At 37.8% G+C, this 57,671-nt stretch carries 56 protein-coding genes (2 of these 56 only partly in view); 27 read left to right on the top strand and 29 right to left on the bottom strand.

The genetic code is table 11. From position 1 onward, the window contains the following. Positions 1-362, bottom strand: the 5' portion of a protein-coding gene (locus O0931_RS11875; RefSeq protein WP_269415800.1) for a hypothetical protein. The gene continues 187 nt to the left of window position 1, outside the view; the window shows 362 of its 549 coding nt (coding positions 1-362); the start codon lies at positions 360-362; the stop codon falls past the left edge of the window. Positions 363-700: 338 nt separating this feature from the next. Between O0931_RS11875 and O0931_RS11870 the strand changes: the two genes are divergently transcribed. Next, positions 701-1,312: a GIN domain-containing protein gene (locus O0931_RS11870; protein ID WP_269415799.1), complete on the top strand. Its 612-nt coding sequence runs from the start codon at positions 701-703 to the stop codon at positions 1,310-1,312. 234 nt (positions 1,313-1,546) lie between these two features. On the opposite strand, the gene O0931_RS11865 is transcribed toward O0931_RS11870, so the two are convergent. After that, the gene (locus tag O0931_RS11865) at positions 1,547-2,647 is read right to left on the bottom strand and encodes a sensor histidine kinase (protein ID WP_269415798.1); all 1,101 of its coding nucleotides are present in this window, start codon (positions 2,645-2,647) and stop codon (positions 1,547-1,549) included. Between the two features lie 93 nt (positions 2,648-2,740). Between O0931_RS11865 and O0931_RS11860 the strand changes: the two genes are divergently transcribed. After that, positions 2,741-2,881: a hypothetical protein gene (locus O0931_RS11860; protein WP_269415797.1), complete on the top strand. Its 141-nt coding sequence runs from the start codon at positions 2,741-2,743 to the stop codon at positions 2,879-2,881. Positions 2,882-2,910: 29 nt separating this feature from the next. On the opposite strand, the gene O0931_RS11855 is transcribed toward O0931_RS11860, so the two are convergent. Beyond that, a complete protein-coding gene (locus tag O0931_RS11855) occupies positions 2,911-3,639 on the bottom strand; it encodes a LytR/AlgR family response regulator transcription factor (RefSeq protein WP_269415796.1) in 729 nt (242 codons plus the stop codon). A 391-nt stretch (positions 3,640-4,030) separates the two neighbouring features. Between O0931_RS11855 and O0931_RS11850 the strand changes: the two genes are divergently transcribed. The 6 genes from O0931_RS11850 to O0931_RS11825 are packed head-to-tail and all read left to right on the top strand — an operon-like array spanning position 4,031 to position 10,843. Further along, positions 4,031-6,397, top strand: coding sequence for an outer membrane beta-barrel family protein (locus O0931_RS11850; RefSeq protein WP_269415795.1), 2,367 nt, complete (start codon positions 4,031-4,033; stop codon positions 6,395-6,397). Between the two features lie 49 nt (positions 6,398-6,446). Further along, positions 6,447-6,698, top strand: a complete 252-nt coding sequence (locus O0931_RS11845) for a hypothetical protein (protein WP_269415794.1) — start codon at positions 6,447-6,449, stop codon at positions 6,696-6,698. Between the two features lie 58 nt (positions 6,699-6,756). Further along, on the top strand, positions 6,757-6,978 hold the full coding sequence (locus O0931_RS11840) for a hypothetical protein (RefSeq protein ID WP_269415793.1): 222 nt from the start codon (positions 6,757-6,759) through the stop codon (positions 6,976-6,978). 27 nt (positions 6,979-7,005) lie between these two features. Then, positions 7,006-7,260: a hypothetical protein gene (locus tag O0931_RS11835; RefSeq protein WP_269415792.1), complete on the top strand. Its 255-nt coding sequence runs from the start codon at positions 7,006-7,008 to the stop codon at positions 7,258-7,260. 26 nt (positions 7,261-7,286) lie between these two features. Beyond that, positions 7,287-8,591, top strand: a complete 1,305-nt coding sequence (locus tag O0931_RS11830) for a radical SAM/SPASM domain-containing protein (RefSeq protein ID WP_269415791.1) — start codon at positions 7,287-7,289, stop codon at positions 8,589-8,591. Positions 8,592-8,647: 56 nt separating this feature from the next. After that, on the top strand, positions 8,648-10,843 hold the full coding sequence (locus O0931_RS11825) for a peptidase domain-containing ABC transporter (RefSeq protein WP_269415790.1): 2,196 nt from the start codon (positions 8,648-8,650) through the stop codon (positions 10,841-10,843). 6 nt (positions 10,844-10,849) lie between these two features. On the opposite strand, the gene O0931_RS11820 is transcribed toward O0931_RS11825, so the two are convergent. After that, entirely contained in the window at positions 10,850-11,731 is an 882-nt protein-coding gene (locus O0931_RS11820; RefSeq protein ID WP_269415789.1) for a transglutaminase domain-containing protein, read from the bottom strand. A 397-nt stretch (positions 11,732-12,128) separates the two neighbouring features. Between O0931_RS11820 and O0931_RS11815 the strand changes: the two genes are divergently transcribed. The 4 genes from O0931_RS11815 (at position 12,129) to O0931_RS11800 (ending at position 15,264) form a co-directional block, all read left to right on the top strand. Then, on the top strand, positions 12,129-12,938 hold the full coding sequence (locus O0931_RS11815; protein WP_269415788.1) for an MlaE family ABC transporter permease: 810 nt from the start codon (positions 12,129-12,131) through the stop codon (positions 12,936-12,938). A gap of 3 nt (positions 12,939-12,941) precedes the next feature. Further along, entirely contained in the window at positions 12,942-13,721 is a 780-nt protein-coding gene (locus O0931_RS11810) for an ABC transporter ATP-binding protein (RefSeq protein ID WP_269415787.1), read from the top strand. 2 nt (positions 13,722-13,723) lie between these two features. Further along, positions 13,724-14,695 carry an MlaD family protein gene (locus tag O0931_RS11805; RefSeq protein ID WP_269415786.1) on the top strand — a complete coding sequence of 324 codons (972 nt, stop codon included), beginning with the start codon at positions 13,724-13,726 and terminating at the stop codon, positions 14,693-14,695. 206 nt (positions 14,696-14,901) lie between these two features. Beyond that, on the top strand, positions 14,902-15,264 hold the full coding sequence (locus O0931_RS11800) for a response regulator (protein WP_269415785.1): 363 nt from the start codon (positions 14,902-14,904) through the stop codon (positions 15,262-15,264). On the opposite strand, the gene O0931_RS11795 is transcribed toward O0931_RS11800, so the two are convergent. The 24 genes from O0931_RS11795 to O0931_RS11685 all read right to left on the bottom strand — a co-directional run bounded on the left by O0931_RS11795 (position 15,261) and on the right by O0931_RS11685 (position 37,356). After that, on the bottom strand, positions 15,261-15,488 hold the full coding sequence (locus O0931_RS11795) for a hypothetical protein (protein WP_269415784.1): 228 nt from the start codon (positions 15,486-15,488) through the stop codon (positions 15,261-15,263). The two genes, O0931_RS11800 and O0931_RS11795, sit on opposite strands and share 4 nt — an antisense overlap. 471 nt (positions 15,489-15,959) lie before the next feature. Beyond that, positions 15,960-16,196, bottom strand: coding sequence for a hypothetical protein (locus O0931_RS11790; protein ID WP_269415783.1), 237 nt, complete (start codon positions 16,194-16,196; stop codon positions 15,960-15,962). Positions 16,197-16,315: 119 nt separating this feature from the next. After that, complete coding sequence (locus O0931_RS11785; RefSeq protein ID WP_269415782.1) at positions 16,316-16,999, bottom strand: SMI1/KNR4 family protein; 684 nt, start codon at positions 16,997-16,999, stop codon at positions 16,316-16,318. Between the two features lie 69 nt (positions 17,000-17,068). After that, on the bottom strand, positions 17,069-17,428 hold the full coding sequence (locus O0931_RS11780; RefSeq protein WP_269415781.1) for a T6SS immunity protein Tdi1 domain-containing protein: 360 nt from the start codon (positions 17,426-17,428) through the stop codon (positions 17,069-17,071). A gap of 14 nt (positions 17,429-17,442) precedes the next feature. Next, positions 17,443-17,625: a hypothetical protein gene (locus tag O0931_RS11775; protein WP_269415780.1), complete on the bottom strand. Its 183-nt coding sequence runs from the start codon at positions 17,623-17,625 to the stop codon at positions 17,443-17,445. A 6-nt stretch (positions 17,626-17,631) separates the two neighbouring features. Then, positions 17,632-18,072 (bottom strand): immunity protein YezG family protein, encoded by a 441-nt coding sequence (locus tag O0931_RS11770; RefSeq protein WP_269415779.1) that lies wholly within the window; start codon positions 18,070-18,072, stop codon positions 17,632-17,634. 24 nt (positions 18,073-18,096) lie between these two features. Continuing rightward, entirely contained in the window at positions 18,097-19,689 is a 1,593-nt protein-coding gene (locus O0931_RS11765; RefSeq protein WP_269415778.1) for a DNA/RNA non-specific endonuclease, read from the bottom strand. A gap of 13 nt (positions 19,690-19,702) precedes the next feature. Next, positions 19,703-19,882: an immunity protein Tsi6 family protein gene (locus tag O0931_RS20205; RefSeq protein ID WP_487362615.1), complete on the bottom strand. Its 180-nt coding sequence runs from the start codon at positions 19,880-19,882 to the stop codon at positions 19,703-19,705. Between the two features lie 147 nt (positions 19,883-20,029). Further along, positions 20,030-20,374, bottom strand: a complete 345-nt coding sequence (locus O0931_RS11760) for a hypothetical protein (RefSeq protein ID WP_269415777.1) — start codon at positions 20,372-20,374, stop codon at positions 20,030-20,032. A 1-nt stretch (position 20,375) separates the two neighbouring features. Continuing rightward, on the bottom strand, positions 20,376-21,977 hold the full coding sequence (locus O0931_RS11755) for a TNT domain-containing protein (protein ID WP_269415776.1): 1,602 nt from the start codon (positions 21,975-21,977) through the stop codon (positions 20,376-20,378). 292 nt (positions 21,978-22,269) lie between these two features. Next, positions 22,270-23,223: a hypothetical protein gene (locus O0931_RS11750; RefSeq protein WP_269415775.1), complete on the bottom strand. Its 954-nt coding sequence runs from the start codon at positions 23,221-23,223 to the stop codon at positions 22,270-22,272. 4 nt (positions 23,224-23,227) lie between these two features. Continuing rightward, complete coding sequence (locus O0931_RS11745) at positions 23,228-25,009, bottom strand: type VI secretion system Vgr family protein (RefSeq protein WP_269415774.1); 1,782 nt, start codon at positions 25,007-25,009, stop codon at positions 23,228-23,230. Positions 25,010-25,015: 6 nt separating this feature from the next. Next, positions 25,016-25,594: a hypothetical protein gene (locus tag O0931_RS11740; protein WP_269415773.1), complete on the bottom strand. Its 579-nt coding sequence runs from the start codon at positions 25,592-25,594 to the stop codon at positions 25,016-25,018. Positions 25,595-25,596: 2 nt separating this feature from the next. After that, the gene (locus O0931_RS11735) at positions 25,597-26,433 is read right to left on the bottom strand and encodes a hypothetical protein (protein WP_269415772.1); all 837 of its coding nucleotides are present in this window, start codon (positions 26,431-26,433) and stop codon (positions 25,597-25,599) included. 118 nt (positions 26,434-26,551) lie between these two features. After that, positions 26,552-26,947 carry a type VI secretion system tube protein TssD gene (tssD, locus tag O0931_RS11730; RefSeq protein ID WP_188417481.1) on the bottom strand — a complete coding sequence of 132 codons (396 nt, stop codon included), beginning with the start codon at positions 26,945-26,947 and terminating at the stop codon, positions 26,552-26,554. A 108-nt stretch (positions 26,948-27,055) separates the two neighbouring features. Then, a complete protein-coding gene (gene tssD, locus O0931_RS11725) occupies positions 27,056-27,451 on the bottom strand; it encodes a type VI secretion system tube protein TssD (protein ID WP_188417550.1) in 396 nt (131 codons plus the stop codon). A 325-nt stretch (positions 27,452-27,776) separates the two neighbouring features. Next, the gene (locus O0931_RS11720; RefSeq protein WP_269415771.1) at positions 27,777-28,349 is read right to left on the bottom strand and encodes an NAD(P)H-dependent oxidoreductase; all 573 of its coding nucleotides are present in this window, start codon (positions 28,347-28,349) and stop codon (positions 27,777-27,779) included. Between the two features lie 124 nt (positions 28,350-28,473). Next, complete coding sequence (locus O0931_RS11715) at positions 28,474-29,862, bottom strand: DUF5458 family protein (protein WP_269415770.1); 1,389 nt, start codon at positions 29,860-29,862, stop codon at positions 28,474-28,476. Between the two features lie 17 nt (positions 29,863-29,879). Then, the gene (locus tag O0931_RS11710; RefSeq protein WP_269415769.1) at positions 29,880-30,326 is read right to left on the bottom strand and encodes a hypothetical protein; all 447 of its coding nucleotides are present in this window, start codon (positions 30,324-30,326) and stop codon (positions 29,880-29,882) included. Positions 30,327-30,407: 81 nt separating this feature from the next. Beyond that, a complete protein-coding gene (locus O0931_RS11705; RefSeq protein ID WP_269415768.1) occupies positions 30,408-32,897 on the bottom strand; it encodes an ATP-dependent Clp protease ATP-binding subunit in 2,490 nt (829 codons plus the stop codon). Between the two features lie 5 nt (positions 32,898-32,902). Further along, entirely contained in the window at positions 32,903-35,278 is a 2,376-nt protein-coding gene (tssR, locus tag O0931_RS11700; protein ID WP_269415767.1) for a type VI secretion system protein TssR domain-containing protein, read from the bottom strand. A 39-nt stretch (positions 35,279-35,317) separates the two neighbouring features. After that, positions 35,318-36,295, bottom strand: a complete 978-nt coding sequence (locus O0931_RS11695) for a PKD domain-containing protein (RefSeq protein WP_269415766.1) — start codon at positions 36,293-36,295, stop codon at positions 35,318-35,320. Positions 36,296-36,330: 35 nt separating this feature from the next. After that, positions 36,331-36,819: a type VI secretion system transmembrane protein TssO gene (locus tag O0931_RS11690; RefSeq protein WP_269415765.1), complete on the bottom strand. Its 489-nt coding sequence runs from the start codon at positions 36,817-36,819 to the stop codon at positions 36,331-36,333. Between the two features lie 15 nt (positions 36,820-36,834). Further along, positions 36,835-37,356 carry a hypothetical protein gene (locus O0931_RS11685; RefSeq protein ID WP_269415764.1) on the bottom strand — a complete coding sequence of 174 codons (522 nt, stop codon included), beginning with the start codon at positions 37,354-37,356 and terminating at the stop codon, positions 36,835-36,837. 171 nt (positions 37,357-37,527) lie between these two features. Here O0931_RS11685 and O0931_RS11680 point away from each other — a divergent pair, with 171 nt between their 5' ends. Both O0931_RS11680 and O0931_RS11675 read left to right on the top strand, forming a co-directional pair. Continuing rightward, positions 37,528-37,962: a GPW/gp25 family protein gene (locus O0931_RS11680; protein WP_269415763.1), complete on the top strand. Its 435-nt coding sequence runs from the start codon at positions 37,528-37,530 to the stop codon at positions 37,960-37,962. Positions 37,963-37,988: 26 nt separating this feature from the next. Next, positions 37,989-39,854, top strand: a complete 1,866-nt coding sequence (locus tag O0931_RS11675; protein ID WP_269415762.1) for a type VI secretion system baseplate subunit TssF — start codon at positions 37,989-37,991, stop codon at positions 39,852-39,854. A gap of 41 nt (positions 39,855-39,895) precedes the next feature. On the opposite strand, the gene O0931_RS11670 is transcribed toward O0931_RS11675, so the two are convergent. Continuing rightward, positions 39,896-40,834, bottom strand: coding sequence for a type VI secretion system baseplate subunit TssG (locus tag O0931_RS11670; protein WP_269415761.1), 939 nt, complete (start codon positions 40,832-40,834; stop codon positions 39,896-39,898). 115 nt (positions 40,835-40,949) lie between these two features. On the opposite strand from O0931_RS11670, the gene O0931_RS11665 reads away from it, so the two are divergent. From O0931_RS11665 to O0931_RS11605, 13 genes are all read left to right on the top strand, one after another. Next, a complete protein-coding gene (locus tag O0931_RS11665) occupies positions 40,950-41,843 on the top strand; it encodes a TssN family type VI secretion system protein (protein ID WP_269415760.1) in 894 nt (297 codons plus the stop codon). A gap of 24 nt (positions 41,844-41,867) precedes the next feature. Beyond that, entirely contained in the window at positions 41,868-43,004 is a 1,137-nt protein-coding gene (locus O0931_RS11660; RefSeq protein ID WP_269415759.1) for a hypothetical protein, read from the top strand. Between the two features lie 170 nt (positions 43,005-43,174). Then, entirely contained in the window at positions 43,175-44,047 is an 873-nt protein-coding gene (locus O0931_RS11655; RefSeq protein WP_269415758.1) for a helix-turn-helix domain-containing protein, read from the top strand. 98 nt (positions 44,048-44,145) lie between these two features. After that, positions 44,146-45,684 (top strand): long-chain-fatty-acid--CoA ligase, encoded by a 1,539-nt coding sequence (locus O0931_RS11650; protein ID WP_269415757.1) that lies wholly within the window; start codon positions 44,146-44,148, stop codon positions 45,682-45,684. A 20-nt stretch (positions 45,685-45,704) separates the two neighbouring features. Further along, a complete protein-coding gene (locus tag O0931_RS11645; protein ID WP_269415756.1) occupies positions 45,705-46,538 on the top strand; it encodes an alpha/beta hydrolase in 834 nt (277 codons plus the stop codon). 4 nt (positions 46,539-46,542) lie between these two features. Continuing rightward, the gene (locus O0931_RS11640; RefSeq protein WP_269415755.1) at positions 46,543-47,571 is read left to right on the top strand and encodes an alpha/beta hydrolase fold domain-containing protein; all 1,029 of its coding nucleotides are present in this window, start codon (positions 46,543-46,545) and stop codon (positions 47,569-47,571) included. Between the two features lie 14 nt (positions 47,572-47,585). Then, positions 47,586-50,465 (top strand): TonB-dependent receptor domain-containing protein, encoded by a 2,880-nt coding sequence (locus tag O0931_RS11635; protein ID WP_269415754.1) that lies wholly within the window; start codon positions 47,586-47,588, stop codon positions 50,463-50,465. 81 nt (positions 50,466-50,546) lie between these two features. After that, positions 50,547-51,803, top strand: a complete 1,257-nt coding sequence (locus tag O0931_RS11630; protein ID WP_269415753.1) for a serine hydrolase domain-containing protein — start codon at positions 50,547-50,549, stop codon at positions 51,801-51,803. A gap of 149 nt (positions 51,804-51,952) precedes the next feature. Then, positions 51,953-53,254, top strand: a complete 1,302-nt coding sequence (locus tag O0931_RS11625) for an MFS transporter (RefSeq protein ID WP_269415752.1) — start codon at positions 51,953-51,955, stop codon at positions 53,252-53,254. Positions 53,255-53,367: 113 nt separating this feature from the next. Continuing rightward, positions 53,368-54,648, top strand: coding sequence for a replication-associated recombination protein A (locus tag O0931_RS11620; RefSeq protein WP_269415751.1), 1,281 nt, complete (start codon positions 53,368-53,370; stop codon positions 54,646-54,648). Between the two features lie 57 nt (positions 54,649-54,705). Continuing rightward, on the top strand, positions 54,706-56,178 hold the full coding sequence (locus tag O0931_RS11615; RefSeq protein WP_269415750.1) for a DUF5687 family protein: 1,473 nt from the start codon (positions 54,706-54,708) through the stop codon (positions 56,176-56,178). A gap of 2 nt (positions 56,179-56,180) precedes the next feature. After that, on the top strand, positions 56,181-56,873 hold the full coding sequence (locus O0931_RS11610; protein WP_269415749.1) for an ABC transporter ATP-binding protein: 693 nt from the start codon (positions 56,181-56,183) through the stop codon (positions 56,871-56,873). A 175-nt stretch (positions 56,874-57,048) separates the two neighbouring features. Beyond that, a protein-coding gene (locus tag O0931_RS11605; protein WP_269415748.1) for a YiaD family glycine zipper/OmpA-like lipoprotein crosses the window boundary here: on the top strand, positions 57,049-57,671 show its 5' portion. 55 nt of this gene lie beyond the right edge of the window; the window shows 623 of its 678 coding nt (coding positions 1-623); the start codon lies at positions 57,049-57,051; its stop codon lies beyond the right edge, outside the window.

Genomic DNA, 57,671 nt, shown 5'->3' with positions numbered 1-57,671 from the left:
GAAATGTCTGCTCGATTGTAACCAAGATTTCCATATACTACCGTCTCATCCTTTAAGATATAGGCATGAATGGATTGATAACTTGAAATGATCGTGGACACGCTTAACTTTAAGTCAAAGGCAACTTGTTTTTCGATTTTATAAGTCCATTTACCCATATTGCTCTTTACCGTTTTTATCTGATTGGTTGCGTCGGTATATGAGATATCGCAATAATCACAAGTAACTTCATAAGAAAAAACTATAGGAACTTTATCCGGCTCCTTTGCAGTTTCTATTTCTGCTTTCTTGCAGGAGCTGCTCATCATCAATAAAATAAACAGTGTATTGGACCTTAATGATCTTGTAAAAGTTGTTTTCATATTCTTGTTTTAATTAATACGGACCAAATTAGGAGGAATTTAAGAGATATAATTATGGGTTTCCGTACGGAATACCCTGATTAAAAAGGTTTAAGATAATCTAATCAAAGACTATGTCGGGCATTTCAAATCAGTATGGAGAACTGACGGCGCTCGCAGACAAGCTCTTTATAAATCTTCCTAGTCAGATGAAAAATTATTTACCGTTCGTCTAGAAATTACAGGCGTTGGTCTATTGGTTGGTAATGCTGGTATAATACACGGTTTTTGGCTGCAACGTTTGATGTATGGCTGCGTCTTAATAACAAACAATAGCAAAAACCTAAAATATAAAAGATATGAAAACTTTAGCAAAAACATTATTCGCAGCAGCATTAACAGCAGTAGTATTCACTTCATCAGCAATGGCAACTTTTGCCGCTGAGCCAGTTAAGGCAGAAACAAAAACTTCTTCATTATCAAAATTCAACAGAATTTGGGTAAGTGGAAACGTTAAAATCATCTTAACACAAGGTGAAAAGCAAAATGTAGAGGGTGTGAGCAACTATGATGCTACAAAAACCTCAATGTCAACTGACGGAAAAACCTTATTTATAAATTCATTAGAAACAAATCAGGTAACGCTGAACATTACCGTAAAAGATTTGGAAAGAATTGAAGCTTATGGTCAATCAGTTGTGGTAACCAGCAATAATTTCGATGTAAAAAACCTTCAGTTGTTTTTGAGTCAGAGTGCTACAGCGAAGATAAAAACTACAGCAGGCAGTTTATATACTATTGTTAAGGATGATGCGGTATTGAAATTAAACGGTACTGCCGATCAAAGTACAATGATTGCCAGCAACATGAAAAATGTAAAATTAACTGACTTCGCCAGTCTAAAATCGGAATCATATGCTTCTGAAAGTATCATGGAAGCGGAGAAAAATGCAATGGTTTTAGCAAAATAAAATCCTGTTTTTAAGAAAGTTAGAGCTGCCTATTTGGGTGGCTTTTTTTTTGTAAAATGTTTTTAACAACTAATCCCAACCTGATCAATAAATTTCTCCTATATATCGGTATGGCTATGTGATATAATAGTTGTTGGCATAATTGCAGGTTAGATATAAAGAATAAAATATAAAAAATTAGTGCTGCATGTAAGAATGGTGTTCCATAATTAAAGTGGTAATCCAAAACATTTACTATGAATTTAAACAGCGATTAAGTTCCAGTAAGCTGATTTTAATTTCTACAAAGAACTGGTCTTCAAGTTGAAAATGCTTAAAACTTGTATGGTCTCCGTAGGCATTAAGCAGTCGTTGTTTTATGTTTGCAATGCCACGTTCACTTTTAGAATTGAAATCTATAGGTTCCTTAATATAGTTTTTGGTCTGGATGCAAAGTGAACCATCATCAATTGAAATGGTTATCCCGGCGCTGGAATTAGGCACAGTAAGATCTCCATGTTTAAAAATGTTTTCCACAAGCGTGAGTAATACCAAAGGTATTAGGTTTAAAGTAATTACCTCTTGAGGATATGTGATGTTCAGGTCTAATGAACTGTTTCTTAGTTTGTAAAGATTTATCAGGGACTCCACATGAGCAATTTCTTGCATGATTGGTGCATAAGGACCCATTAAGTCGGAATCAATAGCATATCTCATGGTTTTGGATAAACATATTACAGATTTTGCTGAGAGGTCCGGGTTCGATTGGATATTGTGGTATATAAAATCCAATGTATTGAATAGGAAGTGTGGATTTATTTGTGCTTTTAAAAATGCATTTTGGCTATTGGTTAATGCCTGTTCAATCTCTTGTTGTTTGATAACAGCATTTAAGTTTTCCTCTAAAAGCTGCTTTTTTGTTCGGACATCTTGCAGGTATTGCTTTAAAAAATAATAAGCTGTAGCAAAACCAAGGAAGTATAGACCGCGGTAGAGATTCTTTAAAATAAACTGGTAGTTAAGGTCATAAGTTTTTTCATTAGTAATAATGTTAAGCCTTATTAAGCAGAGATCGGCAAGATAGTGAGCAACTATATAAAGTGATAAGTAAAAGAATAAAAACACCGGAATACGAACAAACAGAAGCGTTTTTCCCTCTAAAACTTTTGGGAAAACGACATCTGTGGTTAAATAGAATAAGATGATAATAATCGTATAATGTGCTATGTAAGTGATCGGGTTACCAAAGATATTGAAGATCAATCCTATCACAACTGTTTCATAGGTAATAAAAATTGCCCACACCATGATGTGAAGTTGCTTCTTGCGCAACCAAATCGATATTTTTTTAGTCATGTGAAATCACGGGTTCTACATAGTTTATTTGCCGTTCTGCATAAAATATTTTAAGTCTGTTTCTTTTGAAGCTAGGTTAACGGAAAAATATTTATGGAAAATAAGATTTTTAAGTTAACTGTTAGAAAAGTTTTTATCTTCAAAAGAAATTTCAGCAAATTGCCGATGAAAAGTACTGAGCCTACAACCACCATGGTTACAACAACCTTAACAGGTTATCCGCCTTATCAGTAATCTATGTAACTGAAAATTGTTGGGGAAGTTTATTTAGATGACTTTAATATCCTTTCGGAAATGAAGGATGAAAACGTTTTCCGATAGTGTTCTCCAACAGTTACTTCAAGCCCTGTTGTCATTTTTATAGAATTTCCGGTTATTGAATCAATGTATTTTTCAGCTATCAAAAAGCTACGCTGGAATTGGAGAAATCCAGATTGGCCCGTGATTTTTTTTGAGAATTCAGAGAGGGACATGTAAGTTAGGACCTTTCTTTTAACTGTATGTATCATTATATAATTCGACTTGCTCTCTACGGCCACAACATCTGAAAAATTTATCTTTATCAGTTTTAAATTTTCTTCCTTGCTCTTCACTAAAAATGAATCTTCTTTTTCTAAACTTTTACGCTCAACATTCGGTTCGGGAAACAGGTTATTCATGGAAACCACAAATTCTGCTAATGTATATGGTTTTAGCAGGTAATCATCGGCCTGTACTTTAAATGCCTCATAACCGTACTTCGTGTGAGCGGTCGTAAAAACAAGTTTATCAGTCTTTTTTCTTACCTCTCTTGATAATTCTAATCCATTTAGTTTTGGCATGTCAATATCAAGTAGTATCAGGCTGACGGGTTCTGAGGATTTGATTTTGATAAGCGCTTCCACAGGATCTGTAAAACAGTCACGAACAATAAGGCCAGGAAAATTTTGAATATAACCTTTGAGAGCATCAATGGCATATTGTTCATCGTCAATTATGATACATGTATGCATTTCAATTAAATAATAAGTTAATCAGGATCAATGATTCTTTGAGGTTTTGCTTAAAGTCATATGACTAACCTGAATCATACAAATCGCAGCAATTAAATGTAAAACTATTTTCGGCCTGTACAAAGAACTTTTTTTATTAAAAAAAGCTTGTTTAATGCCATTCTGTATAGGAAAGTTCACGTTCTGCATAAAAAACTTCTGAATCCGGAATTTTTGGACAAGATTGAATTAACAAAAATCGCTGATCAATAACTTCAGAACGTTTACCTGCCAATACTTTATGAATTGCTCTCCTCCCTTTTTCGCGTTTCCGACAAATAGCAGGGTTTTAGTTACCAAGTTTTTTTTAGTAGCAACAATCACAATTATTTTAACATTACTACAAACCCGCGTGAGCAGATCCCAGGAGCAATATAAGATATCCGGTAAGGTCAATTCCCCTGATAAAAAGGGCGTGCCCTACGCAACAGTTACCTTGTTTAAGGATGCTCTGGAGTTTAAAGTTACAGCCTGTGACAGTTCAGGGAATTTTGTTTTTGCTTTTAACGATGATGTCGTTTCGCAAAAATTATACCTTCAGGCAAAAAACTTCTCGTCCGTTTCAGAAAAATATGAGATAAAGAATAACAACTTCATTCAGCTGTTTTTAAATCCGGCCACTACAGATTTAAAAACGGTAGAAATAAAAAGCGCAAAACCCGTATTTATCCGAAAAGCAGATCGATTTATATTTGAACCTACTCCGGAATTGGCGAAAGGTAACTCTGCGATTGAGATAATGAGGTATACGCCGCTACTTAAACTTGATGAACGAAGCGAGACCATATCAATAATCAATAAACCGGGTACTATAATATACATTAATAACAGGAAATCACAGATGCCAACAGAGCTTCTGATTCAAACCTTAAAGTCTATCCCTGCATCAGATATAAAAAGTATAGAAATAATAACCAATCCCGGGAGTGAATTTGATGCAAATATAGCGGGGGGTATTATAAATATTAATCTAAAGAGACAAATTAATCAGGGTTGGCTAGGTAACCTTACGTTACAGTCTGTTCAGTCTGCATATAATACCACGATGTTAAATGGAGGGGTTACCTGGAGTAAGCAAAAATTTGCTTTACAATTTATTCCTTTTTTTAACCGGAGTTTTAATTATTCGACAAGGGTAAATGAAATAAAATATAACTCGGGGGCGCTTGAAAACTTAAACAGCACTAATTTCAGAAGATACCTGGTAACCGGCGGCGGCGTAAATCTTGACTATGATATCGACAGTGCAAATTTTCTTGGCATTAAGCTTTGGAGAACAGGTGTTTCCGGAAAATCAAGGTTTAATGGAAATACAAATTTTAATCATCCGCTTACTGATTCCACCGAGATTTCGGCCTACGATGGAAACGATAAGTATACCTACAGTTTTGGAAATATAAATTACAGGTGGCAGCTAAATAAGCTAAAGGATAGTTATCTGGATATTAATTTGGACTATAACCATTTTTTTCAAAGAAAAGAATATAGCGGAGAGTTTACCACTACCGGCAATAACTCAGCTGGCAGGCCAACTTTATACTTTAACATTCTTCCGCAAAAATTTACCAACTATTCTCAAAAAGTTGAGTTTTCCAGACGCATAACATTAAAATCTAATTTAGTTTCAGGGGTTCAGTTCAGCAGTACCAATGTCGGAAGTGATCTTTCTTATAACAATGTAACTGCAGCGGGAAATCTTGTGGAATCTCCCTTAAGTAATTCTTTTTTATATAACGAGCATTATTTTTCTGCGTTCTCGGTATTGAAAAGTCAGATTTCAAAAAAATGGAATGCAAATGTCGGACTGCGTTTAGAGTACACGAATTATTCTACGGAAAATATCAGGGACAACATTCTGAGGGATTCGAGTTATTTCAATCTTTTCCCAAGTTTTTCGGTTAGTTTTTCCCCGTCATTTAAGCATCAGCTCGCCGTTAGTTTCTCCAGAAATATATCACGTCCGAATATTGAATTGCTATTTCCGGGAAGAACATACAACAACTCGACTTTTTTTACTGAGAATAATCCCTTCCTGATGCCGGCACTCGTGTATAAATCAGAATTTTCATATGTCTACAACAGCCAATATGCATTTCAGTTGTCTTATTACAGCACTAAAAATGCATACTCAAGTTTTATTGTTTCCGGAGTAGAAGCGAATCAAAATATATTGAGGAGGACATATGTTAATTACGGAAGCGTAAATGAATTTAATCTTGTCATCAATAGCAGTAAAAATTTTTTCAAGAATTTTTGGAGTGTTTATTTTACCCCTTACCTCAATTACCGGTATTATGCTGGTAAAGTGGGTTCAACGGTCGTGTCGGACAGAAATTTAAATTTGAATCTGATTTTAGACAATTATATTTTTCTTTCCCGGAAAAAAAATTGGACTGCATTTCTAACCTATACATTTAACGGCCCTAAAAAGGATATATCCGGTGAAAGAATTAACGCCGGTAATTCCCTGGACTTTCAGTTAAAAAAAGTCATAGGAAAATTTTCTCTGAATTTCATAGCAACGGACCTTTTCAATGGTAATTCAATTGCAGAGGTCAATCAGTTCGCTGATCTTTTAATCACCAGAAATTATTCCCGTACCAATAGTTACAACAGGTCAGTAATGTTGAGGGTGAGGTACAATTTCGGTAACACAAAGCTAAGGGTAAATAAAGGAAGAGGAACAGCAAACGATGACATCCGGGGACGGGCCAATTAATGATTTTTTTAAAACTAACAATAAATGTTTCACAATTAAATCAATTAAAATGAAAAAAAATGAAAGCAAACTAGCCCAGTTTTCAAAACAACTGGAAGAATTGACAAATGGCCAATTAGATGGAGGATTTGCTGTAATTCTCTCACCAACTTTTAATTCAATCATCATTGGCGGCAATGAGGGGGACAATACCAACAACTGCAATGGAGGAAACTGTATAGTTGGCTGCGGTACAAATACTGCGGCTGGCTGCGGCGGAACGGTTAATAGCGTTGCCGGCTGTGGTGTAAAAAAAGACTAAATCATTATTTAAATACGGGTGCTCATTGTGCATCCGTATAAACTGAAATTGACAAGACATGAAAAATTTATCAAAATTAAGAGAAACCCTTGAAGGAAAACTTACAGGCGGTTTCTCCATTATCCAACCAATACATAACAAAAGTATTATTGGAGGAAACGAAGAATCCAACAACTGTTCAGGATCAAACTGCGTAGAAGGCTGTGGTTCCAATCTTTCAGCAGGTTGTGGTCACAATCAAAATACCGTCGCCGGCTGCGGTACAATAAAAAACGCCTGATAATTGCTCAAACTTAATTATCAGATTATGAAAAATACTAATCAAAAATCGTTAAAAGCGATTACTGAAATGGTACTTGATACAGATGGCAAGTTGCAAGGAGGCTTTACTGTAATGAGTTACGAGGCAAATAATATGATTCTGGGAGGTGAAGGCGAAGGCGCAAATAATTGCCTGGGTGGCAACTGTGTTCAAGGATGTGGTACCAATGATGCCAAAGCATGCGGCGGCACCATCAATACTGCTCCCGGTTGCGGTGTCAAACAAGAGAGCTATTTTTAATTATCAACATTTTCTAAATTATCAATATGAAATATTCACAATTCAACTCAATTTTACCACTCGAGGACAAGTTTGTACTCTATAATACATTTTCAAATCATGCAATCGTACTAGATCCGCTTTTAAAGGATTTACTCAATGCAGCTAAAATTGAAGGTATTGATAATTTAGAAGATGTTCATCCTACTTTTTTCTCTGCTCTAAAACATAAGGAATTCTTATTGGAGGATTCGGTTGACGAAGTGCAAAAAGTAATGGATCTTCGAAATGCTGTAGATTATGCGGAAGACGCTTACCACTTGACAATCAATCCTACAATGAACTGTAATTTCAAATGTTGGTACTGCTATGAAACCCATATCAAAGCCTCAAGGATGAATGAGGAGATTATTGAGCGTGTAAACAAATTTTTATCCTACCAGCTTGAAAAGAACGAAAAGCTTCAGCACTTCACGCTTTCATGGTTTGGCGGGGAACCACTATTATACTATTATGACATTGTTCTTCCTATCATAAACCACTTTAATAAAGTCGCTCAGAACAGGTCGATAAGTACATTCGTAAATTTTACAAGCAACGGTTTCCTGGTGTCGGAAAAAATGTTGGAGAGTTTTAAGGAAACCGGTGTGCGATCACTGCAAATTACTTTGGATGGCTACGGTGCGGATCACGATAAAGTCAGATACGTAACTGAAACAAGGGGATCTTATGAAAAGATAATCAGTAATGTGGTTATGATGATAAAACAGCAAGTATTTATTAGGCTCAGGATTAACTATACAACGGAAAACCTAAAAAACGTTCATAGAATCGTATACGATTTGCTCGATTTGACTGAAGCAGATAAAGAATTTATCATGGTCGATTTCCATAGGGTTTGGCAGGACGATGTATTGGATGATAGCGACATCGTACAATTACAAATAGATGAATTCAAAAAATATGGGTTCGCCGTTTCTTCCAATCATTCCATGGATAACGTACGAAACTCGTGTTATGCCGACAAAAAAAACAGCGCAGTAATTAATTATAATGGAGATGTTTTTAAATGTACTGCCAGGGATTTTACCACCTTTAAGCGCGATGGATATATAGACGAACAAGGCGAGATAATATGGGAGAATGGTCGGCACGAAAAAAGAATGGATTCAAAATTTAAAAACAAGCCATGCCTTTCATGCAGACTTTTACCGGTATGTAATGGAGGATGTTCACAACACGCAGTAGAAAATGTAGAAATTCAAGGTGAGTATTGTGTTTTTAATCATGATGAGAATCGAAAAAGCGAAATTGTTATGGAAAAGGTACGGGAATTATTAGACCTGGCCTGATGAGCGCTTAGAATTAGCTTCTCATCTTTTTTCTATAAATAAAATAGATATTTACAATGAAATTCCCCCACTACACTCAACTTGAAGCACGGGATTGCGGCCCTACCTGTCTGAAAATTGTCGCCAGGTTTTATGGTAAAAACTATTCAATGGCCGAGCTCAAAGATTATTGTGCGGTTACAAGGCAGGGCGTCTCACTTCAGGATATTATCAATGGCGCTTCCAATATCGGTTTCGATACGCTTTCTGTAAAGTTAACCCTTGATAATATAAAAACGATTCCTTTGCCCGCCATTTTGTACTGGAGGCAGGAACATTATGTAGTCCTTTACAACATAAAGGAAAGAAGAGGAAAGCGAACCTATTTTATTTCAGACCCAAGTTTCGGAAGGATTCCCTTAAGAGAGGAATTTTTTGATAAGCAGTGGACAAATAATGAGAATGCTGGTATTGCTCTTTTGCTTGAGCCTACTCAGGAATTTCATGATAAGGTCCCCATTCCAACCGAAAAGAACCTGGCACTCTCAAAAATCGGCAGTTATTTTTTGGCAATTATAAAGAATAACAGGTTTAAATCTGCACTGTCGCTTTTTCTTATTTTGGTCGCAATGGTTGGTACATGGCTATTTCCATCAGTCTTTAGAAAAATGATCGATAACGGTGTAATGGCTAAAGATATTAATGTTGTTTTTTATTTACTTGCTGCTCAATTTATCATATTTGTGAGTCAAATTATTTCTGACAGTATCAGCTCAATTTTGCTGATGCAGATAAATTTTAAAGTAAGTCTGCAGTTTTTGGTTAACTATCTTCATAAACTAATCAGGTTGCCTCTTAAAATATTTGACAACAGGTTAAATTCTGACCTCATGATGAGAATGGATGATAGTGACAGGATTCAGAATTTCTTGAGTCACCATAGTATAGAATTTCTTATTTCTGTTCTTAGCCTGGGAATATTTTCTGTGCTTTTATGTTCTTACAATGTATTTGCCTTTCTGATTTTTATTGTAATGAGCATTTTCAGCATACTCTGGACGCTATTATTTTTGGATAAGCGAAAACTACTGGATTACTCAAGATTTACGGCTGCTTCTGAAACCAAAAATAACATTTATGAGCTGATTAACGAGATGCCTGAAATCAAGATAAATAACGCTCATGAAAATAAGATTTCGCAATGGGAAGGGCTTCAGAAAAAGCTCAACAAAATTAATCTTGAGGCATTGAACTTAAACTATTACCAGCTCATAGGCGCTAACTTTTTCAATCGTTCAAAAGATATTCTTATAACCGGACTGTGTGCATATTTTGTAATTCAAGGTACTATGTCTATTGGCGTGATGATGGTGGTTGGTTATATTATTGGCCAGCTAAATACCCCGATAAACAACCTGATAAATATCATAAGAGGGCTGCAGGATGCAAAAATGTCATTTGACAGGTTGGAAGATATTCAGCGGTTGGATAATGAGGATGTTAACAGGAATACCGTTCTTAAATTCAGTCCGGTACATTCCATACAGCTCAAAAATGTTTCATTTAAATATGAGGGAAGTTTTAATAATAACGTTTTGGAAAATCTGAATCTGGAGATTCCGGTTGGTAAAATTACGGCTATTGTAGGTTCAAGCGGCAGCGGTAAAACAACGCTTTTGAAATTGTTGTTATCTATTTATAACCCGGGCCAGGGAAGCATATATCTCGACGATGTTAATCTGCAAACGGTAGTTCCGGACTCGTGGAGAACCAGATGCGGGGTTGTGTTTCAGGATGGCTATATTTACAGCGGTACTTATGCTGAAAATATTGCACTTGCCGATGCCAAGCCGGATATGGTTAAATTGAAATATGCGTGTGAGTTGGCTTGTATTGATGAGTTTATAGAATCTTTACCTATGCAATACAACTCCAGGATTGGCAGAACAGGCGCCAATTTGAGTGGAGGTCAAAAGCAAAGGCTACTTATTGCCAGAGCGATTTACAGGGATCCGGATTTCATTTTCTTCGATGAGGCTACAAGTAGTCTGGACGCAAATAATGAGAAAAAAATTTTAAATAATTTAAATGAATTTTTTAAAGGAAAAACTGTAGTTATAATCGCCCACCGCCTGAGCACGGTTAAAAAAGCAGATCAGATTATCGTTATGGAAAAAGGATCTATCCTGGAACAGAATACCCATAATAAGCTAATTGCAGCGAAAGGTAAATATTACGAACTAATAAAAAACCAGCTTGAACTGGGCAACTAGTTTACCTTATGGCGCGCTCCAAAAAAGCGATGGGTTATTAACTATAGTGTTTGGAAACGATGAACCCGAATCCTTATAGCCAACAGGAGCAAGTGTTATATATTGCCGGTTTTTAACCGCCTTACTTTCATAATCATAGGTACTTCTAACGGGCGTATACAATCTGTACAGGTTCTTGGCCATATAACTGAAAAGATAATTTTCCTTTGTCATGCTAATCCTCCTGTTCCAGTTTGCATCGGGATTCAGGATAAGTGGTTTTCCATTTACAATCCTTTCTCTCACTTCCTCTATACTGAGTAATGCGCCTGTTTCATCCATCACATATGCATCATTTGTAGGGTCGACCATGATCCATTTTTCTTCGTTTGGAAGATAAACTGCATTAATCACATGTGAGTCAGGGTCGTTTTTTAAGCTGTCTTGCGGGAAACAATATATTTTTTTTGAGCTCCAGCCCAGGGCAAGGTAACAATCATTTAAAACTGTAGCGAGTTCGCCGCAGGAAACACCAATTCCTCTTTTTTTTGCGGAAGTTAATATTTCATCGGCATTCAGTTTTTTGATTCCGCTTTCTTCCGTTCCGTTATGCCGCAATGTATTGTGTACCCAATGCATTACGTTTAAAACTCTCGACTGACTATTACCAAAACCGGAAACAGAATCGAGTTTGTATTTGTTGCGCAAAGCGACAAGAGCGCTATCATTTGAGTTCTGGTATTGGAATGAAACAGTACCGACATGTTCTGATTTATCATAATGCCCACTCTTTAATATTTTGATGTAATCTAGTTTTTCCTGAGCAACACAGATGGCCGGACAGAGCATCGCAAGCACGATGCCTGCATAAACTACCCTATTTAGTTTTCGTACAGTCGTTTTATTCATATATCATCACAATATCTTATTTTCCAATTCAAATTCTCTGGGAGATTCGTATTGAATTTAGTGAATTATATGGCAACCCCAAAATTATTTTAATGTCAAATTGAGTTCTTTTCCATATGCGAGCCTGGTCTTGAGGCCGCGCTTTATCCTAACTTAAAGAAGAATGCTGCAAGCCGGTTCAATATCCGTTTTAGGTTAATTGCTCAGTTTTCCAATAAAAACATTCAAAGCAAACAATTGTCTCTCTAATCTGTATAGTTATGGAGAATGAACTATTGCTGGCTGGATAGGCGCATTTATTAAGTATTGCCAACGCAAATCTTAAAAGAATAAGAGCCGATCATAGCCCTGAAACCGATAAACAAGCATTTTCCATTTAAAACCGCAGTATGCAACTATGGGATTAACAGTCGATTCGAAACCTGTTGAAGAGCAGGTTCCTAAAACCCCCGGTAAATTCAGCCAATGGTTTATTTCATTGTATGAAGTTTATATTTTTATCGGCCGGTTTTTTAAAGAAGCTTTTCTGCCGCCTTACGAGTTTAAAGAACTGATGCGCCAATGTTATGAAATTGGTTACCGTTCCGCTTTACTTATTTCAACAACAGGATTTATCACAGGATTGGTATTTACCAAACAATCCAGGCCCTCTTTATCCGAATTTGGTGCGACATCCTGGTTACCGTCTTTAGTTGGAATTGCGCTGTTGCGAACCCTAGCCCCCTTATTAACCGGGTTAATTGCGGCAGGTAAAGTTGGCTCGAGCATTGGTGCCGAACTGGGTTCTATGAAAGTAAGTGAACAGATAGATGCCATGGAGGTTTCAGCAACCAACCCATTTAAATTTCTGGTTTCAACCCGGGTACTCGCCGCAACGATAACTATGCCTATTTTAACCTTTTATACGGCAATGATTGGCATGCTCGGTGCGTTGCTTAACGTATCCGTTAATGAAGGCACGAGTGCGACAACATTTTTTCAGAGTTCTCTCGAAAGTATAACTTACCTGGATATTATCGCCTCTACCACTAAAGCAATACTTTTCGGTTTTACCATTGCCATCGTTGGCTGTTATCAGGGTTATAATTCTTCAAAAGGGACAGAAGGTGTTGGTAAAGCAGCAAACTCGGCGGTTGTAACCGCGATGTTTTTAATATTTATTGAAGAGGTTGTTTGTGTACAGATATTCAGTTTGTTTAATAGTTAAGCCATGGATATAATAGCAAAAAAACCTACTGATACGAATACGGAAAAGGTGATTGAAATAAAAGGGCTGAATAAAGCTTTTGGAAATTATGTCGTACTTGAAAATGCTTCACTCGATTTGTATAAAGGTGAGAATCTTGTGGTTTTGGGTAAATCAGGTACGGGTAAATCAGTACTGATTAAGATTATCATTGGTCTTTTAAAACCCGACTCGGGTTTAGTAAATGTACTTGGAAATGTAGTAGATGAAATCTCTTACCAGGAACTGCTGGCTTTGCGGTTAAGGGTTGGTTTTTCTTTTCAAAACAGTGCCCTATACGATAGCATGACAGTTAAAGAAAATCTTGAATTTCCATTGGTGCGTAACCGGAAAGATTTAAGTAAACAAGAGGTCAATTCATCTGTAGAAGAAATGCTGGATGCGGTAGGACTTTCACAAACCATAAACCAGATGCCTTCTGAACTATCAGGTGGACAAAGAAAGCGTATTGGCATTGCACGCACGCTGATTCTAAGGCCCGAAATTATGCTGTATGATGAACCTACGGCAGGTTTAGATCCGATTACCTCGAAAGATATTAACAAACTTATTAACGATGTACAGGAGCGTTACCACACCAGTGCAATCGTAATTACCCACGATTTAACCTGTGCCAAAGAAACGGGAAACCGGGTAGCTATGCTTGTTGATCGAAGTTTCGAAAGGCAGGGAACTTTCGACCAGGTATTTAATTCAGGAGATATTAAAGCACAACCATTTTTTGATTACAATTTTATCCAATAATCATGACGGACAATAGAAAAAAAATAACCGTAGGCATTTTCATCGCCATTGGCATCCTCATTTTTTTACTGGGGATTTTTACACTGGGCAGCCAGAAAAAAACCTTTGTTAAAAGTTTCACCTTAAGTGTGGTTTTTAATGATATTCAAGGTCTTAAAAAGGGAAATAACGTGTGGTTCTCAGGCGTGAAAATCGGAACAATAAAAAAAATCGAATTTTTTGGAAGTTCTCAGGTAAAAGTTTATTTGAGTATCGAAGAAGATGTACATAAATACATCCATAAAGATGCCGGTGCAAGCATCAGTGCTGATGGGCTTATTGGTAATAAAATTGTGGTGCTTACAGGCGGAAATCCTAAGTTTCCATTTGTTGAAGATGGCGATGTATTAAAAGTAAATACCGCACTTTCAACAGATGATATTATGAAAACCTTGCAGGTAAATAACAAAAACCTGGTTGATATTACTTCTGATTTCCGCATCTTATCAAAAAACCTGATTGATGGGAAGGGTGCTGCCGGTGCTTTGCTTTCCGACCAGGAGCTGGCCACGAACTTTAAATCAATGGTTGCGAACCTTAACCGTACTTCTTTAGCAACTGCTCAGGCATCGCAAGATCTGAGCCGGTTCGGGAAAACATTAAATACAAAAAACGGATTAATGGATAAAATGCTTACCGATACAGCCGTATTTCAAACGTTAAAACAATCGGCAGCAACATTACAGAAATCAGTAGAATCAGCATCAAGTTTAGCTGCAAATTTAGATGCTGCCTCAGCTAAGCTTAAAACAACAGATAATGCGGCAGGCTTATTATTAAACGACCAGAAAACCGCAGAACAAGTAAAAACAATTATGTTGAATTTGGAAAAGAGCAGCAAGAAGCTAGACGAAGATCTTGAAGCGCTTCAAAGTAACTTTTTGTTACGTGGCTTTTTCAAAAAAAGGGCTAAAGATTCTTTAAACAAAAAATAGTTATAGTGTGTTTAACCTTCTTTAATCAGATATTTACATTTTATAAGATGTTTTAAAATCTACTTTACAGTATGCATTCGTATATCTGTTTAAATCTGTATTTATCAACACAGGATTATTTAGTTCAGCCGTGGGAAGACTATTCCGGGTAAGCCGGCGAACGCTAATTTTGAAAATACGCTTTTATTTAAAAAACGAATATATCAATGAGCCGCAAGAGCATTCTTATACTCGATGATGATTATAATATATTAGATGCCTTAACGGCTTTGTTTGAATATGAAAACTATTCGATTGTAACTTTAAGCCAACTCTACAGCGTCGATATTTTTGAGGATATATGCCTTCTTAAACCTGATGTTATCTTATTAGATATAAATTTTGGTGCGTTTAATGGCATGGATTTATGTTTGCAATTAAAAGAAAACCTTCAGACAGCGAATTATAAGATTATATTAATGAGTGCCGGAAATTATGAGCAAATTGCATTTAAAAGTAAATGCGATTATTACATTCAAAAACCCTTTCAATCTTCAACTTTGTTAGCTAAGGTTGCTCAACTAACTTAAATTTCCTGATTCTGAAATTTTTCAAAGGCTAGTTCAAAATCAGATTTTTCTGCATAAACAACTTTTTCCTTAATTGCGGCATTTTCTACTTTGGTAAAAATTGTTATCGAATCAGAAACTGTATTTAATTCAAATGCCGATAGAAGTTCTTTTAATTTAACCGGGTTAATTTTTAGTACCGTTGGTTTGCGATTGTTTTTCGCTACAATGTTTTTTTTAATCATCACAACAAGTTTTCCTTATTGACAATTGTTTCTTTATGCTGTGAAACAACTCATCCGCTTTAAATAAATACCATAGCTTTTTCCGGAGAAGATGTTCCAATATAGCTTTAATTTGCTTTTAAAGCATTTGTAAGCCGGTTCTGTAACTGGAACAACAATCTAACGATCAAAACTTTTTCATAGTTAGGAACACCTAGTCAAAATTAATACCAGTTTGTTTAAAAAGCGCCAGAAGTTGTATTATTAAGTATATGTTTTTGAGATAGTTGAATGAATTTTAAGTTTTCAATCCATATAATAGTAACATTTAATTTCAACATGTAAAGAGAGGATTGATATCACCAGGTCTATAATGTACATATAAATGGCTTCAATTTTCCTAGATAAGCCATTGTTAGTAATTATTTTTTTTATACACCAAGCGTATAAACTGATCAGCATTTCTTGCTATTTCAGATATGTAGCCATGTTCTAGTAAACATTCTGAGAAAGTTGATTTTCGATCGCGAAAAAAATATTGATAATACCTTTGTAGGAAGCTCCATGACCCAGGAAAAGAGGAATCAAACAAGGAGGGTGTGGATACCAGTAGTCAGTTACAGGATTAAGATCATCAATATAGTTAGGTAATAAAATCTCTTTCCTTTGCAATTTTATTATCCTGTCATCTACGTTTAGTTTTTCAGCAATTTTATATATATCAGCCATTGATGACCAGATTAATTATATAAGGTATGTGGCAGCTATTTTCACCGATAATCGACTGGTAACAGTACCCAATCAAAATAATTTTTTTCTATTATTTCAACCCAAAAACTTTCGATAAATTACCTTTCCATACCTATTTTGGTCCATTCATCAATAACCGGCCAAATTTCTATACCGAGTTTTGGTGCTTTGGTATGCCACCAAATGAAGCCATACTTTTTGTTTTCCGACTCTAGATCTATGGATGCATAATCACCTTTGCCATTATCGAATAAACCGATGCAATTTTGTAAATTAAATGGCAATTCATTAACATCTATTTCGTCTAAAATGCCCCATTCCTCATTAGCTAATACAATTGTTTCTTCAATAGGTAAAATTCCGTTTGATTTTGAAGCATAATAAACCCAGCCATTATGAAGCTGATTATAAATGTCCTTAAAGCTTGCTGGCAACTTTTCAAAATAATCTGTTAAATGCTTTGTGTTGGGATTGTAACCGATGTAATAAGCTTCGTTACCCTTTACATTTTTGATTGTGTAAAGCAAAGCTAGTTGATCCCCATCGGCAAGTAATTCAATCTCTAATAAATTAGCTTGTAAATAACTGATAGTTGATTGAAATTGGTACGGAAATTTTTTCCATTGAGTTAAAATGCTATCTATTGTTTTCGAAGTTGAATCTTGAGATAAAGCATTTTTCCAATATTCTGGCAGATTTTTTAATTGGTTTTCGTTCAATGTTTCAAAAGCTATTATTTCAACTTTTGAGTTATATTTCTTTAGGTATTCAATTTTGCTCATGTACTAAACTAAACTTAATGCCATTTATGATGAAATAGGGGCAAAACAGCATTTAACTGACAAATTTTGCTATTGGATTTGTCCTAATGCTTGAGCCACTATTGAAATATATTCTTTAATCTTAACTTTTTTCAAATTCTCTATCTTTTCAGATCCACCCATACCAATTAAGGGGGTGTATCCATAACATTCCTCTTTTGAAAGTTCGCCCAGTTTTTCTCGAGCTTTTAAATAGTTCTTATAAGGCGTTTTTTTATCTAAGAAACCATTATCAGTCATTTTTAGATCAAAGAAAACATTGGCTTTTCTTTCCACTACCTCTTGTTTAGTGTAATTTATATCTGCATAAATTATACTGTTATCTTCCCACAGATACAATGAACCAAAAGCATCTCTGGCGAAACAAACTGAAGGAGATGTTAAAGGCAAATAGATTTCATTTACTAATCAACATACTCAACCAGATTAACAATCCATAAAAAACCATTCATATAGCTTCCTTCCCCTTGCTCAAGCAATTCATATAGTTCGGGAGTTAACGTACTTTTAACTTGTGCTAAATCATTAGAAGGGATTTCTTGCTTATTTTCTAAATTTCCGTAAGTCTCTGTAAATTTTGTAAACATAAATACCTACACCTGTATTAACGGAGTTAACCAACTTGGTGTAGACGCTCCGTCTCGAGGAAATTCCTGATTATCCATTATATATTCCTCTTTGTCTGGTTCCATTTCAAAGTTGGGTTTGTTATCGTAGTCATAGTCGATTTCGAAATCTCCGTCTTCACTAATAACCATTTCAACGTTATACCATGCTCCTTTATTTGGAGCTAATTTGTACATGGCTTCCCTTAGTTTTATGAAAAGATAATCTACTGTTTTTTCTTCCGGCGCATTCTCATAATTGGGATCAAATGATTTTCCCTTAACATCATTTATATAATAGGTTACCGTTAGCTCCACATAAGTAGATAAAATGGATGTTTGAATGATAACTTTATTCCAATTATCAACGGGTACGTTATCAAATACGGTTTGCGCAATTTCTTCTACTAGATTATTAATTATTTCCATAGGTGTTTTTATCAAAAATAAATATTATTTATTTATAATTTTATATGTTTTAACATTACCATCTATATTTTCTACTACTTTAAAAGATGAAGGTCTTGAAGATGCATCAGTATATTGTGGTTCAATATTTACTTCGACCGATTTTCCTTCGTCAATAGCATTAGACCATTTTTTTTCCATTTGACCCCATTTTCCTTTATGATAATTATTCACTTGACCATCCATAGGAACCATATTTTCTTTCCCACCTGATCCGCCAAATTGATCACCAATTAAATGGCCTCCATGGTCACCGGCTAATCTTCCATCTCCTTTACCAACAGTTCTTTGAGCATAAGGATTTCTCCCACCTTTTACAGCTTTAGAAAGTTTTCCTTTAGCATTTATAATTCTACCTTGACCATCAGTTTTATATTTATATCCATTTGCTTCATATTCACTATTTGGTTTTAAACGTTTAACGGTTGTTCCATCTGGAAGAGTTACCTTTTCAAATTCAGGTTTAGTAGCCTCATAAGCTTCGCCTTCTCCATCTTTTTTAGCGGTTTCTTCAGGCGTAGTACTGGCATCTCTTACATTTTCATCTTCTGCTTTTTTCTGTTCGCCATCCTGTGCAGTTTCTCCATCTCTGGCTGCTTCCCCATCTTTTACCGGCTTTCCATTTCTGCCATTAAGTTCATCAGGCGCTCTGTGAACAGGAGAAAGTAACAAGGCTAATCCAGTTACATCTTGCCAACCAGCATTTCCGCTTAGAATGTTTCCACCAGAATGGTACATGCCTTCTTCCATGGCAAATACGCCTCTGCCAGCGGCACCCCAACCTGATTCGCCTGTTGAGCCATAATGTTGTAATCCGGCTTGCGTAGCGGTAACTCCACGTAATCCAACAGCGGTAGCTGCAGTGGTAACTACGGTAGAAGTACTCGCCCCGGCACCTGCATAGCCAAATGTAGCGCCGATATTACGAATAACATTCATCGGTGCGCTTTTTGCAAATTGAAACGCGGCCTGGCCAACCCCCCTTATCCCGCCACTTGCAAATGCACCGGCACCTCCACTAATTAAAGCACCGCCCATGCCTATGGCTGCCCCGGCCATCATGCCTTCCATTAAATGGCCGATATAATTTCCAGCTCCTAAAGCAATAGCCTGACTCCAATTTTTTATTTGTGGAGCATAGGTAATTTTTCCGCCTACCGGACATGTCATGGTATGATCGCCGGTTACGGTTTCAACACCTTGTACGATATAGTTATTTTTACTACCAACCCATTTCCGTGCTTTTGCAGCTAACTGGCCACATAAAAGCGTGCCTAAAACCGCACCCCAGGCAGCACCGGCTAATCCGGCAATTGCGCCAAGAGCAATAAGGGCAGCACCACCTGTTGCAACGGTCATTGCAGCAATAACTACAACCGCTGCGGCAATTATGGCCATAATCAGCATCATTCGGGTACAACCAAAATCTATCCAACTGCTTGTAGCCGTATCTCTTGTGGTAATGAATTTCTCTCCCGATTTTTTCTTAACAGTTTTTTGTGTAGATTGAAATTGAGCAGGAACTGCACCACAACTGCACATCCAAAAGTCTTTTTCGGTTATGATTTTGTTTCCCATTTCTAAACTTTTTCTAAAACATGTTTTCTAACTTTCTGCCGTAAAATCCTTTTTCAGAGTCAAAGTTTTTGACAGCGATTATGCCTAAAGAGTATTTACAATCAATCTGATCATTCGTTAGTCGAATACCACCATCAATTTGGCGATCTATCTCTATTAACTGCTTTAAAATGCTCAAATACATTGGTATGATTTGGAATCTTAAAACAATAGTCTCAGTTTCTTAAATTAGCTCATTAATTAATTCGCGATAAGCCGTTTTTGTTTAAACTTCTTTGTATATCATATTTTATGGTGCCCGGTATAATCTATTCAGATGGTTTAAAGAGAGAAAAGCTGCTTATAAATTCCAAACACTCTCTAGGTATAAAATAAAACGCATAGGCTGAAATTCTCCAAAAGAAAACAGATATAGTCTGTTTTGAACTATTAAATAATAAACTTGAAGGTTTTGCTCTGTGTAAAAATTTTGTATTAGCGCACCTTTTTTTTGAAAATTTTCACTTTTAATAATTGTGTCAAAATCATCAGTGTTAGAATTATCCTTTAAAAGGTTTCTCAACGGATTATCAAGAAAATCTGAAACCTTAAAAGTTAAGCTTGGTATATCGAAAGTTATTTTACCTAGTCCTGATTCATCTCCATCAAAAAGCTTCTCCTTAATTATTGTGTTGTCCTTTGTCATTTTAATCTAACGGTTTTATATATCCTTCTTTAATTAAATCGTTTATGTTGGCAGGTAGTTCGTACTGAACCCCTCCTCCTTTTTCGCCAAACCAAGGCATAATGTCGCCTTTTTTAACACCAGGAATTTCATTTATAACTTCGTATCTCCTATATGGTTTTCCGTCACTTCCTTTTGGGAGCGCTCTATCAGTATAAGGAATTCCATCTTCTCCAACAAAAGTCCCTTTATCTTGAAACTTACCATTTTCATCAATCCAACCGCCATACCTGTCAAATTTACTATTCGGTTTTAATGAAACCTCACTTGTGCCCGTGGCGCCTCTGTTAGGAGGCCATCCGCCATTTATGTTATGTTGGTTAAATAGGTTCTCCAGTCCTTGCCAATCCCCTTTATTAAACAATTCGTAAGCTTTCTTAGCAATTATTTCAGATGGGAATCCTCCCTCAACACTGTTAACAAACTCGTTAAAATTAGGTTTTTTAAGGGGAGTTGCCTCATAAGCTTCGCCTTCTCCATCTTTTTTAGCGGTTTCTTCAGGCGTAGTACTGGCATCTCTTACATTTTCATCTTCTGCTTTTTTCTGTTCGCCATCCTGTGCAGTTTCTCCATCTCTGGCTGCTTCCCCATCTTTTACCGGCTTTCCATTTCTGCCATTAAGTTCATCAGGCGCTCTGTGAACAGGAGAAAGTAACAGGGCTAATCCAGTTACATCTTGCCAACCAGCATTTCCGCTTAGAATGTTTCCACCAGAATGGTACATGCCTTCTTCCATGGCAAATACGCCTCTGCCTGCGGCACCCCAACCTGACTCGCCTGTTGAGCCATAATGTTGTAATCCGGCTTGCGTAGCGGTAACTCCACGTAATCCAACAGCGGTAGCTGCAGTGGTAACTACGGTAGAAGTACTCGCCCCGGCACCTGCATAGCCAAATGTAGCGCCGATATTACGAATAACATTCATCGGTGCGCTTTTTGCAAATTGAAACGCGGCCTGGCCAACCCCCCTTATCCCGCCACTTGCAAATGCACCGGCACCTCCACTAATTAAAGCACCGCCCATGCCTATGGCTGCCCCGGCCATCATGCCTTCCATTAAATGGCCGATATAATTTCCAGCTCCTAAAGCAATAGCCTGACTCCAATTTTTTATTTGTGGAGCATAGGTAATTTTTCCGCCTACCGGACATGTCATGGTATGATCGCCGGTTATGGTTTCAACACCTTGTACGATATAGTTATTTTTACTACCAACCCATTTCCGTGCTTTTGCAGCTAACTGGCCACATAAAAGCGTGCCTAAAACCGCACCCCAGGCAGCACCGGCTAATCCGGCAATTGCGCCAAGAGCAATAAGGGCAGCACCACCTGTTGCAACGGTCATTGCAGCAATAACTACAACCGCTGCGGCAATTATGGCCATAATCAGCATCATTCGGGTACAGCCAAAATCTATCCAACTGCTTGTAGCCGTATCTCTTATGGTAATGAACTTCTCTCCCGATTTTTTCTTAACAGTTTTTTGTGTAGATTGAAATTGAGCGGGAACTGCACCACAACTGCACATCCAAAAGTCTTTTTCGGTTATGATTTTGTTTCCCATTTCTAAACTTTTTCTAAAACCTGTTTTCGCTTAATCCATCCCAGCTTTAATCTTTCTCCGTACCTAATGATTTTAATGCCAAAAGTTAAAATGCTAAATTTACCTCCTATTACAACTGGTTTTTTTCCAAAAAACTGAATTACGATCGACTTACTGCTTTGATTAGAGATAAGGGAATGCTGCTTAGTTATTATAAAGTTTACGGTGTAAGAGCCAAATCTCCGTATAGACTGGCTAGAGCGTATGGTGCTTTCAGTTTCAAAATCTTTATAATGTTGAAGCTTCATCTCTTTTAGAAAAATTTAAACCTTGTATTACTTTCCGCGTTCTCCTGGCTATCTGTAACCAGATGAGCTGAATTCTCCTGACCTTTTTGCTTAATTACAATCCCTGTATCACTTGATAATTTATAATGGAGCTTGTTATATAATCTTTTTACATCTGCTATTTCTATTTTTTCTACTTCTGCCTCTTGTATTTTACCTGTTGGATAGTCTATAACCCTGGTTTCTTTTTGATAAAGATCTACTGTTAAAGAATTAATATCCAGTTTATCTGCAAATTGATTATAAGCTTCTTTGTTGAACTTTTTTGTTAACCTTTCTGATGGTTTTGTGAGTGTGCTCAATGTAATTGGACCAACAGAATCAGTAACTGGTAATTCCACAGAGCAGGTTAAATCTGTATTCCATTGCAATTCGATTGTGTTAAAAATATTGGTCCCTTTTAGGCTAGCTTTAGAAGGAACATCTCTATCAAATGCTTGCCCGAAATATATCCTCAAAAATTCATTTGCCTGTGCAGCGATCAGAATTTTTTCAGGATTATTAAAAATATTATCATTTAACATAATGGCATGTTTCAAATCTTCATTTGATAATACATGCTTTTCCATTTCAGTTTTTGTTTGCTTCCATTTTGATAAAATAAGGTTATTGTTTAAAACATTAATTACGTTGCCCGCGTGATCAAGTAATAAATGAAGCTCATTGTACATGCGTCCAAAAATCTGGCTAACCTGAGCAACCTCTCGTACCATAGGGTTGTTGGCCTCTAACAATATATTATCCAATTGAACAAGTCGTACTTCTATATTGCTTTCATTTACGCTTATAACTGTAAAGTCATAACGTAATTGTACTACCGAGCTAACAAACACATCCACCCCATTAAGTTCGGAAGTTATTGTAATGGTATATTGTTCATTAAACGGTTTCCTGATCAGGATTTTTTTATCATTTATCATAAAACTAATTTATAAAGACATCACCACCGTCAATTTTGGTATTTCCTCCGGTAACATGGTTAGTACCTGTAATGGTATTACTTGAGCCTGTAATCACATTTGTGTCGGATGTAATTTTCATATCCTGGGTATTAACATTGGTCGCCGTACCATTGATGTCAATTTTGCTTGATTTTGCCCCATCTTTCTGAGCAATCTCAATTTTATCGGCATGAATGGTAATTTGATCTTTTTCCAAAGTGATCGAAGACGATCCATTGGTTAAAACCACTGTTTGTGTTGAAGTTACCGTAATTTTGTTTTGTCCATCCACAATGATGTGGTTGCCGCCGGTTTTATCTCTGATGGTAATGCCGCCATCGTCTTGAAGTTGAACGGTATGCCCACTTTTAGAAGTTAAGCTTTTATGGTTATTGCTTGCACTGCCGCCGCTTCCATTTTTGCCATGAAAAACTGATCCTAAAACAATCGGACGTGCCACATTACCTTCTTCAAAAGTTACAGCAACCTGGTCTCCGATTTCTGGAATAAAAACAAAACCCCTGTTTTTATTCACCTTATCACTACTTCCGGCATCTGGTGTAATTACCCTTAACCATTCCGTAACATCATTATTCTGGCATTCCCATTTAAATTTTACTTTAATTCTACCCTGTCCTTGTGGATCGGCATTGTCTATCACATCAGCCAATTGCATATCCGGATAAGGCTTCTCATAATTCTTTACCAGTAAACGTTCTGTTGTGGCCATAAGGCCTTCAAATGTGTTATGGTATTTACCTGTTCCATCGATATTATGGTAAATATTGGTGATCAAAAATTTACCCAGGTTTTCGGTAGAAAAAGCCAGTTCTTTGCGCAGGCTCATCGTTACTTCCGCGATGCTGCCAATGGCTAATTGTGCGTTATCGCCACTTGCATTTATTTTCAGCAACTCGCTGATGTTCGCCTTTTCTTCATTTTCTACGTGGGTTTTAATGTCGCTATTGCTATCAACACGTATCATTGATGGCTGGTTAAATATTTTGCTATAGATGGAATTGGAGGCCTTAACCGCATGCGCCAAATCAGGATGGCTATCAGCAGCTTTTCCTGTGCTTTCGCTTAGCAACATTTCATCTTGTTTGGGATTGTAGGCGAAGCGTTTATTCTTAATTGGCGCCACACCCATTGAATACTGGAGGTTGTGCACATCCCTGCCATAAAACAATCCTACTTGCTTTTGCTCTTCTGGTTTACCAAAGTTCAGCTGCTCACCATCGTAATAAAACCATTCGTGGTATTCTCCAGACAGGCGGTTAAGGAAATCAAAATCGCTTTCCCGGTATTGGATCAAATAATCGATAGGCGCCGTACGGGCAGCATTAGCCACAATTTTTAGATCGTTGGCTGGTGTATCCCTGGTCGCTAATTTTACAATATCATTCAAACTTTTATCCAGATAAGATCCTAAATCGGGTCCGCGATCTATCAAAATGGTTGGACTGTAGCCACTTACAATCAGTACGCCATGGTAACCATGACTTTGAGCCAATTCTACCCTGGTTACCAAACCGGAAAAGTTTTGTAATTGTTCTGGCGAATGTCCGAATGATGCGGTAAGCGTTTTGCCTACAAAATCACGGCTGTCATCAAGCGTGATTAGCCCTGGAGCACCCATTTGATCGTGATTAAACCGCAATTCGAAATAATGGTGCTCGTTAAATTGTTGTTGCAAAGTAAAAGAGGAAAAGTGCGTAATTGCTTTACCTTCTATATTAATTTCTGAAATGAGCTTTTTTTCCATAAGGCATTATTTTACCGGCCATTTAGCATAGTAAGCCACGGCTTTGTATTTTCCATTTATTTTGCCAAAAACAAAGGCGAAGTAACTTTCTGCCTGCGTATTGCTTTCGGGGTATTGTATGTAAACTTCATACAGTTTACTTTTTGGTTCGGTTATTTTTTTTATGGATTGATAATACGGTTCGGTCGTTTTATCATCAATCTCTGATAAATTTTCTTCGGTTGATTTTGGAAGCAGTTTCACTACTTCAGTATGGTAGATAGCCTTACTGTATTGATCAAATTCAGTTGCTGTAACAGGGTCTGCGAGGCTACCAACTTCACCATTTTGCAACTGTTGTTGACTGGTGTAAAATGGAAAATGCATTAATTTTTGAATTAATTTGCTGTTTTTCGCGGCTACTTCTTTCTGAAAAGATTTAAAGACAGCCCTGAAATCTTTTTCATCATCTGCAGGGGTGTTCGCTTCAATTTTTTTTGTTTCCGGTTGTATCGATTGTTCTTTACTTTTAGGCGTATGTTGTTTGCAGCCCGAAACCAATGTCGGTGCACAAAACAGGAGTAATATGATCGTTAATTTTTTCATGCTTAATGTCTTGGTATACCAATTAAGGCCCTTTCCTCCATTCTTTTTAAAATTACCGCAGAACCCAGTTGCTTTGATATTGCTTCGGCATCAAATTTACCATCGGCCACATACTTACCTTTTGTATAATGGTTGGAATAACTCCATAAATAAGGAGAGTTAATACTGTGGTATTTATAGTAGCCGAAACCATTATAAGCTTCCAGTTTTCTTAAAATAGTTGGCAGATTCCAGTTTTGAATTTGATCAAATTTCATCAGCTTTAAGGCGTCTACAGCACTCTCTTCAAAGGTAAATGGTGGCTCATGGCCAACTTTTGGCCTGTTGGCGGGTACCCTTACCGTGTAATTTGTTAACGGATCACCATTGTGCAAGTGTTTATTAAAGCTAAAGCTGCATTCTAAATAATGGGCACAGGCAATGAAATACCAGGGTATGTTAGATGAGCCGCTACCGAAATTTATAAATGCCGTATCGAACGGGTTTTTAAACTGAAACGGGCTTTTTGTAAAACCCATTGAAAGTAAATCGCTCTCCACAGGTGATTTCAAATTGAAAAAATCATTTTGCGCACCCGAAAGATTTGGCGTAAATGAAAAGAAATTTACAGGCGGATTCAGGTTTACCTTGCCTGCAACGGCATCAGAGATTTTGGAATAAACGGACTTGTTTGCAACTACATTATCATCTATAACTTTATCAATGTCGCCAATTTTAGTAGTATCGATTACACAATCATTAAACAATTTGATATATTCTAAGTCGGTAGGTTGCGAAGGCTTTACCACCGGTTTTGCTTTTTGTTTAATTGCCGGATTGATTTTTTTTTTCTTTTTCATAGGTATAAGGCAAATCGAAACTTCAAATCAACTGAAACACATTTATAAAATTTACGATATGTAAATAAAGGGGCTTATTTGTTCAAAAGCCCCTTTTAAAATCATATTTATAATATAATTAAGCCTTCGGCCAGTCATTTTCATGTTCTGCATTTCCAAGCTTCAGCTTACGTGCAGATACGACAAAACTTAAGGTCATAGGTGTATTGTCGTTTACGGCAATACCTTCATTATACTGGATGATGTAACCATCTTCAAAAGACAGTTCTTTCATTTTTGCATCTTCTTCGCCTTTTTTGAACACTAATGTTCCTGATAAGGGCTTATACTGGTTATTCACCATTGATTCGATTACTGAAGTATCTTCTGTAGATTCGATTTCGATGTGGATGGTACCACCATATACACCTGATGAAGGACGACCTTTTGCGTCTACATCTCTATTCAGCGAAAAGCTGCACTGTAGGACATCAAATTCTTTTGCGCCTAAGTTTAAACGGGTTTTAAATGCCATTGTAATTTCTTTTTAATGTTTTCGAAAAATGTTATGCGATGAGCGTTTGGCGCGGTGCGAAGCGCATAGCGTAACTTATATGCTAACCTCTAAACCACTAACCTCAATTTAGGCTTTAGGCCAATCGTTAAGATGCTCAGCATTTCCTAATTTAAGCTTTCTGGCCGAAATCTGGAATTTGAGTGTCATCGGATGATCGCCCACAATGTTTATCCCTTCGGAATATTTAACAATGTAGCCATCTTCGAAGTTAACTTCTTTCATTTTGGCATCTTCCTCTGTTTTCTTAATCAGAAGGGTTCCTGTAATTGGTTTGTACTGGTTGTTTACCATCGCCTCGATAATTGAGGTGTCTTCGGTAGATTCGATCTCAATGTCGATGGTACCGCCGTAAACTCCGGAAGAGGGTCTTCCTTTAGCATCTACATCACGGTTTAACGCATAGGCGCAATTGAGCACATCGTACTCCTTGCCCGAAAAATTTAATCTAGCTTTGAAAGCCATAGTTTTAAAATTTAAAGGTGAATAAATTGATTTATTTATAGCATCCGCTACATTATCACGGGACCAAATATCAAGCCAATAATTATCCATATCGCACTCATATAGAGCGTATAATGGAATCTTAAATCTAATTGTATAAGAAAAATGCGCCTGCGGTTAAGTATTGAGGCCGCAATTGTGTAAAAAATGTTGAAAAGTTATTACCTGGTTTGACAATAAGACAGACAGTTGTACTAAAAAACAAACTACAAAAGTGTAGCGATTCTCTACAGTTTGTAGCTTTTTAGGGCATCATTAATATTGATAATCCGTTAATGGCCAAATTTTATATTAATTGTGAACCGAATTTCTCCATTTTCGTAAGCCATTTCTGGCTGTAATGATTTTCCAGAGAATGTAGTTCACCAATGGTATTTGTAAGTACCGGACTCATCCGGCATTTTTCAAAAACTGCTTTTTTAATAGAAAGATAGGTGGTTTTTTTATTCGCTTTCCATTCTTTAAAAGTCGCCTCATCTAAAATCGAAACAATTCGTGCCGATCGGCCACTAAAATTATTATTGACATGTTGTTGTTGCGTTGTAAAAATCTGATCGGGCATGAACAAACGGTCGAAAAAGCCTTTAATCTTAGTTGGGATGTGATCTACGTATACCGGGCAAAAAAGTACTACATGGTTACTTTGCCTGATTGCCGTTAAAGCCCTCTGTAAATCAGGCTCTAATTCTGCAATCTGCCTGTTATTAAACAGCTTGTTAGAGTTAAATATAAGATCAATGATGGCCAGTTCCCTGACTGTCGCGCCAACACCTTCTGCACCTTGCCTATAAGCATTAATCAGGAAATTTGTAGATGCGTTTTTTTCAATATCCCCGTTCAGGATAAGTACTTGCTTCATTTTTTTTGATTAATCTGATCTGGTCGATGCATTACAAAATTATAAAGAATTTGTTAAGTCTGCTGCATATTCCATAAAAAAACCCAACGCTCAGGTTGGGTTTTTATTTTCAATTATCAAAAATCTATTGCTGATTATATTCTGTATTCCAGGTTGTATTTTCGTCTTCACCTTTATGTCCGTCTAACTTTACAACAAAACTTTTGGCCGGAAAATAAGGCGTGATGTGAATATCCAAATGAATCCTGTCTTTCTGAAGTTCATCCCGTTCAAACCGCATAATCTTAAATCTTTCAATTAAGCGGTCTGCACCTTGTATACCATCCAAAAATTTAACAATCTGGCCACGTAAATCCTGTTCTGTTTTGGACGTCCAGTTTTCGAATGCCCTTCTGTTTAAGAAATCGAATAATACTTTAGTGATGTAGTCGAATACGCGTACTACTGAATAGGTTTGCAGGCCAATGTTATCACCATTGAATAAAGTTTTTGCTGAGAACGCCATTACTTTTCCATATTCATTTACCATTGGCACTAAACCGACCCTTTCCAGATGAGAGATTTCGCTTTTCTTAAGGTCGAATTTCACACCATCTACTTCGTTGATTGCGCCATGTTTTTTACCGGCCGTAACCTGCGACATTAAGGTATAGTACATTTTACCTGCTAAAGCAGCCGATCCGGGCACAGTAAGATCATCTTCTTCGCCAACTTCAGCAACTTTTCCACGGCCAACCAACCAGTTACAAGTCATAATTACATTGGATCTGAATGCATCACCACCGGTAAAATTTGCAGCAGTAAATAAATCCAGTACATCATCAGGCTGATCCAAATCGGCAAAATCCGTTACCAGCATGGCTTTGTTATTGTGGGCTATTTTTCCCCAACGCTCTAATACTTTATTAGAACCCATGTAGCCGGGTATAACCATTAATGAATAGTTTTTGCGCAAATCAAGGCGATCATAATTCTGCTTTAATTCATCATCTACATATTCAATAAACCGTGGATTATCCAAATCTTTAATCTGATCCATAGAGGCATTTAACAGCACCACATTTTTAAGTTTATCAGATTCGGTATTTTTATAGAATAAATGTACTGAACGGTAAGCCTGCTCCAGTTCTCTTGTACTTTCTAATGCAGTTCCAATATTTTTATTCAGGTTTTCTTCAGCTGCATTTAGTTTTTCAGTACTTTTTGCAACCATATCGGCCACAGAATTAGAAGATTCAAGCACATCGATCCAAAGCTGAATTTTCTTTTTTAGTTCTTCGCGTTCTTTCTTCTTTTCATCACCGGTTAAAAAAATCTGTTTCCTGGCTTTTCTTTCCGGGTTTAAATTTTGAAGCCCATCAACAGTAGCTTCTAATAAATCGAAACCGCCAACTCTTGCCAGTTTTTCTAAATTATCTTTAAGAGCTGTTTTTTCGGTTGCTTTACCTTCAGCAGGTTTAAAACCGGCTTGGGCTGTATTATGGTCTGTTTTTAATTCTTGAGGATTTGACATGTTTCCTGGCGTTTAGATTATTTATTTTGCTCCAATTCATCAACAAAATTCTTTAAGGCACTAATGAAGGCCGTTTTGGTTTCTTCATCATCAAGCGTTGCTTTTAAAGTTTTGTTTGATTTTAATTGTTTTATCACATTAAGCGACATTTCACGCTCAATATTCACATCAGAAAGGTAATTGCTCTGGTTAATAATACTTTTTACCCCAAAGTCTCCTAAATCGTTGAAATTCAGGGTTTCACCAACTGTAGAGCCATCTTGTCTCTCAAATGCAACTTTTACATTCGGTTTATAATGTTCAAATACATCTTTAACCGTTTTTAAACCCTCTACTTTTTCTGGTTTGATGGGTTCATTATCGGTAAGTTTTTGTACAAAAAGCGTTTTGTTATGGGCAATTTCTGCGAAAGCTTCTGAGGTATCAATTTTTCGTTCGTTACCACCAATTTCATAATTAAACATAGTTTGTCGATTTAGGTGTAAGATTAATTTATCTAATAATATACTAGTTAACGTTTTAACTCAATTTTTGTTCCAATGTTGTTAATCTGGCTGAATAATAGTCCATTCCAGTTTATCTTCTTCCGAATGCTTACTTACTTTGATTATTGATCCTTTTTTTAGTTCACCGGAAATAATGTATTTGGAAATCGGCCTGCGTAAAAGGTTCCTGATAACTGCAGATAACTGACGTGCGCCATACTTGGGTGTAAAGCCATCCAAAGCAATCATTTTCTTTGCATCGTCGGCGATTTCAAATCCTATGCCCATTTTGTTTAAAGCGGTTACCAGGCTATTCAACTGGATTTCGAAAATACGTACCACATTGCTTTCGTTAATCGGCGCAAAAGGAACAATTTCCGAAATACGGGCTAAAAATTCAGGGCGGAAATGCCCGGCCATTACTTCCATCAGTTGGTTTGATGCCGGAATTACGCCTTTGCCAATCTGTTCTGCAATCCATTCGCTGCCAATGTTTGAGGTAAAAAGTATAAGGGAATTGCTGAAATCGCCCTCTTTTCCTAAACGGTCGTGCATATGGCCTTCATCTAAAATCTGCAGGAAAGTATCAAAAACGGAAGGATGCGCTTTTTCAATTTCATCAAACAGCAATACCGAATAAGGTTGCTGCCTTATTTTATTGACCAGCAAACCACCCTCTTCATAGCCTACGTAACCCGGAGGGGCACCATACAGCAATGCCGCGCTGTGTTCTTCCTTAAATTCAGACATATCAAACCGAATCATAGCCTTTTCATCGTTAAATAAAAATTCGGCAATTGATTTTGCAAGTTCGGTTTTACCCGTTCCAGTAGGCCCTAACAGAAAGAAGGATCCGATAGGCTGCCCTTTTTTGTTTAATCCGCTGCGCGATTCTAATATGGCATCTGACACCGCTTTAAGTGCCTGATCCTGGCCGACCACCCGTTTCTTTAAGTATTGCTCCATGTTCAGCAATTTTTCTTTTTCGCCGGCCTGCAGTTTTCCCATCGGGATTCCTGTTTTGTAGGCAACAATGGACGCAATATCTTGCTTCGTAATGCGATCACTTTTTTCTGCAGCATATTTCTTCAATTCCTGCAGGCTGCTATTAATGTAATTTTGGTACTCATCTGCCGTTTCAAAGGCATCGGTTTGTGTTTCATCGGTTAAGCGACCCAATAAAACGGGACTTAATTTATTCTGAAGCAGAGAAAACAGCCATTTATAATCTGCAAATTGTTCCGCTTCAGTTGGTTCCTCGTTTGTTTTTAAAGCGTCTAATTCTGCTTCCAAACCGTCAATTACCTGGTCGGAAGTATCATTCATCATTTTCATTGCGGCCATGGTTCTGTCCAGCAAATCAAAGGCAGAATCCGGAAGCCGTCTGTCTTTCATATAACGTTTTGCCAAACGAACACATTCGCCCAAGGCATCCGGTTCAATATGCAGGTTGTGGTGTTCTTCATATTTTACCGACAGTTTCTGCAGCATTTTTATCGTGCTTTCTTCATTTGGTTCATTTACCTGAAGCACCTCAAACCGCCTGCTGAATGCCTGCTCTGGTTCAATTATTTTGCGGTACTCATCAATAGTGGTTGCACCAATTACAGTGATTTCACCCCGCGCCAGTTCAGGCTTTAATAAATTCCCGATACCTGCACCCAACGGACCTTTACTATCCAAAAGGGTATGAATTTCATCGATAAAAAGTACTGCTTTTTCAAACTGCTTAATTTCCTTGATAATGTTTTTTAAACGGTCTTCAATTTCTCCCTTGTACGATGCGCCTGCAATAAGCGAACCCAAATCCAGTTCAAAAAGTTGTACTGATTTTAAATTTTCAGGCACATTCTGGTTAACAATATCAATGGCAAAGCCATCCACCAGCGCCGTTTTACCCACCCCTGCATCGCCCGTGAGAATTACATTTGGCTTGGTTCTGCGACAGAGGATTTCCATCATCATACGGGTTTCCTTGTCCCGTCCGATGATTGGATCAGTCTTCCCGTCACGAACCATTTGTAACCGGTCTATACAATATTTATGCAGGGCATTACCTGTGCTTTTATTTTCAGTATTCGAAGCACTTTTATCAGGTGCTACCGCACGCGAAATTTCTTCATCCTTAACATACAGATCCAATATTTCACGCTCTTTAACCGGAAAAGATTTTAATTGATCTGCCTGGAAACCTATCCCTGGTTTTGCTAAAGCCGTTAATACACAAACCGGTGTAATCAAATCAAGGCCCAATTTTATGCGAACATTATCAGCCTCTTCGAAAATAACCGCAATTTCTGGCGCTCCGCTAACTGTATCTGCAATATTTGCCGATTTATCCTGCTCGTCAATACGCACTTCCGCCCACTCGCTGATGTATTCTTCATCTTTGCCGATGGAGGTGAGGAAGGACCTCAAACCAACGTCTTTGTGCATCAAACCCTTAAGTAAATGGGCAGCAGAAAATACCTCGTTTCTATATTCCTTAGCCAACGATTGCGCAATGTGCAAGGCTGTTTTTACGGATTCGCTTAAATTTGTAACGGCCATATCCCTTAGTTGGTTTTTGGCAAAACTGCCGGATTAAAATTTTGCGCTGTTATGTAGTAGTATAATTTGCCGTTAGATACAAATTGTTGTTCTATTTGTGTAGCCCGCTTAATTTGCTGTACAGATTGATTTAGTAATCTGATGTAGTTTTCAAATTGCTCCAAAGGCATTTTCGAGGTGTTTTTCAAATCAGCAACAGTGTACTGCCCCAAAAATTCATTATTTAAAGGCAAGCCGGTTACCAGCTTAATGTAATTTGCTAAAGTCATGGCTTTTACATCACCTGATGATATTTTCATACCTAGTAATTGTTTAGGCAGCTTTGTATAGTTTTTAACCAGTTTACTTCTGAAAGACGATTGATCTGCCTGCAGGTTTTCGCCAAGCATAATGGAAAATATATCTACAATCTGCTTATATTCCATATTGTTTAACACAATTGCATATTGTAAAGCAGAACTACTGTTTTTAACAGCATCGGCCGGTATTTTTGCCGTAGAATAATATTTAAAAGCGTTATGCGGCATGTGGTCAGCAACTTCAGCACCAACGGGTTGTGGCAACAACAGCTCTACATCAGGGGAAAGGTTGTTACGTGAAATTCCCGTTAAACGAAAAGCACTATCTAAAGAACTGATTTGGGTATAAATATCCATATTGGTTTCTTTAATAAAACGACGCAGCGCAATTGTCATACTCTGATTGGAATTTACCGATCCTTTAGTCGGAAATACAACACCACCCTGGATTAAGCTGTTTTTAGGGTAATCCAGGTAATAGGAGATGGAATCCTGAAGACTTGTATTGTAAGGTTGAAAGCTTTTTAAACCTTCGCCTTTTACCATTATATTTTTTCGGTATTCTGCAGAACGAATAGCAGACTCGGATACAAGTTTACGCGATTGAATTACAAAATCGTTGAAGGTCTGGTTAAAATCGCTGTAAACCTGAAGGGCTAAAATTCTGGCATCTGCAAGCGCAACCTGTTCGCTTAATTCGTTTATCAGGTAGTTATTTGTGCCTCCTGCATTTCCTGTGCTTCCAACTAAAATGATAAGGTTGGTTTCATTCTTTTTCTCTTTAAAAAGATTTAATCCGGCTTTGAGTGCCCCGAAAACAGGCTGCTCACTGGTTTCGCCATTACATTTATCGGTATTTTTTGCCTGATTGGTTAAGAAGGTCATCAGCTGGCGATAATCATCCTGCACAGGGCTGACAAAAATACCTGGGACAGCGCAGCCTGTATTACCTCTGTAAACAACCCCCCCGTAATTAACCTTGGTGCCTTTACCGAAATCACCAAAAAGGCTTTCGAAAGACGAAACAGTGTTGGTCATCCCCGAGAAATACTTGGTCATTGAGCTTCCGCCATCGACAACAAAAACAAGGTTGATTTTATTTTTATTTTTTCTAAGCCGGATATAATCCTGATAAGATAAGGCAGAGCCATTAATGGTTAAAAGTTTATTATTTTTTTTGTTAAAAACATCATTTGCGATACCAATTGAATAAGTACCAGCATCATCGGCGACTATTGGTACACTGCGTAAAATAATATTTTCTGATTGCAGCAGCGGATCAATTACAAAGCTTTCGCCGGCACCAATACCATTTTTAATGGCAGTGGCAGTTGAATCGTCATTATCATAGTTGCCCGGCTTGATTGAAGTAATGTAAAGCCTGTCGCCCCAACTGTGAAAGGCTTCTGCAGAAACCCATCCATAAATACTTTTTCTTGCTGTATCAGCAACCAATTGATCGTCAGAACCAATCAGATATTTCTTTCCGTCGTCCGATTTTTTGTAGATGTAAGCAATTTCATGGAGCCTTACTTTTGTTCTCCTGTCTTTAAGTTCAGGGGTGTTATAAACCAGGATAGAATCTGTTGTGTCGTAATAAAATTTAGGCTCGGTAAGCGGGTTTTTGCCATTTACTATCCCAATGGCCTTTTCTGCATAACCTGTTTTTTGGTTGGAGAAAGATCTTTGCCAAAGTAAAAGCTTCGATTTGGAAATCCAGCCGTAGCTAATTGCACTTTTTTTATCTGTTATCTTTCTTCCCCTTATCATCCCGGCTTTATATTTAATTAGTTTCAGGTATCCGTTTTCTTCTTTCGAAACATAAAACGGCTCCATAAAGCTTATTTTTTTCATAATCAGGCTTCCACCAGGTGCAGTAGTTGTATAATTATCTTCCCGGTCGGAAAAAACAATCCATGGTAAACTGCTGCTGCTGGTATTGTCGTTAACGTTTATGCTTTCGGAGGGCTTCTCATACGATTTAGGCATGTATTTTACTTTTTTGCCGAACGAAGCAGGTGATTGAGCATGTGCAATCGATATTCCTAAAAATAGGATGTATAAGGCATAATATTTTTTCATAGTCTTGTAATGAGCTTTAGAATTAGGTTAAGAGGTCGCTTATTTTGTTTTGCCTGGCGCTTCTGTTGTAGTGGTTGCTGCCGGTTGAGCAGTTGCCGAATGCTGTTTAATATTTAACAAACTTGCACAGGAAGAATTGGGCTTAATGGTTAGTTGAGCCTCATCTACCGCAATTTCACCTCCAAAGGTGAGCCCCATACAATAAGAGTAGATGTCGGTTTGCTTTTTCTTACCATTCATTTCTACATTTACCGTTACTTTTTCGCTGCCGCACATGTATTTATTTACCAGGTAGTAATAGTTTGAATTAAAATCCGCCCCATTGGCAATTGCCTGTAACCTGGCCCTGATGTCATCTATTGTTTTACGTTCCCCATCACCCGGTGTAACTAAATCTTCCACTATTTCTGCATTCGGATCGGTAACTAAAATAGTGTGGTAAACCGGTCTGCGGCTTTTGTCTGTCCGAAGGCGAACAACATATTTTCCGGGTGCACGATATGTATATAGTGCTGTTTTGCCTTTAACATCCACACGACCTGTTTCGCCGAATGACCATTCAAAATCTTTGCCCTGCCCATCTCCTTCCAGTCTCACTTCTTCGTTAACCACACCAGATGTTGGTCCGCTGATGGTTAATACGCTATCAACAACATTTCGAACTGTATCGCGTACATTTAAAGGGAACTGTTCCTTGAGTTCTCCATCAACAGTCAGGCGCACAATATAAGCACCAGGTTTATCGTAATGATAAGCACCATTTTGTGTGGTCGCTTTAGCCCCGTTACCAAATTCCCACAACCATTTAGATGCTTTAGGCGTGTTATCGGTAAAAACCAAATCCTCGTTCAGATAAATTTCATCTTTAAGAATTCTGGCATCAACAGTTCTTTTTTCGAAGAGTGAACTTTTAAATAAGAAAATAAGGCCGGTTAACAGGAGTACGGCCAGCAGGATGTAGAGAATAACGTAGCCCTGCGAATTTGAATTAACTTGCTTTGTATTTGTATTAGCCATAGGAAGCGCTTTTATAAGGTTGTTTATTTATAAATTTATTTACCTGCAGACATGGTTTGTTGTAACTGGCGCCTGCTGATTACACAATCATCTAATGATTTTTTTAATCTTTCTACATCGCCTATATTGCCTCGTTGTTCGCGCCTGTCGTTAAATAGAATATCGTATAACTGGGCCGTTTGAACGAAAGTTTTATAGCGGGAATCAGACGCTTTACGATCGAATGCTGCCCGTATAGAGCCTAAAGAATTCTGGATATCATTCTTCAAAAAAACGGCTTGTACATTTGGGTCGTAGCGTATAATTTGTTTATAAGTACTATCAATCGTTGGCATAGTTTCTTTAACCATATTTTCAAAGGTTTCATTTTCGCTGATTTTAACTTCCAGTTCCTCTTTGGAAATCTGATACCGCGATTTGCCACTGTAAAAAATCCCAAAACTTAAAAGGCCCACTGTGAAGATAAACAGTGCCGAAAAAAACAAAAACTGCTCGCGTCTTTCTTTTATGCTTAATTTTATCATATAAAAAACGTTAAATTATCGGCCATAGCTGCCATTCCGAATTCTGCTTGCGGCACTCCGGGTTGCACGCAGACAATCGTCTAATTGCTCTTTGTAACTTTGAATATTATATCTTGATGTAAATAATGAATCCTGCAGGTTAGCCATTACACCAACATTATTGTTTAGCTTTTCATACAACTCGAAACTTACGCTTGGTGCCGGCTTTTTAGATATCAAGTCTTTTATTTTGTAATTAGCAGCCTGGATATCTTCCAGCAGAATGCCCTGTTTGCTCAATTCTTCGGCATTATAGCTTCTGTATATGGCAAGCTCTTTAAAATTAACCAGAATCCGGTCGAAGTTGGTGTTGATGTCTTTCCTTAAGGACGACAGTTTCTCGGTTTCCTTTACTTTTTTATCAAGCAATGCGTATTCGTAATCGGAAGCAGCAAAAAAAAGAAAAATACAAAGAATAGAGAAAGCAGTGAGAAATACAAAGTTCAGAATAAACTTTGTAAAAGAATTTCTAATTTCGACGGCGTTAATCGGTTTCATAAGAAGTAAAATAGGATTACAAAAATCTTATCATTAATTTGACAATCACTTCTTCAAAATCACATAAACTTTTCAAATTAATTACATCCAATAACAATTTTTGATATTTGTTGTTTTATTATTGAAACGATTTTATTTAATTACTTTTAACAAACTTTAAGCCAAACCGCTATGTCTGAAAATTTTTTGAATAAACCCTTCAGATTTAACTCCATTTTTTTAGGCAATGGCCTACAGGCAACTGACCTCGGTAAATCGATATCAAATCATATAGAATTAATAATTTTTACACGCTACGGAGAGCATCGTTATCATAACGATTTTGGCTGCGAAATATGGGATCTGGATTTTGAATTAATTGTAAGTGAAAGCATCTGGGAGGAAAAATTCAGGAAATCTTTGCTTAAATCTATTACAGATTCCGAATTCCGAATTTATAATACAGAGGTGGAAGTTCACATAACAGAGGTTGAAAATGTATACCCGTTACGTAAGATAACTGAAATCAAAAAAAAGGTGGATATCAGTGTCAGAGCACTAATAAAAACTACAGGTGAAAAATATTTTTTTAATACAGCTTTATTTCTTAGCCCGCTATCTACTTAACCAAAACCGACCAAAATATTCTACACATGAAGCCAGTTTTTTATTCATCAAAAGATGAAATCAGGAATAGAATTTTAAAAAATGCCGAGGATTTCTGGAATGTTAAAGACAGCCACGATTTCGATCCGCTCGTAAAATTAATTATTGAAGCTTTAAGTAACGAACTTTTTAATGTAGCGAATGATGTTAAAAACCTGGAGAATAGAATTTTTGATAAAATCAGCCGTATTTTAGCACCCGACCACCTGACTTCATCATTACCTGCACATGCCATTATACACGCAAGGCCTGTAGAAAAAGAAGATCTGCTTTTACCATATAACCAGTTTGCATTTAAAAAAAATATTCAGCTTGAAGATGCCAAAACAAAGAAAACGGACATATTTTTCAGCCCGCTGCATACGGTAAAAGTACATAATGCTGAAATAAAATACATAGCCACCGGAAATACCTTGTTTAATGTTGAACAATTAAGTAAATACCCCGCCTTAAATACCCTTTCCGGTTTTTCAATAGAAAAAAATACCATGTATATTGGTATCAGTGGTTTGAAAAGCTGGATGGATTTTAATAAACTGAATTTATTTTTTGATTGGAAAAACTATTCGGTACCCGAAAACACCTACGATTTATTGTCGCTTGGAAAATGGTTTTATAAAGAGAACGAACTTACCGCTTACACCGAAAGGTTTATGGATGAACCCTTAACCGGTAAAGTTCAGGCACCCTTTTCCCATAAACAACTGCTCAACCTCATAAAAGCCGATGTACTTCAATTTTACAGCAACAGGTTTATTACGCTGGGCGATATAAATGATTTTAATATTGACGACAGTTCTGAGTTGCCCCCGGTTTTTGAAAATATCTTTCAAAAGGGCAGCTTAAACCAGATAGATGAAAAGGTAAGGTGGCTTAAAGTTGTTTTCCCTGCAGCGATAAAACAGGAAATGCTGAACGAGCTTCACATTTACATAAATGCCTTCCCTGTGGTAAATAAAAGGTTGGTTCAAATCAAACACCGCCTTAAAACCATGAATAACATTATACCGATTAAAACAGAAGCATCTGATCAGATGCTTGCTGTAGAAAACCTGAAAGATAACAAGGGGAAAAGTTATAATGAAATTCCATATACGAATGAGAATGAAAAAGGGGATGGTTCCTTTTCAATCCGATATGGCGGCACGGAACGTTTTGATACCAGAAATGCGAAAGAACTGGTTGATTACCTTTTCGAATTGCTTAGAGATGAGAAGGCCGCTTTTTCTGCCTATGGACCTGATTTTTTAAGCACGATGCTTAAAAACTTAGAACAGAACATTGCTTTAATAGAACAAAAAAGTCGCTCTACCCTTAAAGATATTAAAGAATTGCCGAGCTATATAGTAATCAAACCAATAGATGATGCAGATATTTTATTTCTTGATATCTGGGTTACGCAGGCAGAGGAGGCCAACCACATCAATGCCGGCAGCCGCCTGGTGGTATATGATAATACGAAGGTAAATGCAGAGAGCATCTTTTTTCTAACCCAAACTAAAGGCGGGCGTTCCCGGTTAAATGCTGCAAACCGGGTTCAGGCTTACAAGTATGGGTTAACTACAGCCGACAGGATTATTACAAAGGCCGACGTAATTAACTTTTGCCGCTATGAATTAGGCAATAAACTTAGCGGCATTACCTTAACCAAAGGAGTCGTAATGGATAATAAGCCTGGTTCGGGCTTTATAAAAACAACAGATATTCTCATCGAACCTGCAGAAAACCTTAAGCTGAATGCGCAGGATTGGGATGAATTATTAAGTTTGACTCTGGCAAAATTAAATTTAAGGAGTACCATGAATATTCGCTACCGTATGTTGTTAAAGCCCTCAGCCTACAGAGCGGTTTAGTGGAAATTTATTAATGTAGATTAAGCCCTGAAACTTAAAGTTTAGATATAAACGGTATAACCGAGGTAAGCACTTTCTGCATCGGCACTTAATATGGTTTCCTGGAAATCCGTTGCGGTGAGCAGTTCAACGTTAACTTCGGCATTAACAGGCATCAAATAGTTAATTGCCATATCTAAAATTGCCCGGTTTTTTTGCTCAGGAATAAACTTAATAAGTTCTTGCGGCGACGTTGGCCCGATATTGACGTTAAATGATTCGTAATCCGGCATAAAGCTATCCCCGATAATGGTATCAATACCCAGCGCGCTTGCGCCAAGTTGCATTTGCAAATCGCCGCTAATTTTAATCGGGGTAATACGGGCAGAGGTATTTACAATTGATATTGGCAGGTTAAATAATGCGGTAAGTACTTTAGATACAAAATCTATATCGTTTCTTTTTTGTTGAATTTCGGGTAATAAATGCATCCAGATGATGCTTTGTTCTTTGTTGAGCAGGTTAAACTCACCCCAGCCAAATTCAAATATCTGGCTTAGATCGGAATAGGTCGTTTTTTTATCGAGCTTATTTTCATAAAGCTCGGTCATCACCCTTACCTGGTTAATTTCAGCATCAAAAGGACTAAAAAATAAACGTGCTTGTTTCTCTTCCTCCCTTCTTTCCCTGATGTCTTTAATCATCGACTCTTCATCCATTCCGGCGCTGCCGGTTGGCGGCTTATGGAAAAGGCCTTCGGGAAGCATATCATATAAACTTTCCCGGTTGGTTTTTATCCGGATGCGGTTCTGTCGCCTTTTTTCAGAATAATAAATTTCCGTTTCTTCTATATCTTTGGCAAATGCACGCTTATCTGCACCTAAGGGGATGACCTCAATCTGATTAATGTCGACTATTTTGCGCTCTACAAGATCGGCCGCATGTGCTACTGCCTTGTAGTCGGTAAATAATTCATTATTTATCAAAGTTTCCTTTTTCATTAAACTTTAAACTTGTTTTTTTGTTATAGGTTAAAATTTGTAGTATAGCATAAAATTAGCATTATAATCAACTACTAAAGATACTATATTTGTAATACATCACATCTATAAATTAATGGACGTTCAATCATTTTTCATTCGCTTCCTCTTATTTCCGCTAATTTTTTTAGTGTCAACGGCGGTACTTTCGATTATTAATAAGAAAAATCAGTTTCTTAATAACAAAAGACTTATCGTTAGTGTTCTGCTTATTGGCATTATTTTAGCAATTCCCGGTTTTCTGGGTTTCCTGAATTTTAATTTTATGCCCTGGGGCTATATTATATGCTGTATTTATTATGTTTTAACAGGCATTACATTCGTGTATTTATTAACAAAATATTACCCTAAAGATTTACTCGACCGCAAGGTATTTATCTTTTTTGCCACGTTAATTTCAGCCATTTTATCCGTTTATCTATTCCAGCTCGCTTTTAACTGGTTAAGCTCCATAAATTTCGGTTGGTTTGGTGCAGGCAGTATCAGCTGGTTTTTTGTACCCCTTATTTTCTGGTGGGCTTACGTTTCGTTACTTCATATACCTGCAGAAATTTACAAAATATGGAAATATCCGGCTACGCCGCTTGAAATAAATATGGACCATGTAGACTTTAACCGGCTACTGGTACTGGAGCTGGAACTTTACAAAAAAAGCAGCGATGCTGAACCGCTTAAAGTAAAGGTTAAGGCTTTAAAGGATATGAATTTTGGCATCTGGTTCCATAAATTTATTGATGATTATAACCTTAAATTTGCCGCCAGTCCGATAGAATTCAGGGATGAATACATGGAAGGTTATAAATGGATTTTTTTCATAAAAACTTCCTTTTTTAAACGAAACATATTTATTGATCCCGACCTGGATATTACTGAAAATGGTATTTCTGAAAAAATGACGATTTATGCCAAAAGGGTTTCAGAAAATGTTAATGTTTCTAACGAAGTAGGGGAAAGCGGAATTTACATCTAATAGCTACAATTAAATAATTTGATTATGATTAAGCCTTTAAAATATAAATCAATAAACTGGATCAATGGAATGAAATTATCCAGCGATCATTTTACCCTTAACGATCTATATTTACAGGATTTTGTAAGAGATGCGGTTTCCATTAATGTAAATAATGCAAATTACGGCTTTCTTCCGCCGTTTTCAGGATACAACAGTTCCCATGATATAGAAATAACGGAAAAGGCAACCAATCATATAGAAATCAGGGTAAGGTATTGCAATGCCATAACACCGGAAGGTTGCCATATCGACATTTTACAAAGCGATGCCATGGATAATCTGGTGCATAACCATTATTTTGGGCAATCGGAACCTAGAAATTATGTAATTCTACTTGTTGTAAACCCTTTTGCCAGGGTACCTGCCGGCATCCCTGATCCGGAAGAAAATCCGCTCCGCTACCCTGAATTAGCCAAATCTTACAGCATCGTTGTATTACCTGAAAATGAAATTGCCGGCCAGCTGCCTGATAATTATTTTCTAACCATCGGGCAGGTGTATTACGAAAATGGAAAGCTCACCATCAAGAGGGATTATATACCACCGAGTTCTACAATTACCAGTCATCCGGCACTTATTCGTTATTATGAGGCTTTCAGCACACTTTTAAATGATCTTCAGCTGGCATCTTTCCGGATAATTGATAAAACCGGACGGGAAAATACAACGGCACTGGGTCAAAACATCCGGTTAATATCCATAAAACTGGTTGATTATATCGCAACTATATTTTATGAATATAGAAATGTTGCCTATCGCGAATCGCCGGCAAAGTTAACCGGTTATTTTTCCAGTCTCGCACACATTTTCTTTACCGCCATAAAACTGATTAATCCTAAAGAAAGGGAAGAACTGCTCAAATATTTTTATGAGTGGAAAGATGTTACACCCGGTAATTTTGAAGAACTCCTTGCCAAAACAATAGAACTTGTTTATGATCACAAGCAGATCAGCCTTTCCATGCTTACAGTGAATGATTTTATGAGCGTATTGGTTGCCCTTTGGAATAAACTGAGCCAACTGGAATACATTGGCCAGCGTAAAGAAAACATTGTGGTTGCAGAACAACAGATGGTACAGCAGGTGCAGGCAAAAAAAACCTGGACACTCCTGGATTAACATCGGGCTGTTAGACATAACCGGTTCATCTGTTTTTGATGATATTAATTTTCCAAGTGATGGTTATTATTTTATCATTAATGCGGTGTGTTGTATAATATTATGGTATAAAAAACATTTCTTTGATGATAAAAAATGTTTAACTTGCAGTCAACCAAATATATACTTGTATGCAGTTGTTGTTGCCCTATGCAGATCCGGCAAGATTTCTGGCAGAGCTGATTAATAAATACGGTTTTTCGCTGTATAATACCTGGTCTTCTCAAAGCGTTACTTTACCTGAATGTATAGGCGCCGGATTCGTACAACTTTTCGTAAAAAATGATATTCACTTTTTTCGCGGTATTTGGGATTTTAATGAGCCAACGGTTTTTTGCTCCCATGATCCTGTGGGTAAAAAAGGATTGATTGATTTCAGGGTTAGCAATGTTGATCAGGTTATCCATTCATCCGCATTAGAAGGTGCAAAAAAATTTGAATGGGAAATAACCCGTGTAGATGGAATAAGATTTTTTATTCCGGAAGATTATTTTATCGGCACCAGGTTTGATTTATCCTGTCGTTTTCCTGCCTTTGCAAATGACCCGCAGATTAAGCAAATGATAAAACAGCTTTTTGAAATTCCATCTGACGATTTTTCGAATACCATGTTGCTTGATGCGAAATTAACAGAGTTTGTTTTCTACGTGATTCGTCAGCTTAGCAATGCCAAAATGGGTCCGCTGACTGATTGTAGCCTGCCCCAGCGGCGTGTAGATTGCATCAGCGAAGCGCATACCATGATTCTCGGAAATTTAGATAAAGAAATAAGCATTCTGCAACTCAGCCGTTCTGTTGGCTTAAATGAGTGCGATCTCAAACGTGATTTTAAAAAAATTTATGGTTTACCCATCCGGCAGTACATTATCCAGCAAAAAATAGAGCGGGCTAACCGCTTAATTGTTGAAAATCACCTCGATTTTAAAGAAACGGCGAGGAGCCTGGGTTACACAAACATCAAACATTTTGAAGCGCTGTTTAAGCGTTACTACGGTAAAATATAGAAATTCCCGTTTCGAAATATTTAATTCCCGTTTCGATTTTTATTCTGCATGCATAATATTTAGCTTCATATCACCAAGTCAATCTAACCAAGTGATGTATGTTAAACTTATCTGTGCTTATGGAGGATAGTGCCATTAAGTTCGGCTCCAATCCTGCTTTTAGTTTTGCAAATTCGAGTTTTACCTTCAGTGAAGTTAATGCGCTGGCAAATAACCTGGCCAATGGCTTAAATGAAATCGGTATAAAGCCAGGCCATAAGGTTGCCATATCTTGCCCAAACTGTATCTGGTTTCCGGTTATCTATTATGCGGCGCTAAAAACCGGTGCGGTAGTGGTTCCCTTAAATATATTGCTTAAAGCAGATGAAATAAAATACCACCTCGAAGATTGCGAAGCAAATACCTATTTCTGTTTCAAAGGCAGCCAAACCCTTCCCATCGGCGATTTTGGCCGGGAGGCGTTTAACAAAGTACCTGGCTGCAAAAACTTTGTTTTAATTGGTGAAGATAAACCGGTTGGTAAAAACACCTATACTATACAAGAGTTGCTTGAGGGACAATCTGCAAACTTTGATTCCTACACAACATCTGCAGACGATACTGCTGTCATTATTTATACTTCAGGAACAACCGGTAAACCTAAAGGTGCAGAATTAACGCATTCAAATCTTTTTTGCAATGCAGTACTTTCTTCTGATCTGTTTTCCGTTAGCACAAGTGATGTACAGCTTGTGGTATTGCCATTGTTCCATATTTTCGGAATGACGGTTTTGTTAAATGCCGGACTTTATAAGGCAGCACACAGTATCCTGGTGCCAAAATTTGAAGCAAAGGAAATCATTGAGCACCTAACAACCTACAAAGTAACCCTTTTTGCCGGTGTGCCAACCATGTACTGGGCATTATTAAACATACAACACCCCGAAATACAAGATGAGGCTATTATTAAAAGCCTCCGGCTTTGTATTTCGGGAGGTGCTTCTTTACCGCTGGCCGTACTCAATGGTTTTGAAAAACGGTTTGGCGTACAAATTTTAGAGGGTTACGGAATGAGCGAAGGTGCCCCGGTAGTTACTTTTAATGATTTACGGGTGGGTAAAAAACCCGGCTCCATCGGAACGGCAGTATGGGGCGTAAAAGTGAAGATAGTTGGAAGCAATGGTGAAGAATTGCCGTCGGGAATAAAAGGAGAACTGATTTTTAAAGGACACAATGTGATGAAAGGCTACTACCGCAAACCTGAAGACACGAGCGAAGTAATTAAAAACGGCTGGATGCACTCCGGGGATATCGCCATAAAAGATGAAGATGGATTCTATTTTATTGTAGACAGGTTAAAGGATATGATCATACGGGGTGGTATGAATGTTTACCCCAGGGAAATTGAGGAGGTTATAATGAAGCATCCTGCCGTATCACTGGTGGCTGTAATTGGTTTACCTCATGATAAACTGGGCGAAGAGGTAAAAGCCTTTATCATACTTAAAGAAGGGCAAAAAGTAAGGGCCGAAGAAATAATAGTATGGTGCCAGGAACGACTCGCATCATATAAATACCCCCGTATGGTTGAATTTTGTACGAGCTTACCAATGACCGCAACCGGGAAGTTATTGAAAAAAGAACTCAGAAATATGTAAATGTTATGGTAAAGAAAAGCATGATTAAATTTTTTATTTTCCTGTTGATGAGCTCAACAGCTGCATTAGCCCAAAAAGATACGGTTAGACAAACCGATTTGAAATATGGCAATTTTGAGCGAAACAGACTAGACTTGTATCTCCCGCCAGATGTTACACCTAAAACACCTTTTGTTATTTTAATACATGGCGGTGCCTGGGTACAGGCCGGAAAAGAGTATGTAAGGGATTTTCAGGAATACCTGCTAAAACAAGGCATAGCATCTGTAAATCTAAACCACAGGTATGCCAATGATTCGACAATACATTATAAACAAATACTCGAAGATATCGATCAGGCAGCAAATTACTGCGTAAAAAATGCTGCAAAATGGAATACGCGTGCGGATGGCTTCAGCACTGCCGGTTTTAGTTCGGGCGCTCACCTGGCCTTATTATATGGCTACACCTCTTCAAAAAAAATTAACGCCATTGTCGATTTTAGCGGACCAACTAATTTTACCGATACCAGTACCTTAAACTATTGCATTAAAGCTAATTTAATGGGTTTAGTCGAAAAAATAGCCGGCAATCGCTTTACCGATGTAAAACATGTTCCCGAAAGTTTTGCACTTGCAAGCCCCATAACATACGCTAAAAACATACCCACGTTTATCGCTCATGGCGTAATTGATCCGGTTGTTCAGATTCGCCAGTCGCAACAATTAGCGGAAAAGTTACGCAGTAAAAAAGCAGCTGTAGAATTTATACAAGTGCCGGGGCTGGCGCACGACCTTGATAAAAAACCAATAGAAAAATTAGCATTATACAAGGCCGCAGTGGCTTTTATAAAAAAATACGGACAAAAAAAATAAACTTATGAAAAAATTAGGCATGCTCTCACTATCCTTTCTTTTTATTGCTGTTACAACTTTTGCACAGCAAAAAAAGGCATCAAAAACAAGTGTAAAACCGCTTACCCCAACTGAAGTAAGTCTTCGTTTATCTCCCGAAATAAAGATGCTGGCCTTTGGCCCTATATCCAAGTTTGATGATGCATTTATCGCCAGCGCCAGAAAAGCTGACAAAGCAAGGCCGTTGCCAAAATTAAAAAATGCCGATAGTGTTGAGGTAATGGACTTATCCATTCCGGGGCTTGACAAGAACGACCCCCTGGTGCCTGTTCGTATTTACCGTCCTAAATTTTCTGCGGGAAACATACCCTTACTGGTTTGGTTTCATGGAGGTGGTTTTGTAGCCGGAAACCTAACCAGCGATCATCAGGCTTGTGCAACAATGGCCATTCGCTCGAAAGTGGTGGTTATTTCGGTTGATTACCGTTTGGCGCCTGAAAATATTTTTCCGGCAGGTGTAAACGATGGCTATGCAACCTTACTTTGGGGTATTAACCAGGCCGGTAAATATGGAATTGATACCACCAAGGTTGGTGTTGGTGGCGGTAGTGCTGGTGCGGCAATAGCCGGAAGTATTGTACTTAAAGCCCGGGCAGAAAAAGGCCCAAAAATTAAGGCACAACTGCTTGTTTTTCCACCGTCTGATTTGGATACCACACATGTATCTGTTATAGAATACCGGAATATTCCTGCTTTAAAAGGAGCCGATTTAACCAAATACCTTAAACTTTATCTAGGCGAAAAACAATATAAAAATGTACCGGATTATGCTTTGCCCGGATTGGCAAAAGATCTAAAAAACATACCCCCAACCTATATTTTAACCTGTGGTGTAGATCCTTTACGAGACGGAGGACTGCTGTATGCCAAAAGACTGATAGAAGCGGGCATTTATACCGAAGTACATAATTATGCAGGTTATCCGCATGGATTTGTACCAGAAAGAGCAAATACCGAACTGTACTACATGGCAAATAAACTATTGAACCAATAACTAAAAATGAAGATATGAAACCAAAACGACTACACAAACGGCCAGGCAAGAGCCTCTTTATGCTTTTACTATTTTTGTTGAGCATCAGCATTTGTATGGCGCAAACAAATACAATCTCCGGGATTGTTAAGGATGAGCAGGGAAATGGCATCGCCGGAGCTACTGTAAAACTTAAAACAAGTGGAAAAACAACCACAACCGACCAGAGCGGAGCATTTATTTTCACAAATATTGCCGGCCAGAAAGAAGTTGTTATCATTTCTTTTTTAGGTTATTCATTAAAAGAAATCAGGCTTGATGTGAATAGCAAAACCAACATTACCTTAAATCCAGCCGTCAATACAATGGATGAGGTTGTGGTAACCGGGGCTTTCGATAAACGTAAACGTATTGATGCTTCTGTGGCTATTACCACCATAAACAGTGCTCAGATAGATAGGATAGTTCCCGCTAGTGCTGCAGATTTGTTAAAGAATGCACCGGGCGTGTTTGTAAACTCATCAAATGGTGAAATTAGAAATAGTGTGGCCTCACGCGGTATAACCGCCGGTTCGCAGGATGGAAGCTTTGGCTACGAATATGTTTCTATGCAGGAAGATGGTATCCCGGTAACAAACATAACCTATTTTAGTTATGGTCCGGATTTTTTCCTTCGCCCGGATGCAACCCTGGCGAGGTTAGAGGCCGTACGTGGTGGAACAGCCTCGGTTACTGCAGCAAATGCACCCGGTGGAATTTTTAACTATGTTTCCAAAACCGGTGGAAATACATTCGAAGGCGAAGTGAGAACAAAATATGGTTTCCAGGGGAGGGATGGTGGCAACCCATTGGCACGGTTCGATGTCGATTTCGGAGGACCGATAAAAGACAACTGGTTTTTTAATGTAGGTGGTTTTTACAGGTATGATCAAAGTGGTCGCTATCCGGGCTATCCGATAAATAAGGGCGGGCAAATCAAAGCCAATATTTTAAAAACCTATAAAACCGGTTCACTGAAAATTATCGGGAAATACCTGAACGATAGAAATGGCTATGTACAACTGCTACCCACCAATAGTTTTTCCGACCCTAAACCAAGTCAGGGTTTTGATATATTTTCGACGATTTTAATGCCCAAATTTGAATTTACATCACCAAGATACATTGGCGGAGGAACAATCTCATTAAATCCTTCCAACCTGGTTAAGAGTAAATACAAATCGGTTGGTGCCGTTTGGGAACAAAAACTGGGCGACAACTGGTCGATTACCAATGCGTTCCGTTATTCTGAAAATGACATTCATTACAGCACCACCAATGCATCAATTATGAGTGGAACGGATTTAACAACTTATGCACTCCTGTCGGGACTTACCGGTTTAGGTTTTGGTAATTATTCTTTTAAAGATGCTAAAACGGGTGAAGAATTAATGAGCGTAAATGCCACGGCGGGTGCAGGCGGTTTGCCATCTTATAGCATCGCGAAAGATATTCTGCCCGGCCAAAGCGTAAGCCCGCATTCCATTTACTTTTCAATTTTAGGCACTTATGAAAATCAGGTAAACGAGGTAATTAATCAGTTTACCTTAAACAAGCGGTTTAAGAATATGAGCTTTAATGCCGGTATGTACTATGGCAGATCTAAAGCACACCGCTATTCAGGTATTGATGGCGTTGCATTAGGCACCATTGAAGACAGACCACGATTAACCTCCTTAACATTTACCGGCGCAACATTGGGCGGAACAACAGGTATACACCAGGTAACCAATGCCGACGGTATTGCACAGGCCAATGGCGATACCGGTGGTTTCCTTGATTTCAGCGTTACACAAGCCCAGTATGCATTTTTTTTAGGTCAAACCTGGAATCTAAGCCCAAAATTAACTTTCGATTGGGGGGGACGTTTTGAAACAGCAAAAGTAACGGCTTTTAACCAGCGGACCTATTTTAAAACCGGTGTACAAGGTGGCACAGATAACGACATAAAAACATTCTATAACAATAATACACTCGATAGAATTACCTCGGTTGCCTTTGACAGGCGGTTAAACACTTTTTCCTTTTCTGGTGCTTTAAACTATAAATTTAACGATAATACCGCCATTTATACCCGTTATTCGAGGGGCAAGAAATCGCCGGATATGGATGTTTATTTTGCTGCAAACCGACCTGAAACAGTTGCCTTGCTAAATCCTGAAGTTCGCACAACCGAGCAATTAGAACTTGGGCTTAAAGCACGCAGAAAAAACCTTGATTTGTTTGTAACCCCTTTTTATAGTGTTTTAAGTGGCGTACCCAATGCCGCCATATTTACAAACGCCGATGGAACACTTTATACCACACCATCGTTGTATAGCAAATACCGTACTTTTGGTATTGAGATAGAAGGTGATTATACGATAACCAAAAATTTAAGTCTTAAAGCCGTTGCTACTTTTCAGCGTTCGAAAATTGTTGAGGCCGATTACTGGGTTGCAAATAACCCGGGTATTGCAGATGATACTAAAATCTCTTACTCAGGCAATGAAACAGATAACAATGCCAGAATCATTTCAAGACTTACACCAACTTATCACATTAATAAATTATATGTATTCGTTACCTGGTCTTACCTTGGTAAAAGACAAGCCAATGCGCCCAATGTTTTTTACCTACCGTCATTTTCTAATTTTGACATGGGTGCAGGTTACAATTTGAGCCGTAAAATTACCCTTAGTGCAAATGTAAATAACCTGTTTAATAATTATCAGGTGATGAGTTGGGCAAGACCAGGCAATCTGATTACACAGCTAACCGGGGCAGGAAGTTTCAATAAAGCGCAGTTTGATGCTGCCGTTGCAAACAACACACCTTATTTTACAATATCTAATCCGCCAAGGGCATTTTACCTGACCGCATCTTATAAGTTTTAATTAATCTACGCCTCATTAAGTTCTCCGGGATATTCCCGGAGACTTATTGCTATCTTTTAATTAATTATACCCCCCTTTGTTATGAAACGCATATTGCTCATCATTACCATTTCCCTAAGTATTTTATCTGCAAAAGCACAACAAATTACACCTTCGAATGGCTTTAACCCCGAAAGGCTGGCACGGATAGATAATGTTGTAAAAAGTTATATTGATAGCAATTGGATTGTTGGGGCGGTGTGTCTGGTCATGAAGGATGGAAAACCGGCATATTACAAGGCCTTTGGCATGGATAATAAGGAAAAGGGCAAACCAATGCAAAAAGACATTATTTTTCGCATTGCCTCTCAAACAAAAGCCATAACAAGCACCGCCGTAATGATGTTATGGGAAGAAGGAAAGTTTCTGCTCGATGATCCGATTTCAAAGTACATTCCCTCATTTGCCAATCCAAAATTGCTTGATAAGTTTAATGAAAAAGACAGTAGCTATACAGCTGTGCCGGCCAAGAGGGAAATCACCATCAGAGATTTGCTTACCCATACATCAGGCATAGGTTATGCACAAATCGGTTCAGCAAAAATGAAAGCTATTTATGCTAAAGCCGGCATTCAGGCCGGATTTTCCAATCACAAACAACTTTTGGCAGATGCTATAAACAAGCTTGGAACTTTGCCACTGGAATACAACCCGGGCGAAAGGTTTAATTACAGCTTAAGTATCGATGTTTTAGGCCGACTCGTAGAAATCGCATCGGGCTTACCATTGGATAAGTTTTTTGCACAAAGAATATTTGGTCCGCTTGAGATGAAAGATACCTATTTTCATTTGCCGGAAGCTAAAAGAGCAAGGCTGGCAGCGGTTTACACCGAAGATGCCGATACCCGAAAACCGATTTTATGGCTAAATAATACCTTTCCTGGCAGTACGATAGATTATCCGGTTAACAATAATGGTTATTTTGCAGGCGGTGCCGGATTGGTATCAACCATAACTGATTATGCTGCTTTTTTACAGCTTTTCATTAATGGTGGCGTTTATCAGGGTAAGCAACTGCTGGCCAGGCATACCATTGAAATCATGACTAAAAACCAGATTGGAGATATATCACTGGGCGATGATAAATTCGGATTAGGTTTTCAAATCACAACTTCAAAAGGAAATGCCCGGCTGGGTGTATCTGAAGGAAGTCTGTCTTGGGGAGGTTTCTTTGGAACCAATTACTGGGCCGACCCTAAAGAAAAACTCTCGGGGCTTATATTTTTACAACAATGGCCTTTTAAACATAGCGAACTCGCCGATAAATATAAAGTATTGGTTTACCAGGCATTGAAATAATATTTGTACCTGAAATGATTAGAAGGATTGAATTTTAAATGAATAACTTTTTGCAAATCAATTAGTCGCATGGTATCTTGCCAGCTTACTTAACCAGATGGCACGTTGTGATTAAATTTACCGATTCAAAAGTACTCATTTAATAAAGCATGAATAAAACATCGAAGGATTTCCAGCCTGAAGAAATTAACGAATTAAAATATCGGTTAAAATCTATTTTTGGCGGGTCGGTTGGCAACCTGGTCGAATGGTACGATTGGTACACTTATTCTGCTTTTGCTTTGTATTTTTCTCCTGTATTTTTCCCGAACAGTGATCCAACGGCACAGCTTTTAGATACCGCTGGTATTTTTGCAGTAGGGTTTTTAATGCGGCCAATTGGCGGTTGGCTATTCGGCAGTATTGCGGATAAGCTTGGACGAAAAAAATCGATGACCCTTTCCGTTTTAATTATGGCGATTGGTTCGTTAATTATTGGTTCAACACCCGGATATAAGCAAATCGGAATTGCAGCTCCTTTATTACTGGTTTTTGCCAGGTTAATTCAGGGTTTAAGTACAGGCGGTGAGTATGGAACATCGGCTACATACTTAAGTGAAATGGCCACAAAAAAGCACAGGGGTTTTTATTCAAGTTTTCAATATGTAACCTTAATCGGCGGTCAGTTACTGGCCTTGGGTATTCAGCTAATTTTACAGAACTGGCTTTTAACACCGGCTGAGTTGCATAACTGGGGCTGGCGAATCCCTTTCTTTATTGGTGCAGTTCTTTCTTTTATCGCGCTTTATTTAAGAAGACATATCGATGAAACATCAGCGTTTAAAAGCAAAGAGAAAAAGAAAGGCGGAATAGCCGTACTCATGAAGTATCCAAAAGAAGTATTCACGGTTGTCGGATTAACATTGGGCGGAACAATTGCTTTTTACACCTTTAGTACTTACATGCAAAAGTTTCTGGTAAACACCGTTCATCTCAGTAAAGAAACTTCAACTACCTTATCCTTTATTTCACTTTTGGTTTTTGCCGTCATGCAACCTTTGTTTGGTTTATTATCCGATAAAATCGGAAGAAAACCATTGTTAATTGGCTTTGGCATTTTAGGTACTTTGTGTACGTTTCCGATTTTAACAGGTTTGGCTAATGAAACCAATACATCAATAATTTTCTTGCTGATGATTGCGGCATTAATCATTGTCAGTGGTTATACGAGCATTAATGCGGTTGTAAAAGCCGAGTTGTTTCCCGCAGAAATCAGGGCTTTAGGTGTAGGACTACCTTATGCTTTAACGGTTGCCATATTCGGCGGAACGGCAGAATACTTAGCGCTCTGGTTTAAAAATATTGGTCATGAGCATTATTTTTACTGGTATGTTACAGGTTGTATTTTGATATCATTGATTTTATATACAACAATGAAAGATACCAAGCACCATTCGAAGATAGAGGATTAAACTAACCAGAATTTAAGAATTTCTGGATTTGAGGATTTTGTAAAAAACGGCAGAAAACTAAAATTTATAGTAAAACCGGATTAGGCAAATTTCAATTTACTATATTTACCATTATGCAAAATCAAGCCCCGTTAGCCGAAAGAATGCGCCCCCAAAATTTAGACGAATATGTGGGGCAAAAACATTTGGTAGGCACAGGAGCAGTTTTACGTAAGGCAATAGAAAGCGGTCAGTTACCGTCTATGATTTTCTGGGGGCCGCCGGGTGTTGGCAAAACAACATTGGCGTACATTATTTCACAGGCTTTAGAACGGCCTTTTTTTAACCTCAGTGCAATTAATAGTGGCGTTAAAGACATTCGTGATGTAATCGATAAAGCAGCTGCTTTAAAAGACAGTTTCCTGGGTTTGCCGATTTTATTCATTGATGAAATCCATCGTTTCAGCAAATCACAGCAGGATAGTTTGCTGGGCGCTGTAGAACGTGGTTTGGTTACACTAATTGGTGCGACTACCGAAAACCCTTCTTTCGAGGTGATTTCGGCTTTACTTTCCCGCTGCCAGGTGTATATTTTAAAATCATTAACTGAAGATGAGCTTGCCGGGTTATTGCAAACCGCAATAAAGAAAGATCCGATACTTTCCGAAAAGAAGATAACGATTAAAGAACACGAGGCGCTAATTCGCTTAAGTGGTGGCGACGCCCGCAAACTTTTAAATGTGCTGGAAATAGCCGTTAACGGTATTGGTGGGAATAAAATCAGCTTAACCAATGAGAATGTGCTTGCACACGCACAGCAGAACTTAGCGCTGTATGATAAAGCGGGCGAACAACATTACGATATCATTTCAGCGTTTATTAAATCCATTCGCGGCAGCGACCCGAATGCTGCAGTGTATTGGCTGGCGAGAATGATTGAAGGTGGCGAAGACCCCTTATTTATTGCCCGAAGGTTATTGATTCTGTCTTCAGAAGATATTGGAAATGCCAATCCAAACGCATTGCTGTTGGCGAATAATTGTTTTACTGCGGTAAATGTTATTGGTTATCCAGAGGCACGGATTATTCTATCGCAATGCGTAACTTATTTAGCCAGCTCCGCGAAAAGTAATGCAGCTTACGAAGCCATAAATCAGGCCCAGGCTTTGGTTAAACAAACCGGCAATTTGCCGGTTCCGTTACACATCCGTAATGCGCCAACCAAACTGATGAAAAATGTAGGCTATGGAAAGGATTACAAATATTCGCATAACTATGAAGGTAATTTCGAGGCCCAGGAATATTTGCCTGATGAAATCAGCGGAACCAAACTATACGATCCGGGTAAAAATCCCGCCGAAGAAAAACTGAGGGAAAAGCTAAAACAAAACTGGAAAAATAAATACAATTATTAGGTGTAACATTTTAACCAAAACAAATACTAATTATAAGAACTAATACCTAAACTACAGATGTTGAATACTTTTTTAAGCCATCAATGGAAATCATTCTGGCGTTCGCGGAACAGGGGCAGCAGTATTGCCGGGCAAATCGTTTTAGGCTTTTTTATGCTTTACTTTCTTGTTCTGGCCCTTGGTGCCGGTTTCGGAATGCAATTTCTTTTGCCAAAAGTTTTCCCAAATCAGGATGTTATCAAAAGCTTTAACGGGCTAATACTCTATTATTTTGCTTTCGATTTTATTATGCGTTTACAGTTGCAGGAGTTGCCCACTCTAAGCATTATTCCTTATCTGCACCTTCGGATTTCAAGAAGTAAAATTATTAATTTTCTGAATGTTAAAGCCTTGTTTTCGGTATTTAACCTATGGCCGTTTTTTTTATTCTGGCCATTCTGCTTTATGAAAATTGCACCAACCTATGGTGTTTTTGTTACCTTAATGTACATCGTTACAATACTGTCCTTATCGGTTTTTAATAATTATCTGACGCTGTATATTAAAAGAAAATCAATTAGCAATGTGCTTTACACGCTTTCAGGATTAATCATTTTTGCTGCTTTCGCTGCGCTGGAATATTATAAGGTAATTTCAGTAATGGCTGCATCCGATTATGTTTTTAAAGCCATTGCTTCTGCGCCGTATATTGGTTTTGCTTTTACATTGGCGGCTATTGCTATTTTCTATATAAACGCTGCCTTCCTTCGCAAAAACTTATATACGGAAGAACTGGGTAGCAAACAGGAAAAAAAGGCGAGTACGGATTATGCTTTTCTGAATCGTTTTGGCAAAGTAGGCGAACTTGCCGCTTTAGAACTGAAATTGATTCTTCGTCATAAGAGACCTCGTTCTTCAGTGATTATGGGCTTCTTTTTCTTGTTTTATGGATTTATCTTTTATAAAGAAAAAGCAATTAACAGCGACGCCTTCGGCCAAATGATGTTCGGCGCCATTTTTATGACCGGAATCTCCATCATCATTTACGGTCAGTTTATGTTTGCATGGCAGAGCGCTCATTTTGATGGAATATTAGCCAACAAAATCAACTTTAAAGATTTTATTAAAGCCAAGTTTTTACTTTTCACAATCGGCTGTACGGTTATCACCTTGCTTGCCAGTTTTTATGGTTTTTTAAGTCCTAAGCTTTTACTGCTCCATTTGGCGGCTTACTTATACAATGTCGGTTTTGGTACGGTAGTGGTTCTTTACCTTGCCACATTAAATTATAAGCGTTTAGATATTACCAAAGCTGCAAGTTTTAATTACCAGGGAACAGGCGCAACCCAATGGCTTTTAATGTTCCCGTATGCATTAACCCCAATTTTAATATATATTCCTTTTGGAATGCTTAATAAACCTTACTGGGGTTTAATAGCGGTATCTATTTTTGGTCTTGCCATGTTACTTATGCGTGGCTTTTGGGTAAACTATATTGCGAAAAGACTTGAATTACAACGTTATAAAATAGCCGAAGGCTTTAGAGAATAATTATGATTTTAGAAGTTAAAAATTTACAAAAAGTTTATGGCGATAAAATCGTTGTAAACATAGAAGATTTACATATTGAGGCCGGCGAAACGGTTGGCTTAGTTGGAAACAACGGGGCGGGTAAAACAACCTTCTTCCGGATGCTTTTGGATTTAATCCGTCCAACACAGGGCGAGGTTTTATCAAAAGGAGAGCATGTAATGCAAAATGATAATTGGAAAAATTACACTGCATCTTTTTTAGATGAAGGGTTTCTGATTGATTATTTAACACCTGAAGAATATTTCATCTTTATCGGTAGTTTACACAATTTAAGTGTTGCGGATGTTTCTGCTTACCTTACACAATATGGAGAATTTTTTAATGGCGAAATATTAAACAGTGGCAAATACATCCGCGACTTTAGTAAGGGAAACCAGGTAAAGGTTGGTATTGCTGCGGCATTAATGCAAAAACCTGAAATCTTGATTCTGGATGAACCATTTGCAAACTTAGACCCCACCACTCAAATCAGGTTGAAAAATCTATTAAAAGCACAAAGTGGAAGGATGACGACATTTATTTCGAGCCATGATTTAAATCACGTTACAGATGTTTGTAACCGGATTATTCTCGTTGAAAAAGGCAGCGTAATAAAAGATTTTAAAACGGACGAAAATACGCTAAAGGAATTAGAGAGTTATTTCTCAGCATAATACTTCGTACTAATAATAATACAATAAAAGCGTTTTGGTTTGTCAGGACGCTTTTTTGTTATTGGAAAATATTCTTCCTGGCTCTATTGCAGATAAATAAAATTAAAATATCAGGCTTTTGATTTTTGGCATTGTGTTTGAATATAGAATCGCAGGAAATTAAACCTAAATTATTATGAGTATTTCAAAAGTAAAAATAGCAACATTAAGTATAGGATTAGCGGTTGGTTCAATGGCATTTCAAAGCTGTGATAGCTTAACTAAAACACAAAAAGGTGCTGGTATCGGTGCTGCTGCTGGTGGGGTTGTTGGTGCATTAATCGGTAAAAAAGCTGGTAACACAGCTGTTGGTGCATTAATTGGTGGTGCCATTGGTGGTACAGCCGGTGCATTTATCGGTCGTAGAATGGATAGACAGGCAGCTGAGATTCAAAAAGCAATTCCAAATGCAGAAGTTATCCGTGAGGGTGAAGGTATAATTGTAAAATTTGATAGTGGTATTTTATTCGACTTCGATAAAACAGCTTTAAAAGATGCAGCTAAAGCAAATGTTCAAAGTTTAGCAGCTTCATTAAATCAATACCCTGATACAGATATTAAAATTATCGGCCATACCGATAGCCGTGGTACTGAACAGTATAATCAAGGTTTATCAGAAAGAAGAGCCGCAGCTGTTAAAGCTTATGCAGTTTCTCAAGGGGTGCCATCTTCAAGATTGGTAACTATTGGTAAAGGTTTTTCTGAGCCGATTGCTGATAATGAAACCGATGCAGGTCGTGCGGCTAACCGTCGTGTAGA

The sequence above is a fragment of the Pedobacter rhodius genome (genome assembly GCF_027213645.1).
In the GTDB taxonomy this organism is placed as follows: domain Bacteria; phylum Bacteroidota; class Bacteroidia; order Sphingobacteriales; family Sphingobacteriaceae; genus Pedobacter; species Pedobacter rhodius.
This window is presented reverse-complemented; position numbering and strand designations above follow the sequence as displayed.

Bases quoted from the DNA above. Each gene is read 5' to 3' on its own strand.
- O0931_RS11870 (WP_269415799.1), top strand. From the start codon at position 701: ATGAAAACTTTAGCAAAAACATTATTCGCAGCAGCATTAACAGCAGTA.
- O0931_RS11865 (WP_269415798.1), bottom strand. From the start codon at position 2,647: ATGACTAAAAAAATATCGATTTGGTTGCGCAAGAAGCAACTTCACATC.
- O0931_RS11860 (WP_269415797.1), top strand. From the start codon at position 2,741: ATGGAAAATAAGATTTTTAAGTTAACTGTTAGAAAAGTTTTTATCTTC.
- O0931_RS11855 (WP_269415796.1), bottom strand. From the start codon at position 3,639: ATGCATACATGTATCATAATTGACGATGAACAATATGCCATTGATGCT.
- O0931_RS11845 (WP_269415794.1), top strand. From the start codon at position 6,447: ATGAAAAAAAATGAAAGCAAACTAGCCCAGTTTTCAAAACAACTGGAA.
- O0931_RS11840 (WP_269415793.1), top strand. From the start codon at position 6,757: ATGAAAAATTTATCAAAATTAAGAGAAACCCTTGAAGGAAAACTTACA.
- O0931_RS11835 (WP_269415792.1), top strand. From the start codon at position 7,006: ATGAAAAATACTAATCAAAAATCGTTAAAAGCGATTACTGAAATGGTA.
- O0931_RS11830 (WP_269415791.1), top strand. From the start codon at position 7,287: ATGAAATATTCACAATTCAACTCAATTTTACCACTCGAGGACAAGTTT.
- O0931_RS11825 (WP_269415790.1), top strand. From the start codon at position 8,648: ATGAAATTCCCCCACTACACTCAACTTGAAGCACGGGATTGCGGCCCT.
- O0931_RS11820 (WP_269415789.1), bottom strand. From the start codon at position 11,731: ATGAATAAAACGACTGTACGAAAACTAAATAGGGTAGTTTATGCAGGC.
- O0931_RS11815 (WP_269415788.1), top strand. From the start codon at position 12,129: ATGGGATTAACAGTCGATTCGAAACCTGTTGAAGAGCAGGTTCCTAAA.
- O0931_RS11810 (WP_269415787.1), top strand. From the start codon at position 12,942: ATGGATATAATAGCAAAAAAACCTACTGATACGAATACGGAAAAGGTG.
- O0931_RS11805 (WP_269415786.1), top strand. From the start codon at position 13,724: ATGACGGACAATAGAAAAAAAATAACCGTAGGCATTTTCATCGCCATT.
- O0931_RS11800 (WP_269415785.1), top strand. From the start codon at position 14,902: ATGAGCCGCAAGAGCATTCTTATACTCGATGATGATTATAATATATTA.
- O0931_RS11795 (WP_269415784.1), bottom strand. From the start codon at position 15,488: ATGATTAAAAAAAACATTGTAGCGAAAAACAATCGCAAACCAACGGTA.
- O0931_RS11790 (WP_269415783.1), bottom strand. From the start codon at position 16,196: ATGGCTGATATATATAAAATTGCTGAAAAACTAAACGTAGATGACAGG.
- O0931_RS11785 (WP_269415782.1), bottom strand. From the start codon at position 16,999: ATGAGCAAAATTGAATACCTAAAGAAATATAACTCAAAAGTTGAAATA.
- O0931_RS11775 (WP_269415780.1), bottom strand. From the start codon at position 17,625: ATGTTTACAAAATTTACAGAGACTTACGGAAATTTAGAAAATAAGCAA.
- O0931_RS11770 (WP_269415779.1), bottom strand. From the start codon at position 18,072: ATGGAAATAATTAATAATCTAGTAGAAGAAATTGCGCAAACCGTATTT.
- O0931_RS11765 (WP_269415778.1), bottom strand. From the start codon at position 19,689: ATGGGAAACAAAATCATAACCGAAAAAGACTTTTGGATGTGCAGTTGT.
- O0931_RS11760 (WP_269415777.1), bottom strand. From the start codon at position 20,374: ATGACAAAGGACAACACAATAATTAAGGAGAAGCTTTTTGATGGAGAT.
- O0931_RS11755 (WP_269415776.1), bottom strand. From the start codon at position 21,977: ATGGGAAACAAAATCATAACCGAAAAAGACTTTTGGATGTGCAGTTGT.
- O0931_RS11750 (WP_269415775.1), bottom strand. From the start codon at position 23,223: ATGATAAATGATAAAAAAATCCTGATCAGGAAACCGTTTAATGAACAA.
- O0931_RS11745 (WP_269415774.1), bottom strand. From the start codon at position 25,009: ATGGAAAAAAAGCTCATTTCAGAAATTAATATAGAAGGTAAAGCAATT.
- O0931_RS11740 (WP_269415773.1), bottom strand. From the start codon at position 25,594: ATGAAAAAATTAACGATCATATTACTCCTGTTTTGTGCACCGACATTG.
- O0931_RS11735 (WP_269415772.1), bottom strand. From the start codon at position 26,433: ATGAAAAAGAAAAAAAAAATCAATCCGGCAATTAAACAAAAAGCAAAA.
- tssD (WP_188417481.1), bottom strand. From the start codon at position 26,947: ATGGCATTTAAAACCCGTTTAAACTTAGGCGCAAAAGAATTTGATGTC.
- tssD (WP_188417550.1), bottom strand. From the start codon at position 27,451: ATGGCTTTCAAAGCTAGATTAAATTTTTCGGGCAAGGAGTACGATGTG.
- O0931_RS11720 (WP_269415771.1), bottom strand. From the start codon at position 28,349: ATGAAGCAAGTACTTATCCTGAACGGGGATATTGAAAAAAACGCATCT.
- O0931_RS11715 (WP_269415770.1), bottom strand. From the start codon at position 29,862: ATGTCAAATCCTCAAGAATTAAAAACAGACCATAATACAGCCCAAGCC.
- O0931_RS11710 (WP_269415769.1), bottom strand. From the start codon at position 30,326: ATGTTTAATTATGAAATTGGTGGTAACGAACGAAAAATTGATACCTCA.
- O0931_RS11705 (WP_269415768.1), bottom strand. From the start codon at position 32,897: ATGGCCGTTACAAATTTAAGCGAATCCGTAAAAACAGCCTTGCACATT.
- tssR (WP_269415767.1), bottom strand. From the start codon at position 35,278: ATGAAAAAATATTATGCCTTATACATCCTATTTTTAGGAATATCGATT.
- O0931_RS11695 (WP_269415766.1), bottom strand. From the start codon at position 36,295: ATGGCTAATACAAATACAAAGCAAGTTAATTCAAATTCGCAGGGCTAC.
- O0931_RS11690 (WP_269415765.1), bottom strand. From the start codon at position 36,819: ATGATAAAATTAAGCATAAAAGAAAGACGCGAGCAGTTTTTGTTTTTT.
- O0931_RS11685 (WP_269415764.1), bottom strand. From the start codon at position 37,356: ATGAAACCGATTAACGCCGTCGAAATTAGAAATTCTTTTACAAAGTTT.
- O0931_RS11680 (WP_269415763.1), top strand. From the start codon at position 37,528: ATGTCTGAAAATTTTTTGAATAAACCCTTCAGATTTAACTCCATTTTT.
- O0931_RS11675 (WP_269415762.1), top strand. From the start codon at position 37,989: ATGAAGCCAGTTTTTTATTCATCAAAAGATGAAATCAGGAATAGAATT.
- O0931_RS11670 (WP_269415761.1), bottom strand. From the start codon at position 40,834: ATGAAAAAGGAAACTTTGATAAATAATGAATTATTTACCGACTACAAG.
- O0931_RS11665 (WP_269415760.1), top strand. From the start codon at position 40,950: ATGGACGTTCAATCATTTTTCATTCGCTTCCTCTTATTTCCGCTAATT.
- O0931_RS11660 (WP_269415759.1), top strand. From the start codon at position 41,868: ATGATTAAGCCTTTAAAATATAAATCAATAAACTGGATCAATGGAATG.
- O0931_RS11655 (WP_269415758.1), top strand. From the start codon at position 43,175: ATGCAGTTGTTGTTGCCCTATGCAGATCCGGCAAGATTTCTGGCAGAG.
- O0931_RS11650 (WP_269415757.1), top strand. From the start codon at position 44,146: ATGTTAAACTTATCTGTGCTTATGGAGGATAGTGCCATTAAGTTCGGC.
- O0931_RS11645 (WP_269415756.1), top strand. From the start codon at position 45,705: ATGATTAAATTTTTTATTTTCCTGTTGATGAGCTCAACAGCTGCATTA.
- O0931_RS11640 (WP_269415755.1), top strand. From the start codon at position 46,543: ATGAAAAAATTAGGCATGCTCTCACTATCCTTTCTTTTTATTGCTGTT.
- O0931_RS11635 (WP_269415754.1), top strand. From the start codon at position 47,586: ATGAAACCAAAACGACTACACAAACGGCCAGGCAAGAGCCTCTTTATG.
- O0931_RS11630 (WP_269415753.1), top strand. From the start codon at position 50,547: ATGAAACGCATATTGCTCATCATTACCATTTCCCTAAGTATTTTATCT.
- O0931_RS11625 (WP_269415752.1), top strand. From the start codon at position 51,953: ATGAATAAAACATCGAAGGATTTCCAGCCTGAAGAAATTAACGAATTA.
- O0931_RS11620 (WP_269415751.1), top strand. From the start codon at position 53,368: ATGCAAAATCAAGCCCCGTTAGCCGAAAGAATGCGCCCCCAAAATTTA.
- O0931_RS11615 (WP_269415750.1), top strand. From the start codon at position 54,706: ATGTTGAATACTTTTTTAAGCCATCAATGGAAATCATTCTGGCGTTCG.
- O0931_RS11610 (WP_269415749.1), top strand. From the start codon at position 56,181: ATGATTTTAGAAGTTAAAAATTTACAAAAAGTTTATGGCGATAAAATC.